The organism is Rhodovibrio sodomensis (assembly GCF_016583645.1).
GTDB lineage: Bacteria > Pseudomonadota > Alphaproteobacteria > Kiloniellales > Rhodovibrionaceae > Rhodovibrio > Rhodovibrio sodomensis.
Genome location: NZ_NRRL01000007.1, coordinates 54132 through 96556 on the forward strand (window position 1 = coordinate 54132; position 42425 = coordinate 96556).

The 42425-nt window shown below is 71.2% G+C and carries 36 protein-coding genes (1 of these 36 only partly in view); 22 read left to right on the forward strand and 14 right to left on the reverse strand.

The annotated features are described in order from the left end of the window. On the forward strand, nt 1-249 hold the 3' portion of the coding sequence (locus CKO28_RS05515) for an Lpp/OprI family alanine-zipper lipoprotein (protein ID WP_200339595.1). It extends 30 nt beyond the left edge of the window; only the last 249 of its 279 coding nucleotides appear in the window; its start codon lies beyond the left edge, outside the window; its stop codon occupies nt 247-249. Between the two features lie 254 nt (nt 250-503). Here the strand turns inward: CKO28_RS05515 and CKO28_RS05520 are convergent, their stop codons facing one another. The 7 genes from CKO28_RS05520 to murJ all read right to left on the reverse strand — a co-directional run bounded on the left by CKO28_RS05520 (nt 504) and on the right by murJ (nt 9271). Then, complete coding sequence (locus CKO28_RS05520; RefSeq protein ID WP_200339597.1) at nt 504-1991, reverse strand: adenylate/guanylate cyclase domain-containing protein; 1488 nt, start codon at nt 1989-1991, stop codon at nt 504-506. Nucleotides 1992-2067: 76 nt separating this feature from the next. After that, the gene (locus CKO28_RS05525; RefSeq protein WP_200339599.1) at nt 2068-3213 is read right to left on the reverse strand and encodes a glucosaminidase domain-containing protein; all 1146 of its coding nucleotides are present in this window, start codon (nt 3211-3213) and stop codon (nt 2068-2070) included. 421 nt (nt 3214-3634) lie between these two features. Further along, nucleotides 3635-4156: a universal stress protein gene (locus tag CKO28_RS05530; RefSeq protein ID WP_200339601.1), complete on the reverse strand. Its 522-nt coding sequence runs from the start codon at nt 4154-4156 to the stop codon at nt 3635-3637. A 99-nt stretch (nt 4157-4255) separates the two neighbouring features. Continuing rightward, nucleotides 4256-5062 carry a TIGR02186 family protein gene (locus CKO28_RS05535; RefSeq protein WP_200339603.1) on the reverse strand — a complete coding sequence of 269 codons (807 nt, stop codon included), beginning with the start codon at nt 5060-5062 and terminating at the stop codon, nt 4256-4258. Continuing rightward, nucleotides 5059-5970, reverse strand: a complete 912-nt coding sequence (locus CKO28_RS05540) for a sulfite exporter TauE/SafE family protein (RefSeq protein WP_200339604.1) — start codon at nt 5968-5970, stop codon at nt 5059-5061. Before CKO28_RS05540 ends, CKO28_RS05535 begins: the two co-directional genes overlap by 4 nt. Before the next feature lie 397 nt (nt 5971-6367). Continuing rightward, nucleotides 6368-7408 carry a tryptophan--tRNA ligase gene (gene trpS, locus CKO28_RS05545; RefSeq protein ID WP_200339605.1) on the reverse strand — a complete coding sequence of 347 codons (1041 nt, stop codon included), beginning with the start codon at nt 7406-7408 and terminating at the stop codon, nt 6368-6370. A 306-nt stretch (nt 7409-7714) separates the two neighbouring features. Further along, complete coding sequence (gene murJ, locus CKO28_RS05550; protein WP_200339607.1) at nt 7715-9271, reverse strand: murein biosynthesis integral membrane protein MurJ; 1557 nt, start codon at nt 9269-9271, stop codon at nt 7715-7717. Nucleotides 9272-9571: 300 nt separating this feature from the next. Here murJ and CKO28_RS05555 point away from each other — a divergent pair, with 300 nt between their 5' ends. Further along, complete coding sequence (locus tag CKO28_RS05555) at nt 9572-10540, forward strand: SEL1-like repeat protein (protein WP_200339609.1); 969 nt, start codon at nt 9572-9574, stop codon at nt 10538-10540. A gap of 84 nt (nt 10541-10624) precedes the next feature. On the opposite strand, the gene CKO28_RS05560 is transcribed toward CKO28_RS05555, so the two are convergent. The 3 genes from CKO28_RS05560 to CKO28_RS05570 form a co-directional block, all read right to left on the reverse strand. Beyond that, the gene (locus CKO28_RS05560) at nt 10625-11002 is read right to left on the reverse strand and encodes a hypothetical protein (RefSeq protein ID WP_200339610.1); all 378 of its coding nucleotides are present in this window, start codon (nt 11000-11002) and stop codon (nt 10625-10627) included. Nucleotides 11003-11076: 74 nt separating this feature from the next. Further along, nucleotides 11077-11514 (reverse strand): hypothetical protein, encoded by a 438-nt coding sequence (locus CKO28_RS05565; protein ID WP_200339611.1) that lies wholly within the window; start codon nt 11512-11514, stop codon nt 11077-11079. Nucleotides 11515-11690: 176 nt separating this feature from the next. After that, nucleotides 11691-14714 carry a [protein-PII] uridylyltransferase gene (locus CKO28_RS05570; RefSeq protein ID WP_242480352.1) on the reverse strand — a complete coding sequence of 1008 codons (3024 nt, stop codon included), beginning with the start codon at nt 14712-14714 and terminating at the stop codon, nt 11691-11693. 167 nt (nt 14715-14881) lie between these two features. Between CKO28_RS05570 and CKO28_RS28260 the strand changes: the two genes are divergently transcribed. Together CKO28_RS28260 and CKO28_RS05580 are read left to right on the forward strand one after the other, a co-directional pair. Beyond that, nucleotides 14882-15505: a TetR/AcrR family transcriptional regulator gene (locus tag CKO28_RS28260; RefSeq protein WP_242480353.1), complete on the forward strand. Its 624-nt coding sequence runs from the start codon at nt 14882-14884 to the stop codon at nt 15503-15505. After that, the gene (locus CKO28_RS05580) at nt 15502-16692 is read left to right on the forward strand and encodes an MFS transporter (protein WP_200339613.1); all 1191 of its coding nucleotides are present in this window, start codon (nt 15502-15504) and stop codon (nt 16690-16692) included. Before CKO28_RS28260 ends, CKO28_RS05580 begins: the two co-directional genes overlap by 4 nt. Nucleotides 16693-17108: 416 nt before the next feature. Here the strand turns inward: CKO28_RS05580 and mutS are convergent, their stop codons facing one another. Further along, the gene (gene mutS, locus CKO28_RS05585) at nt 17109-19763 is read right to left on the reverse strand and encodes a DNA mismatch repair protein MutS (RefSeq protein ID WP_200339648.1); all 2655 of its coding nucleotides are present in this window, start codon (nt 19761-19763) and stop codon (nt 17109-17111) included. Between the two features lie 399 nt (nt 19764-20162). Here mutS and CKO28_RS05590 point away from each other — a divergent pair, with 399 nt between their 5' ends. From CKO28_RS05590 to CKO28_RS05600, 3 genes are all read left to right on the forward strand, one after another. Then, nucleotides 20163-20711 carry a hypothetical protein gene (locus CKO28_RS05590; protein WP_200339614.1) on the forward strand — a complete coding sequence of 183 codons (549 nt, stop codon included), beginning with the start codon at nt 20163-20165 and terminating at the stop codon, nt 20709-20711. 315 nt (nt 20712-21026) lie between these two features. Then, a complete protein-coding gene (locus tag CKO28_RS05595) occupies nt 21027-23306 on the forward strand; it encodes an NADP-dependent malic enzyme (RefSeq protein WP_200339615.1) in 2280 nt (759 codons plus the stop codon). Between the two features lie 488 nt (nt 23307-23794). Continuing rightward, a complete protein-coding gene (locus CKO28_RS05600) occupies nt 23795-25264 on the forward strand; it encodes an ATP-binding protein (RefSeq protein WP_242480355.1) in 1470 nt (489 codons plus the stop codon). A 113-nt stretch (nt 25265-25377) separates the two neighbouring features. On the opposite strand, the gene CKO28_RS05605 is transcribed toward CKO28_RS05600, so the two are convergent. After that, nucleotides 25378-25719: a hypothetical protein gene (locus CKO28_RS05605; protein ID WP_200339617.1), complete on the reverse strand. Its 342-nt coding sequence runs from the start codon at nt 25717-25719 to the stop codon at nt 25378-25380. Then, a complete protein-coding gene (locus tag CKO28_RS05610) occupies nt 25716-26849 on the reverse strand; it encodes an IS5 family transposase (RefSeq protein WP_200339619.1) in 1134 nt (377 codons plus the stop codon). Before CKO28_RS05610 ends, CKO28_RS05605 begins: the two co-directional genes overlap by 4 nt. A gap of 601 nt (nt 26850-27450) precedes the next feature. Between CKO28_RS05610 and CKO28_RS05615 the strand changes: the two genes are divergently transcribed. Further along, complete coding sequence (locus CKO28_RS05615; RefSeq protein WP_200339620.1) at nt 27451-27954, forward strand: hypothetical protein; 504 nt, start codon at nt 27451-27453, stop codon at nt 27952-27954. Nucleotides 27955-28083: 129 nt separating this feature from the next. Here CKO28_RS05615 and CKO28_RS05620 read toward each other — a convergent pair whose 3' ends face one another. Next, the gene (locus CKO28_RS05620; RefSeq protein WP_200339621.1) at nt 28084-29385 is read right to left on the reverse strand and encodes an MFS transporter; all 1302 of its coding nucleotides are present in this window, start codon (nt 29383-29385) and stop codon (nt 28084-28086) included. A gap of 554 nt (nt 29386-29939) precedes the next feature. Between CKO28_RS05620 and ccmA the strand changes: the two genes are divergently transcribed. The 14 genes from ccmA to CKO28_RS05690 all read left to right on the forward strand — a co-directional run bounded on the left by ccmA (nt 29940) and on the right by CKO28_RS05690 (nt 42234). Continuing rightward, nucleotides 29940-30683 (forward strand): heme ABC exporter ATP-binding protein CcmA, encoded by a 744-nt coding sequence (ccmA, locus tag CKO28_RS05625; RefSeq protein WP_338050054.1) that lies wholly within the window; start codon nt 29940-29942, stop codon nt 30681-30683. A gap of 71 nt (nt 30684-30754) precedes the next feature. Next, nucleotides 30755-31420, forward strand: a complete 666-nt coding sequence (gene ccmB / locus CKO28_RS05630; protein ID WP_367575737.1) for a heme exporter protein CcmB — start codon at nt 30755-30757, stop codon at nt 31418-31420. A 158-nt stretch (nt 31421-31578) separates the two neighbouring features. Next, a complete protein-coding gene (locus tag CKO28_RS05635; RefSeq protein ID WP_338050055.1) occupies nt 31579-32385 on the forward strand; it encodes a heme ABC transporter permease in 807 nt (268 codons plus the stop codon). A 4-nt stretch (nt 32386-32389) separates the two neighbouring features. After that, nucleotides 32390-32587, forward strand: a complete 198-nt coding sequence (gene ccmD / locus CKO28_RS05640) for a heme exporter protein CcmD (protein WP_200339625.1) — start codon at nt 32390-32392, stop codon at nt 32585-32587. A 6-nt stretch (nt 32588-32593) separates the two neighbouring features. Then, entirely contained in the window at nt 32594-33121 is a 528-nt protein-coding gene (gene ccmE, locus CKO28_RS05645) for a cytochrome c maturation protein CcmE (protein ID WP_200339627.1), read from the forward strand. Nucleotides 33122-33147: 26 nt separating this feature from the next. Next, a complete protein-coding gene (locus CKO28_RS05650; RefSeq protein WP_200339628.1) occupies nt 33148-33753 on the forward strand; it encodes a DsbE family thiol:disulfide interchange protein in 606 nt (201 codons plus the stop codon). Between the two features lie 205 nt (nt 33754-33958). Next, a complete protein-coding gene (locus CKO28_RS05655; protein ID WP_274610918.1) occupies nt 33959-34768 on the forward strand; it encodes an ABC transporter ATP-binding protein in 810 nt (269 codons plus the stop codon). 115 nt (nt 34769-34883) lie between these two features. Further along, the gene (locus CKO28_RS05660; protein ID WP_200339630.1) at nt 34884-35675 is read left to right on the forward strand and encodes a lysine/arginine/ornithine ABC transporter substrate-binding protein; all 792 of its coding nucleotides are present in this window, start codon (nt 34884-34886) and stop codon (nt 35673-35675) included. A 362-nt stretch (nt 35676-36037) separates the two neighbouring features. Continuing rightward, a complete protein-coding gene (locus CKO28_RS05665) occupies nt 36038-36727 on the forward strand; it encodes an ABC transporter permease (protein ID WP_200339632.1) in 690 nt (229 codons plus the stop codon). 15 nt (nt 36728-36742) lie between these two features. Beyond that, complete coding sequence (locus tag CKO28_RS05670) at nt 36743-37474, forward strand: ABC transporter permease (RefSeq protein ID WP_200339634.1); 732 nt, start codon at nt 36743-36745, stop codon at nt 37472-37474. A 57-nt stretch (nt 37475-37531) separates the two neighbouring features. Next, nucleotides 37532-38323: a hypothetical protein gene (locus CKO28_RS05675; protein WP_200339635.1), complete on the forward strand. Its 792-nt coding sequence runs from the start codon at nt 37532-37534 to the stop codon at nt 38321-38323. Between the two features lie 153 nt (nt 38324-38476). Further along, complete coding sequence (locus CKO28_RS05680) at nt 38477-38860, forward strand: response regulator (protein ID WP_242480360.1); 384 nt, start codon at nt 38477-38479, stop codon at nt 38858-38860. Nucleotides 38861-38914: 54 nt separating this feature from the next. Continuing rightward, nucleotides 38915-40441: an RsmB/NOP family class I SAM-dependent RNA methyltransferase gene (locus CKO28_RS05685; protein ID WP_200339638.1), complete on the forward strand. Its 1527-nt coding sequence runs from the start codon at nt 38915-38917 to the stop codon at nt 40439-40441. Nucleotides 40442-40515: 74 nt separating this feature from the next. Further along, on the forward strand, nt 40516-42234 hold the full coding sequence (locus tag CKO28_RS05690) for an ABC-ATPase domain-containing protein (RefSeq protein ID WP_200339640.1): 1719 nt from the start codon (nt 40516-40518) through the stop codon (nt 42232-42234). Nucleotides 42235-42425: the final 191 nt, after the last annotated feature.

Here is a 42425-nt window from a genome sequence, read left to right on the forward strand (position 1 = left end):
ATCGTGGCCGTCCCGGCGCTGCTCGCGGCCGGCTGCGCCCAGACCAACGAGGACCTGATGTCCCAGGTCGAGAGCAACACCCAGACCGCGCAGAGCGCGCAGCAAACCGCGCAGCAGGCGCTGGAAGAGGCCCGCGCCGCCCGCGAGGCCGCGGAGCAGGCCCAGCAGAACGCCGAGCAGGCCCAGCGCGCCGCCGAGGCCGCGAACGAGAAGACCCAGCGGATGATGCAGAAGTCGATGCAGAAATAAGCATCGACCCGCACAGCGGACAACGCCCGTCTTTGTTGGCGGACGTGAGATGAACAGGCCGTACCGGTTCAATTCGGTACGGCCTGTTCTTTTTATGGGCGTGTCGAACGCGGCGTGTCGAACGCGGCGCGTCGATCGCGGCGTCGAAGTTCGCCGGGCCTGGGCGGCGCGACAGCGGCACACCCTGAGCGGCTGTTCATGCCCGTGCGACCGAACGGCTGCGACCGAACGCCTGCGGCCGGGCGGTTAGGCCCCTACCCGACCGCGACCGGATGCACCGGCTCATGGCGGCCGTGCAGCTGGACCGGGTCGAGGGCACGTAGCTGGGCGCCGTCGGGGACCGCCCCGCCGGCGGCCTCGATCGTGGCGCGGCTGGCCAGCACGGTGGTGCCGGCCTGGACGTTGAGCCGCTCCAGCCGGGCGGCAACGTTCACCGCGTCGCCGTAGACGGTGTAGCTCAACCGGTCCTGACAGCCGACCGAGCCGGCGACGACCGAGCCCGTGTGCACCCCGATCCGGGTGGTCAGGTGCACGCCGTCGGCGACTTCCCGGGCGGCCAGCCGGGCCTGGATCTCCAGCGCCGCGCGCAGCGCCCGGGCGGCGTGGTCGTGCTGTTCGACCGGCACGTTGAACGCCGCGTGCACGCCGTCGCCGATGAAGTTGACGATGGTGCCGCCGTGCTGGGTGATCGGCTCGGCGACCAGTTCGAAGTACGCGTTCAGCAGCTTGATCGTTGCGTCCGGCGTCATCCGCTCGGCGAGCGCGGAGAAGCCGGCGATGTCGGTGAACAGGATCGTCGCGGTGCGGGTTTCGCCAGCGATCCGGCCGTCGGTGCCCTGGGCGATCAGCGTTTCGGCGACTGGCTGGGTGACGTACTTGCCGAACATGTCCTCGATCCGGCGGCGTTCGCGCAGGCCGGCGACCATGGCGTTGAACGGCCGGCTCAGGCTGCCCAGCTCGTCGTCCGATACCGCGGGCAGCCGGACTTCCAGGTCGCCCGCCTGAACCGCGCGGAAGCCGGCCACCAGCTGGTCGACCGGGCGCAGCAGGGTGCGCAGCACGAACACCCCGGCGATCGTCGCCGCCACCAAACTGCCGATCATGTCGAGCGCGACCGCACCCTCGGTGTCCAGCCCCTGCGCCGCGCGCACGTGCGCGAGCAGCGAGACGTCGAGCAGCACCAGCGCGGTCGGCACCACCGCGAGCGCGAGCGCGACCAGCCCGAGCTTGGCCGGCAGGGTACCGGTCGGCCCCGGCACGGCGCGTGCGTCGAGGCCCAGCGCCCGGCGCCCCTCCGCCGCCGCGTCGCTGGCCGCGAAGAAGGCGTAGAAGCCGAAGTAGAACAGGTAGACGAAGCTGAACCAGCAGGTCGCCAGCAGGCGCACGTCCGGGTCGACCGCGCGGAACGCCGCGGGATCGCGCACGAACACGCCGGACAAGAATACGGCCGTGCAGTAGGCGAGGGTGACCAGGGCGACCCAGCCGACCGACAGCGCCGGCAGCCGGTCCAGCCGGGCCTGCGCGCGGCCGCGATCCGCCGGATCACCGGTTCGAAGCGCCCGGGCGATCGGCCGGGCGATCGCCATCGCGCCCAGCAGGTTGAGCGCGATCAGGAAGCCGACGTTCCAGGCGATCGCCAGGCCCCAGGCCTCAAGGTTGCCGGAGACCAGAATGAAGGCGCCCGTGAAGCCGAGGTCGACGAGCGCCGTGCCCGCCATCAGCAGGAGGTAACGCGGCCACATGGGAGATCGGGCCCTTCGGCCACAGAAGACATCAACGGGGTCTGCCGCGTCGATACGCAGACGCGGTAAGATCCGTTCAGTCGGGACCCGGCCGCGCCAGGGCCACGTTGACGGCCTCGACGTCGGCGTCGGGGATCACCCGCTGGGCGATCGTCTGCCGGCGCAGGCTGGCGTCGTCGAACGCGCGCAGGCCGTTGTGCTGCATCAGCCCGCGCAGCTTGCGCACGTAGGTCTGGCCTTCCTCGGAATACTTGGTCAGCGTGCCGGCCAGCTGGTAGCCGTCGATCCGGCGGTCCTGCGCGCGCATCCGCGCGCGCTGCTGACGAAGGCTGGCGTAGGCGCCGGTGGTGTTCAGGTTGCGCACGTACGCCTCGACCGACTGCAGCAGGCTGTCGAACGCGCGGACTTTGAAGCCCTCGGCCCGCTGCGGGTCCATGCCCGGCGTGTCCGCGCTCCAGGTGCGCTGGCCGAACAGGGCGTTGCCCTTGCGGGCGAAGCGGGAGGTGCCCCAGCCGCTTTCCAGGATCGACTGCGTGATCGCCAGCGACGGCGGCACCACGTCGGCGCGGATCAGCAGCTGGTCGAAATCGATCGCCGCCGGCTTGTCCGCCTCGACCCGGTACTTGGCCGCCGTCGCCATCAGCCAGCTCCGCTCCCGCGGGTTCAGCCGGTCAAGGCGGTTGCGCAGGCTGCGGATCCGCTCGCGCTCGGCCAGTACGCGTTCGTTCGCCTTCAGCACCAGCGGCAGCATCAGGCGGACGAACAGCTGCTTTTTCGCCTCGACGGGCGCGAAGTCCCGCAGGCCCTCCGGCAGGTCCTCGACGTAGACGCGCGGCACTTCCGGGCCGCCCTCGCGGACGCCGTCGACGTGGTAGTTCATGCTGGCGAAGTACCTGGCGAGCGGCTGCGGGCCGTCCGGCAGGCGGACCACCGCCCAGGTCTGGCCTTCCGCGTTCGCCGTCCGGCGGGCCAGCCCCTCGGCGTCGAGCAGGTCGGCGATCTGCGGGCTGTATTCCACGCTGGCATTGCGCGTCACCGGCCCGCCCAGGATCACCGTCACCGCCATGGCGCACGCCGCCAGCACCGCCAGCGCCAGCACCGCGCGCTCGCGCTTCGGCCCGACGATCGCCCGCACCAGGCTCTTCGCCCCGGTTGGGCCGGGGGACTTCGACGCGTCCGCGCCGCGGGTTCGAGGACCGGTTGGGCCTGCGGGATCGCTCATCTGACGTTTGCCTCCTGCTAGGCGGACCGCGGGATCGGCGGATCCGTGGGCACGCGGAACGAGGCTGGCCAACCTGGCCGGCTTCGTCCGGATTTAAGGATCGGCGGGCCGCGCAACGGGCGCGGCGCCGAGAGCGACATGCCTGAACGCCGGTTCGGCCTTTTGGCTGACTTTCGCTCTCACGTCTCCATATGCGGACGCGGTTGAGCCGAGAGGGGGATCACCTGTCGGCACCTTGTCTTGGGACGCCCGTTCAGCATGTCGGGCGGGCGTACAGGTTGCAACCTTTTGGATTCGCCGCACTTTCCCCGCAAACGCCAGCGCGTGCAGCGAAAAAACCTGCCGAAACCGGTCGTTAGCCCGGACCGCTCAGACGGTTTCGGCCAAGCCGTTACGAGTGCGGAACGAATTCGCGGGCGGTTCAGACGATACTGGCGATGTCCGAATCGCTCAGGTTGCCCGGCACCACGGTCATCGGGATTCGCAGCTTGCCGACCAGCTTGCCGGTCAAGGCGGAGATCAGCGGACCCGGCCCGCCCTGGCCGGTGGAGGCGCCCAGCACCAGGATCGAAATCGCCGGTTCTTCCTGAATCAGGCGGATCAGTTCGTCGTGCCGCTGGCCTTCGCGCAGGAACAGGATCGGGGTGCTTCCGGACCAGTCCTGCGCCTTGGCGGCGTAGCGCTGCAGCAGCTTCTCCGCTTCGGCGCGGGATTCCTGCCGCATCAGATCCCCGACCGCCATCCAGTTCTGGAAGTCGTTCGGCTCCAGCACGTGCAGCAGCGCGACGCGCCCGCCGGTGTGCGCGGCCCGGCCGCAGGCGAAGCGCAGCGCGACCTCCATCTCCTCGGTGTCGTCGACCACGACCAGGAAGACCCGGCGTTCACTGCCGGTCGTGGCGCTCGGATAGTCGGCGAACGATTTTTCGGAGGGGTCGGCGCTCATCGGGCGGAACTCACGGTTTGGCCCAAAGCGGGCGGGGCCAGCGGGATCGGACCCGTCGGTGTCGGGTGCGGGCGGACCGGGCCGGTGCGGCGACCCCGCTCAGGCTTTCCGGAACAGGGCATAGCCGCCCCATCCTGCCAGCAGCGCGACGATGATCGCAACGAGCCCGTAAAGCGCCGCATACTCATAGGCGAATCGGGTGAGCGTTGCCTCGACGCCCACCTTGGAGACGATCAGGGGCGTGGTCTGCGCGCTCACCACCTGACCGTCGCGCAGCAGATACGTCTCCACCTGATAGCTGCCGGTGGGCACGTTGGCGGGGAAATAGACCTCCGTGCGGAACAGCCGCGCGCCCAGGAAGACGACCGGCCGGACGCTGGCCGAATACAGGCCCTTGCGCTGCTTGGCACGGATCAGCGCGTCGCGCCACTCCTGAGCGACGTTGGGGCTGGCCTTGGCCGGCGGCAGGGAGATGTTGAGCGCGTCCAGGCCGATGCCGTTGCGCTGGCGCAACTGCGGGGGGGCGAGCTGGCTGAGCGGTGCGCTCGCCGCCACGGCGTAGAAGCTGGGCACCCGCTCGAAAGTCATCGACGCGGTGTTCATCCAGATCCCGACCACCCGCGACTTGCGGCGCATCGTGACCGGGGTCGACGGGCCGCGCACGACCACCGCGACCTCGCCCGGCGAACTGCCGTCGGCCGGCTGCCCGACCGCGCCGAACAGCAGCACCTCGGTCCCGGTGAAGCCCGTGGTGATCGCCACCAGGTGCTTCGACAGGTCGGCGACCAGATCCTGGCTGTGGCCGCGCTCCGCCGGCACGCCCGAGAGCACGACGGCGCCCAGCAGAACGGTGGCGAGCGGCTGCAGGCGCCGGCGCAACCATGTGATTGCCCGGTGCGCGCTCATGCCCCGACCCCGATCGAATAGACGTCGGCGGGGACGCTGACCAGCTCGTAGAGCAGCCGCAGCGCCACGCCGATCACCAGCACGCCGAGCAGGATGCGCAGCGTTTCGCCCGGCAGGCGGCTGCCCACGCGGCTGCCGTACTGCGCGCCGACCACCCCGCCCAGCAGCAGCATCAGCGCCAGCACGACGTCGACCGTCTGGTTCTGCACGGCCTGCAGGAAGGTGACGTTGGCGGCGACGAAGATGATCTGGAACAGCGACGTGCCGATCACCACGCTGGTCGGCATGCCCAAGAGGTAAATCATCGCCGGCACCAGCACGAAGCCGCCGCCCACGCCCATGATCGCGGACAGCACGCCCACGCCGAAGCCGATCCCGAGCGGCAGCAGCGCCGACATGTACAGCCGCGAGCGGTGGAAGCGCATCTTGAACGGCAGGCCGTGCGCCCAGTTGTGCTGGTGCAGCTTGCGCGCCGGCAGCTTGCGGCTGGTGCGCAGGAACGCCGCCACGCCCTCCCAGGTCATCAGCACGCCCACCGTGCCGAGGACGAGCACGTAGGACAGGTTAATCACCAGATCGATCTGGCCGATCTCGCTCAGCAGCTTGAACAGGCTGACGCCGGAGGTCGAGCCGGCCAGACCGCCGACCAGCAGCACCGTCCCCATCTTGACGTCGACGTTGCCGCGGCGGAAATGCGCCAGCACGCCGGAGATCGAGGAGGCGACGACGTTGTTCGCCTGGGTCGCCACCGCGACCGGCGGCGGCACGCCGATGAAGATCAAAAGCGGGGTCATCAGGAACCCGCCGCCCACGCCGAACAGGCCCGACAGAAAACCGATCACCCCGCCCAGGCCGAGCAGCAGGAACACGTCCAGCGACAACTCGGCGATCGGCAGGTAGATTTGCATCGCGTAATCGGGTGCAACCGCGGATGTGATGGACGTCGGGCAGGGCGGCGCGCCGCCCGGCTCGCGTCGGGCGGGCATCCGCGATGGACGGCATGGCGACCACCCTACTGCCGCACCGCCCCAGGCGCAAACGCTGGGCGGACGCCGCTTGTTGCGGGCGCGAATGTGACGGGACCGCGATCCGGACCGCGGTCACGCGGCCTGTCCCCTCGCGTCCCGTTGCTCTAACTTCTTGAAGAAAGCGCACGAGGCTGAAAGGCGGGTCTACCCTTCGGCCTCGTGCCCAAGAGCAAGATGCTGCAAGGTGAAGCCACCTTCCAGCTGAATCTTGCTCTCTCTTCAAGCCGTTAGAGCAAAATTCACGATGAAGGTCGACTCGACCTTCATCGATTTTGCTCTAGTCCAGCAGGAAGCCCACGGCCTGCTTGGCTTCCTTCAGCACCGGCTGGGCGATCTCGGCGGCGCGGTCGGCGCCGTCGGCGAGGATCCGGTCGATCTCCGCCGGGTCGTTGCGCAGGCGGGTCATCTCCTGACCCATCGGTCCGAGCTTCTCGACCGCGAGCTCGGCCAGCTGCGGCTTGAAGCCGCCGAAGCCCTGCCCCTCGAAGCGCTGCAGCACCTCGCGCCAGCTCTCGTTGGCGAGCGCGGCGTAGATGCCGAGCAGGTTGAAGCACTCCGGCCGGCTCTTGCGGGTGTGCTCCGGCAGGTCGCCGGACTCGTCGAGCACGTCCGGGCCGGGCAGCATGTCCGGATCGGTGCGGGCGCGCTTGATCTTGTCGGCGATCGTGTCGCGGTCGTCCGACAGATTGATCCGGGTCATGTCCGAGGTGTCGGACTTGGACATCTTCTTCGACCCGTCGCGCAGGCTCATCACCCGCGCGGCCGCTCCCATGATGATCGGCTCCGGCAGCGGGAAGACGCCGTTCTCGTCGCCGCCGCGATAGTCGTAGTTGAACTTCTGCGCGGTGTTGCGGGCGAACTCCAGGTGCTGCTTCTGGTCGTCGCCCACGGGCACGTGGGTCGCCTTGTAGGCCAGGATGTCGGCGGCCATCAGGGCGGGGTAGATATACAGCCCGGCGCTCGCCTGCTCGCGGTGCTTGCCGGCCTTTTCCTTGAACTGGGTCATCCGGTTCAGCCAGCCGATCCGCGCCACGCAGTTGAAGATCCAGGCAAGCTCGGCGTGGGCGGACACGCGCGACTGGTTGAAGATGATGCTCTTCTTGGGATCGATCCCGGCGGCGAGGTAAGCGGCGGCGACCTCGCGGGTGTTCGGGCCGAGCGCGCTCGGCTCCTGCCAGACGGTGATCGCGTGCAGGTCGACGATGCAGTAGATCGCCTCGGCCTCGTGCTGCAGATCGACGAAGTTCCGGATCGCGCCCAGGTAGTTGCCGAGGTGCAGGGCGCCCGTCGGCTGCACGCCGGAGAAGATGCGCTTCATCGCTGGAAATGCCCGCTTGTCCTAGGGGTTGAGCCGCGCTGCGGTTATGGCCGCGCGCACCCACCCGGTCAAGCCAACGGACGTGCGTGATCGAGGCTCACCACCAAGACACCAAGGAAGGCTTTTTACCACAGAGGGCACGGAGGACACTGAGGGGACGGTGGCGCGTCCATCAGCCCGCCCCCAGCGTTTGACAGCGGTGACGCAAGTTCTCTTGCGCGCGCCGCGCGCGATCCTTTCTCCTCCGTGCCCTCTGTGTCCTCTGTGGTGAAATCTGCTCTCTTGGTGTCTTGGTGGTGAACCCCGTTACTCTGCCACCCGGCGCTGGCGGAAGACGCTGGCGATTTCGCGCACGTCGGCCGCGCGGGTCACCACGGCGAAGCCGAAGTAGACCGCCATGCCGCCGAGCACGAGCGCGGCCAGCGCGCCGGCCCGCGCGGCCAGTCCGCCGGTCAGCCAGGGCATCGCGAAGGACTGGCCGGCGACCAGCACCCCGCCCATCAGCAGGCTGGCGAGCGCGATCCGCGGCAGCCGGCTCTTCAGGCGCATGTCGGCGACCAGGAAGCGCGCGCGCCGGAGCCAGAGCGCGAGCAGGCCGGCGTTCACCCAGGCGGCGACGGCGGTGGCGAGCGCGATCCCGACGAAGCCGATCCAATAGAACAGGCCGACCGTGAGCAGGATGTTGACCCCGACCATCCAGGCCGCGGCGACGAACGGGCTCCAGGTGTCCTCCCGGGCGAAGAAGCCGGGCTGCAGGATCTTGATCAGCACGTAGGCCGGCAGACCGAGCGCGAAGGCGCCCAGCGCCCAGGCGGTCGCCACGGCGGCCTCGGCGTCGAACGCGCCGCGTTCGAACAGCACGCTCACGATCGGCCAGGGGATCGCGACCAGGGCAACGGTGGCCGGCAGGGTCAGCAGCAGGGCAAGCTCGACCCCGCGGTTCAGGCTGTCGCGCGCGGCCTGGTCCTGGCCGGCGCGCAGCTTGCGCGACAGATCGGGCAGCAGGACCACGCCGAAGGCGATCCCGATCAGCCCCAGCGGCAACTGGTACACCCGGTCGGCATAGTACAGGTAGCTGACCGCGCCCGGCTGCAGCGAGGCGACGATCGTGCCGACCAACAGGTTCAGCTGCAAGGCGCCGGCGGAGGCGACCCCGGGGCCCATCAGCCGGAGCGTGCGGCGCACGCCCGGCGTCAGGCGCGGCCATGGGAAGTCCAGCGTGATGCCCGCCCGCCGGGCCGCCCAGATCATCGCCAGGAACTGCGCAACCCCGGCCGCCGTCACCGTCCAGGCGAGCGCCGGGCCCGCCGGCGCGTCGGCCAGCGGGATCACCGCCAGCAGGGTGGCGATGAACAGGACGTTGAGCAGGATCGGCGCGGCCGCCATCGCGGCGAACCTGTAGAGCGCGTTGAGCACCCCGCCGTAAAGCGCGACCAGCGAGACGAACAGCAGGTAGGGAAACGTCAGGCGGGTCAGCAGCACCGCCTGGTCGAACTTCGCCGGGTCCTGCGCGAACCCGGGCGCCAGGAGGTGCATCAGCTGCGGCATCGCCAGCAGCGCGGCCAGGGTGAACGCCAGCAGCGCGGCCGTCAGCACGCTCAGCGTCTCCTCCGCCAGCCGCACCGCGGCGGCGCGGCCGTCCTCCTCCAGCCGGCGCGCGAACAGCGGCACGAACGCGGCCGAGAACGCGCCCTCCGCGAACAGCCGGCGGAACAAGTTGGGGAATCGGAAGGCGACGAAGAACGCGTCCGCGACCGGCCCGGTGCCGATCACCGCGGCCATCAGGATGTCGCGCACGAACCCCAGGATCCGGCTGATCCCGGTATATCCGCCGACCGTGGCGAGCGAGCGCAGGAGGGACATGGGTGGCTGGCGTCTCGTGCGGGCGTGGGCCGCCCTGATAGCCGACGCGCGCGGGGCGGCGAAAGCGCTTTGCGCCAACTTGCCTGAACAACGGGCAAGCGTGGTCACCGGCGACCTACCGGGTTTTCACGGCGCGCGCGGGCGTGCGATGTTACCGCCCGGCGAGGGGATCGCCGTCAGCCGCCCGGTCGGTCTGCGAACCGCCCGGACCACGGGGCATCGGCGTTATTTCGGGGGACTTCCGCGCAACCGTACGGGCGCCCGGGGTGGGCGTCCGCGACCGACGGGAGATCTCGGCTGATGCGTGTCTTTTCCGCGCCCGCCCTGCGCATGCCGGCGGTGCTGCTCGGCGCCGTGCTGCTCGTGTCCTGCCAGCAGATGGGCGCGGACCTGAGCCGTCTCGGCCAGGCGATCTCGGGCGGCGGCGATCCGCAGGAGCTCTACCAACAGGCCCGCGAGCTGGACGCCCAGGACCGCGACGGCGAGGCGGTACCGCTGTACCGGTCGGCCGCGCGGGCCGGCAGCGCGGAGGCGGCCTACGAACTGGGCGAAGCCTACCGCGACGGCGAAGGCGTCGCGCCCGACCTCGAAGAAGCCGCCGACTGGTTCAACCGGGCTGCCCAGCAGGGGTCGCCGCGCGGGCAGTACCTGCTGGGCCGGGCGGTCGCCGAGGGCCGCGGGGTCGAGCAGGATTCCGAGCGGGCCGCGCGCTGGTTCGCCCGCGCCGCCGCGCAGGGGTACCCGCCCGCGCAATACGCGCTCGCCCGGGCGTTCATGAACGGCGAGGGCGTGCCGGCCGATCCGCTGTGGGCCGGGCGCTGGTACGGCAAGGCCGCCCGCCGCGGCGAACCGCAGGCGCAGTTCAGCTACGGCGCGATCCTGGCCGATGGGCAGCGCGTGCCGCGTGACCGCGCGCTCGGCTACGCGTTTCTGGTCCGCGCCGCCGAAAACGGCGTCGCCGCGGCCGCGCCGCTGGCCGAGCGTGTGCGCGCCGACCTCAGCCCGAGCCAGCGCCGGGCGGCCAAGCGCCACCTGGCGCAGATCCAGGCCGCGCCGAGCGACGCGTTCGCCGATCCGCCGACCGTGCGCTACCTGCAGGCGGCACTGCGGGCGCTGGGCCACGACGCCGGCCCGATCGACGGGCTGATGGGGCCGGCGACGCGCGCGGGAATCCGGTCGTTCCAGCGCGACCAGGGCATGGCGGTCGACGGCGCGTTGACCCCGGACCTGCTGCGCGCCGTTCTGCGGGCCACCCGGGTCGCGGCGTAGCGGCCGGCGGGTTCGCCGCGCGCGATCGCACGGCGTTGGGGCGGAAATCAGCCTGCGGGCGGGTTCGCCGGTCGGGTCTTCGCGCTACGTCTCGCTCGCGGCGTCGGCGTCGGTGTCCTCGCCGTCGTCGTCCGCCGCGTCGTCGCCGTCATCGTCGTCGCCGCCGTCGTCATCGTCATCGCCGCCGTTGTCACCGTCATCGCCGCCGTCGTCACCGGCGTCTTCCTGGGCGCCCAGCGTTTCCGCCGCCTCGGCGACGGCCTCGGGGGTGGCGTCGGCGGTCGGGTCGTCCGCGCTCGGCGCCGCGTCGGGCGTGAAGCCGAGCAGGCCGTTGACCGCCTCGACCGTCGCCGCGTCGATCGTGGTGGTGGCACTGCGCGCGGCGTCCGACAGCGCGGCCGCGGCCGCTTCCGCATCGCCGTCCTCGGCCGCCTCGGCGTAGCTGCCGATCTGCCCGACCACCGACCGGTCGGAGGCGTTCGCCAGTGCCGGCTGGGCCGCGCGCGCCGCGTTCAGGCTGCCCAGGCTGGCCGCGGTTACGCCGTCATCGCGATCGCCGTCGCGGTGCCCCGCGACCTCGGCGTCCAGGCCGGTGACGGCCCCGCTGCCGCGTACGCCGCGCCGCTGCGCCCCGGTGCGTCGCCGCCGAACCCGCCGCGCTCGGCGCTCCGCCCGGGTGCTTGGCCGCCGCGACCGGGGGCGTCCCCACTTCGGCCGGGCGCGCCGGCACTGGCGGACGCGCCGTTGCCTGGCCCCCCGCCGTTGCCGTTTCCGGGTCCGCCGCCGCTTGCCCCGGCGCCATTGCCGTTGCCGCGCGCGTCGGCGGTGTTGGCGGCGGTCGGGTCGTCCAGCGTGGGCGCGACCGGGGCGGCGACCAGAGCGAACGCCATCGCCGCGGCGCGCGCCCCGGCCAGCAGACGGCGCGCGGGACGGGGCTCGGTCGTGACGGTCGGGATGCCTGTCGTGCGGGGCATGTTGCCTCCTTGGCTGAATGCGGCCTTCTAACGATGGACAGATAGCAAGGCGCGCATCACTGCGGGATGAACGCGGTGTGTCATCCGCGTGCCGAAAACCCTGGATCTAGCCTGCATGCACCGGCCCGGAGCCCGAGAGCAAAATCGATGACGGTCGGGTCGGCCTTGATCTTGCTCTAGCTAGCGCCGCGTCCGGCCGACGCCTTCTGACCGGCCTTGCCGCCGCCGGGCTGGCTTTCCAGCACCTCGCCCAGCTTCTGGCGCAGCCGGCGGAGCTTCTGCTCGCTGTCGACCTTATCGCGCAGGGCGGTCTGGACGTAGAACACGTCGACCACCCGCTCGCCGTAGGTCGAGATCTTGGCGGCGTGGATCATCAGGTCGGCCTTGGTCAGCACCTGGGTCAGCTCGTACAGCAGGCCCGGCCGGTCGCGGCCGTTGACCTCGATCACCGTGTGCTTGGCGGAGATCGTGTTGTCGATCAGCACCCGCGGCGCGACGCGGAACGAATCGTAGCGGCTGGGCAAGCCGGAGCGCTGCTTCTCCAGCTCCTGCATCGGGCGGATCCGGCCGGCCAGGGTGCGTTCGATCACGCTCGCCACCCGCGCCAGCTTGTCCGACCGGTCGAACCGGCCGCCCTGGGCGTCGCGCACCCAGAAGGTGTCGAGCGCCATGCCGTTCTTCAGCGTGAAGATGCGCGCGGCCGTGATGCTGGCGCCCGCGACCGCGAGCGCGCCCGAAATGCGCGAGAACAGGCCCGGGTGGTCGGCGGTGTAGACGGTGATCTCGGTGACCCCGCGGTAGTCGTCGATCCGGGTGTCGACGGTGAGCGCGCGCGCCTCCCGCTCGGCGGTGCGGATCATCCGGGCGTGGCGCTCGTGCGTGGCCGCGTCGCAGGACAGCCAGTAGGACGGGTAGCCGCGGTCCAGGTGCGTCTCGACCTCGGCCTCGGTCCAATCGGTCAGGCGCTGGGCCAGCTCGTCCTTCGCCTTGGCGACCCGGCGGTCGCGCGCCTCGGCGTTGAAGCCGCCGGTCAGCTCGTCCTTGGTGTTCCAGTACAGATCGCGCAGCAGCGCCGCCTTCCAGCTGTTCCAGACCCCCGGCCCGACCGAGCGGATATCGGCCACCGTCAGGCACAACAGCAGGCGCAGCCGCTCCACCGACTGCACCGTGGCGGCGAAGTCGCGGATCGTGCGCGGCTCCTCCAGGTCGCGGCGGAAGGCGACCTTGGTCATGTCCAGGTGGTGCAGGATCAGCCACTGCACCGTCTCGCTCTCCTCGTCGCTCAGGCCCAGGCGCGGGCACAGCTTGCGGGCGATCTCGGCGCCCTTCTCGCTGTGGTCCTCGGGCCGGCCCTTGGCGATGTCGTGCAGCAGCACCGCGACGTAGAGCGCCCGGCGCGACAGCAGCTTGTGCACCACCTCGCTCGCGATCGGCGCGGTCTCGACCAACGCGCCGCGCTCGATCTTGGCGAGCTCGCCGATCGCGAAGATGGTGTGTTCGTCCACCGTGTAGTGGTGGTACATGTTGTATTGCATCTGCGCGACGATGCGCCCGAAGTCGGGCAGGAAGCGGCCCAGCACGCCCGCCTCGTTGAGCCGGCGCAGCGTCGTCTCCGGGTCGTGCTGGCTGGTCAGCATCTGCAGGAACAGGCGGTTGGCCTCCGCGTCCTCGCGCAGCTTGCGGTCGATGAACTTCAGGTTCTGGGTGATCCAGCGCAGCGCGCGCGGATGGATGTCCAGGCCGCGGCGCTGCGCGACCTCGAAGATCTTCAGGATCCGCACCGGCTTGCGCTGGAACGAACCGGGCTCGGCGACCGACAGCCGCTCGCCCTCGACCTTGAAGCCCTCCAGCGTCTTGTTGCGGCCCAGCCCGGGGAGGCGCAGCAGACGGGTGCGCTTGTGCTCCGCCTCCAGCTGGGCGCAGACGATCCGGGTCAGGTCGCCGACGTCCTTGGCGACCAGGTAATAGTGCTTCATGAACCGCTCGACCGCCGCCTGGCCGGCGTGGTCGTGATAGCCCATCAAGGGCGCGATGTCCTTCTGCAGGTCGAAGGTCAGGCGCTCCTCGGGCCGGCCGGTCTGGAAGTGCAGATGGCAGCGTAGGGTCCAGAGGAACGCCTGCGCCTTGTCGAAGCGCTTGGCCTCCTCCCGGGTGAACACGTTGCGGTCGACCAGCTGGGCGGCGTTGGCGACCTGGTAGACGTACTTGGTGATCCAGAACACGGTGGACAGGTCGCGCAGGCCGCCCTTGCCCTCCTTGATGTTCGGCTCCAGGTGGTAGCGGCTGTCGCCCAGGCGCTTGTGCCGCTCGTCGCGCTCGGCGAGCTTGGCCTCGATGAATTCGGCGGCGGTCTTGGCCTGCAGCTCCTCGGCGTAGCGCTGGGTCAGCTCGTCGAACAGCGCGCGGTCGCCCCACAGCAGCCGGCTTTCCAGCAGGTTGGTGCGCACCGTCACGTCGCCCTTGGCCATGCGCAGGCAGTCGTCGACGCTGCGCGTGGCGTGGCCGACCTTGAAGCCGAGATCCCAGAGGAAATACAGCACCTCCTCGACGACCTGCTCGGTGTGCGGCGTCATCTTCCAGGGCAGCAGGAACAACAGGTCGATGTCGCTTTGCGGCGCCAGTTCGCCGCGGCCGTAGCCGCCCACCGCGGCCAGGCAGATCTTCTCCCCGGCCGACGGGTTGGCGAGCGGGTGCAGGCGCTGGGTGACGTGGCCCAGGATCGCCCCGATCAGCTCGTCCGCCAGGTAGCAGGTCGCCTGCATCACCGCCCGGCCGGTCGCGTTGTCTTCGTAGAACCGGCGGTGGATCTCGGTGCGCCCGGTCCTAAGGTGCGTCTTCAGGGTCCGCAGCACCTGCGTGCGCGTCTTCGGGTCGGCCGTGCCCTGCGGCGTGTTGCGGGCCTCCTCCGGCGGGATCGGCGGCCCGGCGATCTGCGTTAGCTCCGCTTCCAGCCGCGTGCGGTCGAGCACGGCCGTGCGGTCCGGAATGGCGTGCGCGGTCGGCGGCTCCAGCAGGTGCCGGCCGGCGGTCCCCGGCGCGCCCGGACTGCTGTCCGCGGCCGGCTCGGCGGGGCCGGCGGGTCCGGCGGGGTCGGCGCCGCGCAGGTCGCTCTCGGCGACCTCGGTCTCGGATCGGCCGGTCTGGGATCGGCCGGTCTGGGCCACCCGTTCGGGAGCGGGACTTTCGGGGCTGTTCGCCAAGGCAAATCCTCGTCGGCTGTCTCGGGCGCGCAGTATCGCACGCCGGACCGGCGCGGTCGAACCGCCGGCCCGCAGGGCGGGCCCGACTCCGGCACGCGGCACCGGTCTTGACGCACCGCAGCATGATATGAATAGACAGACCGGTCAGTCTAATTTAGGAGCGCGCGATGGCGACGGCGAAACGCGACCTGCTGCTGGAAACCGCGGAGCGCCTGTTCTACGCGGAGGGCTTTCACGCCACCGGGATCGACCGGATCGTGCAGGCCGCCGGCGTGGTGCGGATGACGCTCTACAACCATTTCCGCTCGAAGAACGCGCTGGTCGCCGCGGTGCTGGCGCGCCGGCAGGCGCGCTTCCTGGCCGAGGTTGACGCGGCCATTGAGAACGCCCCGCCTGGCCGGGCGACCTGGGCGCTGGTGCAGGCGCACGGGGCGTGGCTCGCCACCGTCAGCCCGCACGGCTGCTTCCTGATGAAGGCGGCCGGCGAGTTCGCCGAGCACGCGCCGGAGATCCGCGACCAGGCGCTCGCCGCCAAGCGGGAACTCGGCGGTCGGCTGGCCGACGCGCTCGCCCGCGACGGCTACCCGGACGACGGCGATCTGGCGGCACGGCTGATGCTGGTGCTGGAAGGGGCCAACAGCAGCGTGCCGCTGTTCGGCGCCGAGGCCACCCTGCGCCACGTCCGCGCAAGCATCGCGGCCCTGCTGGCCACCCCCGACGACGACGCGCCCGACCACGGCGCCCCCGAGACAGAAGCCCCCGACCACACACCGCATAAGGAGGCGCCATGACCCGCCGCCCCGCGCTCGCCATGGCCCTGCTCGGCAGCGGCCTGATCGCCGTTACCTACGGCCTGGCGCGCTTCGCCTTCGGCCTGTTCCTGCCGTCGATCCGGCAGGATATGGCGATCAGCCCCGAACTGGCCGGCGTCATCGGGTCGATCCCGTTCGCGAGCTTCGTCGGCGCGATCCTGCTGGGTCCGCCGCTGGTCCGGCGGGTCGGCGCCAAGCTGGGCGGCGTCACGGCGATCGCGCTCGCGCTCGCGGGGCTGGCGACGATCGCCACCGCGCCCGGCCCCTGGATGCTGGCGCTGGGGGTGGCGGTGTGCGGCGTGGCGACCGGCCTGTCGACGCCGTCGATGGCGGCGGCGGTGCACCGGGTGGTGCCGAAGGTCCAGCGCGGCCGGGTCAACGCCGCCGTCAACGCCGGGACCAGCATCGGCGTCGCGCTCGCCGGGCCGGCGGTGCTGCTGTTCGCCGACGCCTGGCGGCCGGCCTACCTCGGCTTCGCCGGGCTGGCCGCGGTCGGCGTGCTGGCCGCGGCGGTGTTCCTGCCGGCGCATGCCCGCCCGGCGCAGGACGCGCGCCCGGCGCAGGACCCGCGCGAGGTCCCCGGCCCGACCCGCCGGCAATGGGCCGATATGACCTGCCTGTCCGCGCTCGCCGCGGCGACCGGCTTCGTCAGCGCGCTCTACTGGGTGTTCGCGCCCGACTTCGCGGTCCAGGCGGGCGGCCTGGGGGCGCGCGAAAGCGCGCTGATGTGGCTCGCCGTCGGGCTGGGCGGCGTGGCCGGAGGGGCGGCCGGCGACCTGATCGCCAAGCACGGGCCGGCCAGCAGCCACGCCTTCGCCACCGCCGCGATGGCCGCGTCGCTCACCCTGCTGGCGGCCGACCCGGGGCAGCTCGCGCTGGTGCTGGTCTCCGCGGCGGCGTTCGGCGCCGCCTACATGACCCTGACCGGCCTCTACCTGATCGGCGGGACCGAGATCATGGCCGACCACCCGGCGCTGGGCTCGGTGATGCCGTTCCTCGCGGTCGCGGCCGGCCAGGTCGCCGGCTCCTCGGCGAGCGGCTGGATGATCGCCCAGGCCGGCCACGGCACCGCATTCGGCAGCTTCGCCGCGCTCGGGCTGGGCGTGGCGCTGGTCTCGCTCTGGCTGACCCGCGCGGGTCAGGCAGCCCCCGCGGAGGAAGGCTGAGCGCCCGCCGCCCCACGGATCCTCCCCGGCCGTTCGCGCGTTTTCGAGTGGCCTGCTTCGCGCGGCCCCCGCGCCATCGGCAGGGTTTGCCGCGCCAGCGGCAAACCGCCGAACCGGCCGCGCCGGGCCAAGACGGCGTCGTGGCGGCGTGCCGCTCGAACGGCTGCGGGCAACCTCCTCACCCTGGCCCTGTCCTCCCAGTGGCGGAGAGGGGACCCGCTGCGATGCGCGTTCCACGGCCGTAACGTTGGGGGCACGGCGCGAAGTCCCCTCTCCGCCCCTGGGGGAGAGGGAGGGGCCCGCGCGGCGTTAGCCGCGTGGGAGGGAGAGGTGGTTGGCACGGCGTTCGCGGAAACGGCCGCCGTGCCGCCGGTGACACGGCGGGTTGCTGCGCGAACCCACCCTACGAACGGTGCCTAGCTCCCGCCGGCCAACCCCCGCAGCTCGTACACCAACTCCAGCGCCTGCTTCGGCGTCAGCTCGTCCGGGTTCACTTCCGCCAGGCGCTGCTCGACCGCGCTCGGCCCGTGTCCCTCGGCCTGCTTCGCCGCCGGCTGCGTCTTCTCCGCCATCGCGGCGAACAGCGGCAGGTCGTCGGCGAGGCGTTGCAGGGTGCCGGCCTGTTCGCCCTTCTCCAGCGTCTCCAGCACCTCTTCCGCGCGCCGGATCGCGGCGTCGGGCATCCCGGCGAGCCTCGCCACGTGGATGCCGTAGGAGCGGTCGGCCGCGCCCGGGGCGACCTCGTGCAGGAACACGACCTCGTCCTGCCATTCCTTGACCCGCATGGTGTGGCAGGCGAGCGCGGAGAGCCGGCCCTGCAGGCTGGTCAGCTCGTGGTAGTGGGTGGCGAACAGCCCGCGGCAGCGGTTCATGTCGTGCAGGTGCTCGACGCACGCCCAGGCGAGCGAGAGCCCGTCGAAGGTGGCGGTGCCGCGGCCGATCTCGTCCAGGATCACGAGCGCGCGCGGGCCCGCCTGGTTCAGGATCGCCGCCGCCTCGACCATCTCGACCATGAAGGTGGAGCGCCCGCGCGCCAGATCGTCCGCCGCGCCGACGCGCGAGAACAGCCGGTCGACCACGCCCAGCTCCGCCCGGTCGGCCGGAACGAAGCTGCCCATCTGCGCCAGCACCGCGATCAGCGCGTTCTGGCGCAGGAAGGTCGACTTGCCGGCCATGTTCGGGCCGGTGACCAGCCACAGCCGGCTGTCGTCCGACAGGTCGCAGTCGTTGGCGACGAACGGGCCTTCGTCCTGCTTTCGTAAGGCGGCCTCGACCACCGGATGGCGGCCCTGGTCGACCGCGAAGCGGGTGTCGTCGGTGACCTTGGGGCGGGTCCAGCGCTGCTCGTCGGCGAGTTCGGCGAGCGCGCTCGCGACGTCGATCTCCGCCAGCGCCCGGGCGGCCCGGTCGATCTCGCGCGCCTCGGCCGTCGCCGCCGCGACCAGCTCCTGGAACAGCTGCTGCTCGATCGCGAGCGCGCGGTCGCCCGCCTGGGCGATCCGCTGCTCCAGGTCGGCCAGCTCGGTCGTGGTGTAGCGCACCGCGTTGGCGAGCGTCTGGCGGTGGATGAACGGCCCGTCGGCGGGCAGCTGCTCGGCCTGCCTGGGCGTGACCTCGACGTAGTAGCCGAGCACCTGGTTGTGCCGGATCTTGAGCGCGGAGAGGCCGGTCTGCTGCTGGTAGGTCGCCTGCAGGTTGGCGATCAGCCGCCGGCTCTCGTCGCGCAGCTTGCGCTGCTCGTCCAATTCCGGCGCGAAGCCCTGGGCGATCACCCCGCCGTCGCGCGCCAGGGTCGGCAGGTCGGGGGCGAGCGCCTGGGCGAGCCGGTCGGTGAGCGCCGCGTGGTCGCCCAGCTCGCCGGCCGCCCGGGTCAGCAGCTCCGGCGCGCCGGCGACGCCCGACGCGCCGGTCTCGAACGCCTGGCTCAGGACGCCGCGGATGCCGGCCGCCTGGGTCAAGCCGTCGCGCAAGGCCGCCAGGTCGCGCGGCCCGCCGCGGCCGACCGTGAGCCTGGACAGCGCGCGCTCCACGTCCGGGGTGTGCTTGAGCCGCTGGCGCAGCTCGCCGCGCGTCGCCGGCGCGTCCGCCAGCGCCTGCACGCCGTCCAGCCGGCGGGCGATCTCGGCCGTGTCGGTCAGCGGCGCGGACAGGCGCTGGCTCAACAGGCGCGCGCCGGGGCCGGTCACGGTGCGGTCGATGGTGGCGAGCAGCGTACCCTGCCGGCCGCCGGAGAGCGCGTGGGTCAGCTCCAGGTTGCGCCGGGTCGCCTGGTCGATCTCCATGACCGCGCCCTCGGCCAGCCGCCGCGGCGGGCGCAGGTAGGGCAAGGCGCCCTTCTGGGTCAGCGCGACGTAGTCGACCAGCGCGCCGGCGGCCGCCGTCTCACCCCGCGTGAACGCGCCGAACGCCTCCAGCGCCTGCACCTCGAAGGCGTCCTCCAGGCGCTTGCGGGCGTTCTGGCTGTCGAACCGGCTGCCCGGCAGCGGGGTCAGCAGCGCCTGCCAGGGTTGCAGCGCCTGCTTGATCTCCGGGCGCGCCAACAGGCGTTCGGAGACCAGCAGCTCGCCCGGGTTCAGGCGGGCGAGCGCGGCCGGCAGGCCTTCCGCCGCCGCCGGCTGGGCCTGCAGGTCGCCTGTGGAGACGTCGACCCAGGCGAGACCGAGCGCGCCGCCGACTTCCGCCACCGCCGTCAGGTAGTTGTGCCGGCGGGCGTCCAGCAGCTCGTCCTCGGTGAGCGTGCCGGGGGTGACCAGGCGCACCACCTCGCGCTTGACCAGGGCCTTGTGGCCGCCGCGCTTCTTGGCGCTCGCCGGGTCCTCCATCTGCTCGCAGATCGCGACCTTGAAGCCCTCCCGGATCAGCCGGGACAGGTAGGCCTCGGCGGCGTGCACCGGCACGCCCGCCATCGGGATCTCCTCGCCCTTGTGCTGGCCGCGCCGGGTCAGGGTGATGTCCAGCGCTTCAGCGGCCTGCCGGGCGTCGTCGAAGAACAGCTCGTAGAAATCGCCCATCCGGTAGAACAGCAGGCATTCCGGATGCTGGCGCTTGACCGCCAGGTACTGCGCCATCATCGGGGTGGCGGCGGCGCTGTCCTTGGCGGGGGCGGCCTGGGTCGCCTCGGCGGACTCCTGCGCGGGGGCGGCGGTGCTGTCGGTCAAGAAGGGTTGGGCCTGCGCTAGATCGGGATGTGAAAACCGGCCCGCAATCTAGCACGCGCGGGCACGTCGGCGCCACGCAACGCACCTCTTGGTCCGCGGGCGGGTCACGGGCTAAACAGAGAGGCGCGACCCGAACCGGAGCAAGTCTGCACAACGCTTCGGCGGGTTCCCTCTCCTCCAGCGGGAGGAGGGTCAGGGTAAGGAGGCGCCACGGGTCGGCAATGCCCCGAGCTACCTCCTCTCCCTAGCCCTCTCCTCCCATGTGGAGGAGAGGGGATTCTGGCCCCAGCGACCAAGAGCACGAGGACCCCCGTGGCCGAGAACGAGACCCCCAGCGCCTACGGCAAGCACCCGGACACGACCGGCCACACCATCGAGGTCGTCGGCTGGTTCGAGACCCGCGAGAGCTTCAAGGCGGCGGTCAAGGACCTGCGCGCCGCCGGCTTCCAGCACGCCGACCTGTCGGTTCTGGACACCCACGAATCGATCTCCGCCGCCGACAGCCCGGGCGAGGTGTTCCGCGAGACGATGAGCGGCCTGGTCGACGAGGCGAACTACATCGGCCCGATCGCCGCGGCGGGCTTCATCGCGGTCGCCGCCGGGCCGGTCGGCGCGCTGGTCTCGGGGGCGATCGGCGCCGGGCTCACCGGCTATGCGATCGGCGACCTGCTGCGCGACATCCGCGCCACCCCGCACACCGAGGAGTTCGCCCGCGCCGCGGAGAACGGCGCGATCCTGCTCTGGGTCCGCGCGGAGGACCCGGCGACGCAGGCCAAGGCGGTGGAACTCCTGGAACAGCACGGCGCGTACTCCGTGCACACCCACGAGCGGCCGAAGCGCGAGGCGGAAGGCGACCAGTAAGCGCGCGCTACGAGCATCCCGGCGGGTCCCCTCTCCCCAGCGCGGGAGCGGGACAGGGTGAGGGCGACTCGCGGGGGCGCCAACCTCACCCTCCCACGCGCCATCCGGCGCGCCGGCCCCTGCCGCTCCCGTCAAGGGAGAGGGGACGCGCGGCGCCATCGCGCGCCCTTGCCGGAGCATCCCGGCGGTGTCTACGATCCCCCGTCCAACCTGATCTCCGCGACAAGGCCCGCGCGCGGCGGCTGACCAGCCGGCACCCAAAACCGCGCACAATAGAGGCCAACGCGATCCCTGGGGAGCCCACGAAGACTTTTCATGACCAACAACAAGGCGCGCATCACCGAGGAGGAGGCGCTGGCGCTGCACGCGCGCGAGCGTCGCGGCAAGCTGGAGATCCGCGCGACCAAGCCGCTGACCACCCAGCGCGACCTGTCGCTCGCCTATTCGCCCGGCGTCGCCTATCCCTGCCTGAAGATCCAACAGGACCCGCAGGCGGCCTACGACTACACCGCCAAGGGCAACGAGGTCGCGATCGTCTCCAACGGCACGGCGGTGCTCGGCCTGGGCAACCTGGGCGCCGCGGCGTCCAAGCCGGTGATGGAGGGCAAGGCGGTCCTGTTCAAGCGGTTCGCCGACATCGACGGCATCGACCTGCAGGTCGACACCGAGGACGTCGACGAGTTCGTCAATTGCGTGCGCTTCCTGGGCGCCACCTTCGGCGGCATCAACCTGGAGGACATCAAGGCGCCCGAGTGCTTCATGATCGAGCAGCGGCTGAAGGAGCTGCTCGACGTGCCGGTGTTCCACGACGACCAGCACGGCACCGCGATCATCGCGGGCGCCGGCATCATCAACGGCTGCCACCTGACCGGCCGGCGGATCGAGGACCTGACGATCGTCATCAACGGCGCCGGATCGGCCGGGATCGCCTGCGCCGATCTGATGAAGGCGATGGGCGTGCGCCACGACAACGTGCTGCTGTGCGACACCCGCGGGGTGGTCTACCAGGGCCGCACGGAAGGCATGAACCAGTGGAAGTCGGCGCACGCCGTGCCGACCGAGCGGCGCACCCTGGCCGACGCGCTGGCGGGCGCGGACGTGTTCCTGGGCCTGTCGGTCAAGGGCGCGGTCGACCAGGCGATGGTGGGGGCGATGGCCGACCGGCCGCTGATCTTCGCCATGGCCAACCCGGACCCCGAGATCACGCCGGAGGCGGTCCGCGAGGTGCTGCCCGAGGCGATCATCGCCACCGGGCGCAGCGACTACCCCAACCAGGTCAACAACGTCCTGGGCTTCCCCTACATCTTCCGCGGCGCGCTCGACGTGCGGGCGACCACCATCAACATGGAGATGAAGATCGCCGCCGCGCGGGCGCTGGCCGAGCTGGCGCGCGAGGACGTGCCCGACGAGGTCGACGCCGCCTACGCCGGCAAGCGGCTGCGCTACGGCCCGGACTACATCATCCCGGCGCCGTTCGATCCGCGCCTGATCGAGGCGATCCCCAAGGCGGTCGCGAAGGCGGCGGTGGAGACCGGGGTGGCGCGGGTGCCGATCGGCGACATGGCGGCCTACGAGAAGCAGCTGTCGGCCCGCCTGGACCCGACCACCGCCAGCCTGCAGCAGATCTTCGATACGGTGCGCGCCGACCCGCAGCGGATCGTGTTCGCCGAGGGCGAGGAGGAGAAGGTGATCCGCGCGGCGATCGCGTTCCACAACGGCGGCTACGGCCAGCCGGTGCTGGTCGGCCGGGAGGACCGGATCAACGCCACCATGCGCCAGATCGGCGTGGAGGCGGACTTCCTGGAGATCCACAACGCCCGGGTCAGCGACTTCAACACCCCCTACACCGACTTCCTGTACGCCCGCCACCAGCGCCAGGGGCTGCTGTACCGGGACTGCCAGCGGCTGGTGAACCAGGACCGCAACGTGTTCGCCGCCTGCATGGTCGAGCACGCCAACGCCGACGGCATGGTGACCGGCCTGACCCGGTCGTTCGTGGTCGCGTTCAAGGACATCATGAAGGTCCTGGACCCCACCCCGGGCCACCGCGTGTTCGGCCTCAACATGGTGCTGCAGGGCGGCCGGACGGTGTTCATCGCCGACACCAGCGTGCACGAACTGCCCACCGCCGAAGAACTGGCCGACATCGCCGGGCAGTCGGCCGCGCAGGCGCGCGCGATGGGGCACGAGCCGCGGGTGGCACTCTTGTCGTTCTCCAACTTCGGCAACCCGAAGCGCGAGAAGGCCGAGCGCATCCGCCAGGCGATCGGCGTGCTCGACCAGCGCACGGTCGACTTCGAATACGACGGCGAGATGCAGGCCAACGTCGCCCTCGACTACGCGCTGATGCAGGAACTCTACCCGTTCTGCCGCCTGTCGGGGCCGGCCAACGTGCTGATCATGCCGGCCCTGCATTCCGCCAACATCTCGGCCAAGCTGCTGCAGCAGATCGGCGGCGGATCGGTGATCGGGCCGCTGCTGATCGGCCTCGACAAGCCGGCGCAGATCGTCTCCATGGGCTCGACCGTCAACGACACCGTGACCGCGGCGGCGCTGACCGCCTATGATGCGATCCGCAGCAAGGGATTGATTTGAAGGCCGCGGAGATAGCGGCAGAACTTGTCCCCTCTCCTCCGATGGGAGAGACTTTTGCACGGCTCGCCAAACGCGCGTATGAGGTCCTTCGACACGGACGCCTTCGGCGTCCTACTCAGGATGAAGTTGCCGTTTTATCAGAAACTTAAATCTCGATTCATGCTTCGACACGCCAGCCGCAGGCTGGCGTGTCGAAGCACGCTACACGGCTGCCCCTGCCCACGTGTAAAAGTCTCACGGGGAGGAGACGGCCAGGGAGAGGAGGCTGCCCGCGGCATCGATCCGGGATCCCCCCTCCGCTAACGCCTCCTCCCGCGTGGAGGAGGGCGACGGGTTCGGCGCCAGCGGTACCGCCTTTCGCGTCTGGCGCGCGTGCCTTGCACAAAAACGTAACGGCCGTGTGCTAACGTCGCAGCCTAACCGACTGATGGGACGCGTTTTACCGCTTCCGCGCGGCCGGCCAATCACCAGGAAGGCGGCCCCGGCCCATGGCCACCCGGATCGACCGCATGAGCGACACCCCGCGTCCCGCCCGGATCCTGCGCGCCATCCTGTGGCTCAGCGCGCCCGCGCTCGGCGTGCTGCTGGTGCTGGTCGGCGCCGGCGCGCTCGGCCTGCTGCCGGCGCTGCTGGGCGCGCTGGCCGTGCTGGCCGGGGTCGGGCTGCTGCTCGCCCCGCACTTCCGGGCGGTCGCGGCGCTGCGCGCCTACGTCGACCAGCTGCGCGGCCTGTGGAACGAGGAAGGCGAGCTGCCCAACCCGCCGGCGGTCGACAGCCCCGGCCTGGACCCGGCCCTGGGGCAGGCGATCGCCGACACCGCGCGCGAGCGCCAGTCGCGCCGGCGGGAGCTGCGCGCCGTGGTCGCCGGCAACGAGGCGGTGCTGTCCGGCCTGCCCGACCCGCTGCTGCTGATCGACAGCGCCGGGCGGGTGGTGGGCGCCAACCCGGCGGCCAAGCAGCTGTTCTCCGAACGCGTGGTCGGGCGCGACCTCGCCAGCGTGCTGCGCCACCCGGACCTGCTGCAGACGGTCGACCGCGTGCTCGCCGGCGGCGCCGACCAGGAGATCGACTTCGCCGCCAACAGCGGGGAGATCGAGCAGCATTTCTCCGCCCGGGTCGCCCGGCTGCCGTCGCGCGGGCCGGACGGCGCGGTCGCGGTCTGCTCGCTGCACGACGTCACCGGGATCAAGCGCGCCGAGCAGATGCGCGCGGACTTCGTCGCCAACGCCAGCCACGAGCTGCGCACCCCGCTGTCCAGCCTGCTCGGCTTCATCGAGACGCTGCAGGGCGCGGCCAAGGAAGACACCGACGCGCGCGAGCGCTTCCTGGAGATCATGCAGCGCGAGGCGCAGCGGATGTCGCATCTGGTGGAGGACCTGCTGTCGCTGTCGCGGATCGAGCTCGACGAGCACACCCCCCCGACCGAGCGTGCCGACCTGCGCGCCGTGCTGGAGCGGGTCCAGAACGCCGCCGAGATCCGGGCGCAGAAGAAGGGCATGACGGTCGAGCTGGCCGTGACGGGCGCGCCCGCGGTGATCGGCGACGCCGACCAGCTGACCCAGGTGTTCCAGAACCTGATCGACAACGCCGTCAAGTACGGCCGCCAGGGCACCGCGATCCGCCTGGAGGCGGGCCCGGCCGACCGCGCCACCGGCCGGCCCTCGCGCCGGGCGCGGCGCGGCGTGGCGGTGGCGGTGATCGACCAGGGCGAGGGCATCCCGCGCAAGCATATCCCGCGCCTGACCGAGCGGTTCTACCGGGTCGACACCGCCCGCTCGCGCGAACTGGGCGGCACCGGCCTGGGGCTGGCGATCGTCAAGCACATCGTCAACCGCCACCGCGGCCAGCTGGAGATCGACAGCACGCCCGGCGAGGGCTCGCGCTTCACCGTCTACCTGCCGGCCGCCGAGGGCGGCAGCGAGGCCGCGGACGACCAGGGCCAGCAGGCGGCGCAGTAGGGCGGCGACAGCGCCCCCGGCGCGCGATCGGTCTTGGGGCTGGCGGCGCATGCCGTTGATGGCCCATCGCACTGCCCCGCCGGTCGGCAATGCGTTTTTCCAGCGCAACGATGTCAGGCTGCTGAAGAAGTCTCGCGTTGCGCGGTGAGGGTGGGCTCGTCGCCGTCGACGAAGTGGAGCTCGATCTCCAGGGTGCCGTCGTCCGCGATTTCGGCGGATCCGTCGCCCCGCACTTCATCGCCCTCGTCGAAGCCGGCGAACCGGAAGAACACGATCTGCCGACCGTACTCGACGTCCAGATCGAGCTGCACCGCACCGAAGTCGATCTCGCCGCGGCCGGCATCGTCGAGGGTGAAGCGCGCCGGGTTGGCGAGGTCCAGGAAGTCCCGGTCCCACATGTCGGAGCCGGTGATCCGCCAGCGGCCCACCACCTGGCAGAGCGCCGGATCGCTCATGCCGTGCCTCCGATCAGCTTGGGCAGGCGCACCAGGTTGTAGGCCGTCGCGGCGAGCGTGACCTGCGCCCCGACGCGATTCAGCCCGCGATGGCGAACCTGGTGCAGACCGCCGGCGCTCTTGGCCCAGCCGAACACCTCCTCGATGCGTTTGCGCACGCGCTGGCTGACCGCATAGCCGGGATGGCGAGTGGTTCGTCGATCGATCGCGGAGCGTCGTCGCGCCTTGTCGGTGACGTAGCTGTTCTGTGCGACATGCGGGGTCACGCCCATCTCTCGTAACTCTATCACGAAGTCGCCCGTGTCGAAACCCTTGTCGGCGCCCAGCGTCTGACCAGGACGGGTCGGCAGGTCGGCGACCATCTCCAGGGCCGCCATACGCTCGGCCGATCCATGAGCCCGGGTCGTCCGCGTGCCGACGACCAAGCCATTGCGATTCTCCATGAGCACATGCCCCATGTAGGCGAGCCGCGCCTCCTTTCCCGGCCCCTTGCGGAACAGCCGGGCATCCATATCCGTCGTTGAGGCATGGGTCTGGTTGGACCGTCGTTCGCCACGGAAGTTGCGCGACGGGTTGCGGCTCTGATCCAGGTCGGGACCACCGGACGCCTGGCCATTGTCATCGCCACCGCCATCATGCGCCTCGCGCGGCTGGAAGCTTTTCATGGACGCCCAGGCATCGATCAGGCTGCCGTCCAACGAGAAGTGCTCGCCACTCAACAACGGCTTGACCTTGGGATGGTCGAGCACCGCGTTGAGAAGGCGCTCGGCGACATCGCTCTCGAACAACCGGTCACGGTTCTTGGCGTACACTGTCGAATGCCAGACGGGATCGTCGATCCCCAGTCCCACGAACCAGCGGAAAAGGAGGTCAAACTCCAGCCGTTCCATCATCTGCCGCTCGGAGCGCAGGCCATGCAGGATCTGCAGCAGCAGCGCGCGCAACAGCCGCTCCGGTGGAATGCTCGGGCGGCCGCGCTTGCTGTAGATCTCGGAGAAGGTCGGCGACAGCTCCTGCAGTGCGTCGTCGACGACCGTCCGGATCACTCGCAGCGGATGATCCGACGGAACACGCTGCTCAAGATCGACGTAGCTGAACAGGCTTCCGGAACGGCGATCACACCCACGCAACTCGGCACCTCCGTGACGATGATGGAGATCACGGAATCATGCCCGCATGGCCCGCGTCAGCCAGGATTTTTCAGCAGCCTGACGATGTGGCCGGTCGGCTCGTCCTTGGAGTGCTGCTCCAGTTCCTCCCGGCGGGTCATACCATTCCGGAATCACCCCCCCGGAGTCCCGGGGTCAACCGGCGGCTCTGGAGCGCGCAGCCCAGCTCACATCGCCCGAACCACAGGGGGGTGGGGTTGAGCAGGTACGAAGGCAAGCGCTTCCGTGCGTTCCGCGTGCAAGTGCGGCGGAACCGCGTCGGCGGTCGGGCCAGACCCGGCCGCGATGAACGGCGGGCCCGGTAGTCACATTTTCCGATCCCCCGGTGGGGGTGTGAGGCCCGGTTTCACCGCGGCGGTCGCACGACCGTCGGGGCGCTGGGTGCGCGGCACGCGCATATGACGCAACACGTCGGGTTCGTGTCGCGGGTGCGCAGGCGGGCCGCGGGGGAGGCGTGAAACGATCCGTCAAGGATCGGCGGTTGTCCCGCGGCGCAGGGGGGCCGCCGATCGCCAGGCGACCGACGGTGAGTTTCACGGTTTCGACGAGCGGACGGCGTGCGATGACCTCCCAAGCCACGACCCCAGCGACCACGCCCCTGAGCGACCACGACAAGCGCCGCGTGTCCGACCGGCTGCGGGCGGTGCGGGCGTACGGCGACCTGGACCTGGTCGCCGAGTTCCTGGGCCTGGTGCCGCTGCGGGCGCGCACCTATCTGCTGACCCACGTGCTCAAGACCGACGAGATTCGGGTCTACCGCCGCGAGGTGACGGCGGCGGAGGTGCGCGCCGAGCAGCTCGCCCGCGATACCCGCACCCCGGCCGCCTGGCGGCAGTGGCTGACCCGCTCGCGCCAGCTGTTCTCGGCCGATCCCTGGCGGGTCGCGGAGCAGTACTTCTTCCTCTCCGAGCCCGGGCGCAACGTCGTCTACTGGGCGCTCAGCCGCGACGAGCGCCACGCCCTGCGCCAGCTGACCGAGAAGCGCTGGCGCGACCTCAACGTCGCCTTCTCCGAACAGCGCGCCGCCAACCGGATCCGCCGCGAGCCGGTCGAACAGACCGCCTGAGTTCGAACGGCAGGGCGCTTTCTGTCCCCTCTCGTCCTCATCCTTATCCCCTCTCCTCCGCTGGGAGAAGGGGAATCAGTTTGGCAGGGCGTCGGGAGGCGGATGCCCCCTTACGTCCCCCGCGCCCGGCTAAGCCGCCTCGCCCTTGGGCGCCGGGACGCGCCACAGCAGCGCCAGGCCGACCACGAAGAAGACCAGGATGGTCGCCATCCCGGCGCGCTGGCTGCCGGCCCAGAGCGTGACCCAGCCGACCAGCGCCGGGCCGACGAACGCGGTCGCCTTGCCGGACAGCGCGTACAGGCCGAACATCTCGGTCTGCAGGTGAGCGGGCGCCATCCGCGCCATCATCGACCGGCTGGCCGACTGCGCCGGGCCGATGAACAGCCCCAGCCCGCAGCCCGTGACGTAGAGCGCGCTCACGCTGTCGACCGCGAGCGCGGCGACGCCGAAGCCGATCAGGCCGACCAGCGAGATCAGGATGGTGCGCTTCGGGCCCATCCAGTCGTCGATCCAGGCGAAGGTCATCGCCCCCAGCCCGGCGGCGACGTTGAGCACGATCCCGAAAATCAGAATGTCGCGGAAGCCCATGCCGAAGGTGCCCGCGGCGTAGACCCCGCCGAAGGTGAACAGCGTGTTCAGCCCGTCGGTGTAGATCATCCGGGCGATCAGGTAGTGGGCGATCGCCCGGTGGTCCGGCCACAGCCGCTTCAGGCTGGCGATCAGCTGCGCCAGGCCGGCGCGCGCGGCCGCCGTCGTCGACAGGCCGCTGGCCGGGCGGTCCGGGACAATCAAGAAGAACGGCAGGCTGAACAGCGCGAACCAGGCGGCGACCACCAGCGCGCTCGCGCGCACCGGCTCGGCGGCCGCGGCGTCCAGGCCGAACAGCGGCGGCTCGGGAAACACCAGCAACAGTAGGCAGGTGGTCAGACACGATAACCCGCCGGCGTAGCCGAGCGCCCAGGCCCAGCCGGACACCCGGCCGAGCTTCCCCGCCGGCGCGATCTCGCGCAGCATGGCGTTGTAGAACACCTGGCTCAGCTCGAACATCGCCGTGCCCAGCGCGATCAGCACGCTGCCGCGCAGCAGCAGGTCGGCCTCCGGCGCCACCGTCCACAAGCACGCCGCGACCGCCACCGTCAGCGCCGTGAACGCGCCCACCCAGGGCTTGCGCCGGCCGGACCGGTCGGCGATCGCGCCCAAAAGCGGGCTCGCCAGCGCGACCACGATCCCGGCGAGCGCGGTCGCGGTGCCCCACCAGGCGGTGCCGACCTCGGGGTTGGGCGCGACCTCGCGGGTCATGTAGGCGGCGAACACGAAGCTGGAGATTACCGTCGGCCAGGCGTTGGACGCCCAGTCGTACAGGCACCAGGCCGCGATCGCGCGGCGGCGGGCGGGCGGGGCGCTGGCGGAGACGGCGGCGGGATCGGGCATGCCGGCAGCCTAGAGGCTGCGGGTTGGCAAACCAAACCGGTTTGATCCGGGGGTGGCGTTGCCGGGTGACGAATGGAAGCCGGCCGGCTGCCTCCCCACGGTCGCGCCGGCCCCGCCGGTTGGTCGTTTCCACATTTCCGCCGCATTGCAGGCCAACTTCGGTCACAGCCCGGGGCGAGGCTTAACATCACGGAGATCCCCTCTCTGTGACGGAGGTTCCAGCCGGCCTCCAAGGTGCCCCCACACCTCCTCACGGCTGGCGAACGGGCGGCGGATTCCTTCCCCCCGGACCCGCCGCCCGGCAAGGCGTACACCGCGTGTGTACCAGCGTGTGTGTCTCGGCCGCGGCGCCTGCCCCCCATCGGGTGCCGCGGCCGTTTTCGCGTGCGGCCCGCGGGGCGAAGCGCCCGAACCGACCCCCTGTGCCAAGATGCGCCCGCGGGCGGCCGCGACCGGGCGCGTTGACGGCGGACCGGGCCGCGTGCTTTTTCGGCGACACGCCCCGGCCGGCGCGCCGTGTCCCACAACCGTCCAAGCCGTTATCCCGCAGTCCCGTGGCCGCCGACAATTCCAGCCAAGCCGCGTCCGCGCCCAGCGCGGCCCCCGCCGCCCCGTCGGGCCGGCCGCGCGCCGGCGTGCGTTTTGCCGGGCGCGATCTGGGTTGCGTGCGCGGCGACCGGGCGATCTTCGCCGGGCTGGATTTCGATCTGCCCGCCGGCGGCGCGCTTGTGCTGAGCGGACCCAACGGCAGCGGCAAGTCGTCGCTGCTGCGCGTGCTGGCGTCCCTGCTGCCGCCGGCCGCGGGGCAGCTGCTCTGGGACGGCGCGGACGTCGCCCGGGACCCGGAGGCGCACCGCGCGCGCCTGCACTACCAGGGCCACCACGAGGCGCTGAAGCCGGAACTGACGGCCGCCGAGAACCTCGGCTTCTGGGCCGGGCTGCAGGACAAGTCGGCGGGTGCCGTGGCGCGCGCGCTCGCGCGCTTCGGGCTCGCCGACCTGGCCGACCAGCCGGTCCGCCTGCTCTCCGCCGGGCAGCGCCGGCGCCTGTCGCTCAGCCGGATCCTGGCCGCGCCGGCGCCGCTGTGGCTGCTGGACGAGCCGAGCGTCGGGCTGGACGCCCGGTCCGTGCGCACGCTGGAGGCCGAGATCGAGGCGCATCGCGCGGCCGGCGGGCTGGTCGTGCTGGCGACCCACCAGCCGCTCGACCTGGCCGACCCGCGGGCGCTGTCGGTCGACGACTTCCCGCCGGCGCCGGTCACCGCGGACGACGATCCCTGGGCCGGGGCGCTGTGGTGAGCGGCAAGGCGGGCATGCCCAAAACCGCGCCGGAGACGGCCGCCGCTGGCGGCGATCCCGGGCCGGGCCTGATCCTGGGCTTCGCCCGCGTGGTGGCGCGCGACCTGCGCCTGGCGCTGCGCCAGCGCGGCGACGCGCTGCTGGCGGTGCTGTTCTTCGTCCTGACCGCGATGCTGTTCCCGTTCGGTATCGGGCAGGAGCCCAACCTGTTGCAGCGGATCGCGCCCGGGGTGGTCTGGGTGACCGCGCTGCTGGCCGTGCTGCTGTCGCTGGAGCGGCTGTTTCTGCGCGACTACGAGGACGGCTCGCTGGAGCTGATGGCGCTGTCGCCGGTACCGCTGCCGGTGATCGTGCTCGCCAAGGTGACCGCGCACTGGCTGACCACCGGCCTGCCGCTGCTGGCGGCGGCGCCGATCATCGCGCTGATGTACGGCCTGCCGGCGGCGGGCTACGGCATCCTGCTGGCGGCGATGGCGCTCGGCACCCCGACGCTCAGCCTGATCGGCGCGGTCGGGGCGGCGCTGACCCTGGGGGCGCGCCGCGGCGGGGTGTTGATCCCGCTGCTGGTGCTGCCGCTCTATATCCCGGTGCTGATCTTCGGCGTCTCGGCGGTCGACGCGCAGATGGCGGGGCTGAGCGCCCGGCCGCAGCTGCTGCTGATGGGCGCGGGCCTGCTGGCGGCGGTCGCGCTCGCCCCCTGGGCGGCGGCCGGGGCTCTCCGGCAGGCGGTCGAATAGCCATCCCGAACGCCGCCGGCCGCGCCCGACGGGCGCGGCCCGGACAATCGGCGCCGACCGGGGCGTGCGCCCTTTTGTCCTAGGCGCGTTTCGGCTATTGAGGAGACAGATCCGACCGGCCATCTGATGACACGGGACGTTGTAAGGGTGGATTGACGGTGAGTACCCAGGCGGCCGCACCGCGAAAGACGCGCAGTCTTCACCGCTTCGCCAACCCGGGGCGTTTCCTGCGCCTGGCCGACGCCACCCTGCCGTGGCTGTGGATGGCCTGCGCGCTCGCGCTTGCGGTCGGCCTGGTGGGCGCCTTCACCGCCCCGGTCGACTACCAGCAGGGCGCCAGCGTGCGGATCATGTACGTCCACGTGCCGGCCGCGTGGCTCGCCATGTTCACCTACACCACGATCGCGGTCGCAAGCGCGGTGGCGTTGGTCTGGCGGCATCCGCTGGCGGATCTGGCGGCGCGCGCGGCCTCCCCGGTGGGCGCGTCGTTCACCCTGCTGTGCCTGGTCACCGGCTCGCTCTGGGGCAAGCCGATGTGGGGCACCTGGTGGGTCTGGGACGCCCGGCTGACGAGCGTGCTGGTGCTGTTCTTCCTGTACCTCGGCCACATGGCGATCGCCAACGCGTTCGACGATGCCGGCCGCGGCCGCCGGGCGGCGGCGATCCTGGCGCTGGTCGGCTTCGTCAACGTCCCGATCATCAAGTTCTCGGTCGACTGGTGGAACACCCTGCACCAGACCGCCAGCGTCAGCCGAATCGGCGCGCCGGCGATCCATTCCTCGATGCTGTGGCCCCTGCTCACCATGGCGCTCGGCTTCACGCTGTTCTTCGCCGCGATCCTGCTGGTGCGGATGAAGAACGAACTGCTGGGCCAGCGGCTGCGCAATCTGCGCGCCGCCAGCCTGCAGCGGCGCGGGGAACCCGGCGCGGCGGCCACCGGCCAGCCGGCGCACGCGGAGAGTTAGGGCGATGGGCAACGAGCTGTTCGGCGAGTACGCGGCTTACGTCTGGCCGTCGTACGGCCTGACCCTGTTGGTCATGGTCGGCCTGCTGGCGGTCAGCCTGACCCGGCTGAAGCGTCTTAAGCGCGACCTGAGGGCGCTGGAGCAGGCCCAGGGCGGCCGGCGCCGCCGCCGTAGCGCCGCCGACGCGGATGAGGAGGCGTAGGACATCATGAGGTCGCGCAAGAAGAAACGGCTGTCCCTGCTCGCCTGCGGCATGCTGGCGCTGGCCGGTGCCGCGGCGCTGACGCTGTCGGCGTTCGAGGACAACATCGTGTTCTTCCACGGCCCGACCGAGGTCGTGCAGAAGGACATCCCGCTGGACCGCCGGTTCCGCCTGGGCGGCCTGGTCCAGGAAGGCTCGGTCGAGAAGGTCGGCGACGGCGCGACCGTCACCTTCAAGGTGACCGACGGCGCCAACGCCGTGCCGGTGCGCTACCGCGGCATCCTGCCCGACCTGTTCCGCGAGGGGCAGGGCGTCGTGACCCACGGCTCGCTGAACCGGCAGGGCGTGTTCGTCGCCGACGAGGTGCTGGCCAAGCACGACGAGAACTACATGCCCCCGGAGGTCGCGCAGGCGCTCAAAAAGTCCGGCCGGTGGGAGGGCGACGGGCCGATACCCGGCGCCGCCGAGGCCGACGCCGCCGACACTGACGCCATCAACGGCAAGTCCGGCCTGGACACCAGCTACACCAACTGACGCGCGGTTTGCGCGGAACACGGATCATGACCAGCGAGCAGGACACCCAGGCCGTCGGCGGCGGCGAGGACAGCGGCAGCCACTGGGGCAAGCGCGTGCTGTTCCTGCTGCCGGTCGTGATCTTCCTGATCGTCGCCGGTTACTTCGCCTGGGGCCTGCTGTCCGACCGCGACCCCAGCAGGGTGCCCTCCGCGCTGATCGACCAGAAGGTGCCGCAGTTCGACCTGCCGCCGGTCGCGGGGCTGGACAGCCCGGGCCTGTCCACCGCCGACCTGATGCAGGCCGACCAGCCGGTGCTGCTCAACGTGTGGGCCAGCTGGTGCGTGCCCTGCCGGGCCGAACACCCGATCCTGATGCGGCTCGCCGAGCGCGACGGCGTCACCGTCCACGGCATCAACTACAAGGACACCCCGGCGGACGCGAGGCGGTTCATCCAAAACCTCGGCAACCCTTATACCCGGATCGGCGCCGACCGCTCGGGGCGCGCCGGCATCCAGCTGGGCGTCTATGGCGTACCCGAAACCTACGTGATCGGCCCCAGCGGCAAGATCCGCTACAAGCACACCGGCCCGATCGACAGCAAGGCGCTGAACCAGAAGATCCTGCCGCTGCTGGAGAAACTGGGCGGGTAGCTTTTCCTCTCTTCCGACGCGTCTGTCGCGGCGTCGGCAACCGGTCGCGGCGGGTCCCTCTCCCCTCAAGGGAGCGGCGACGATCCCCGCGCCCCGCGCTTCACGCATGCCTCCCGTTTTCGCTTTGCATGGCTGCGGCTTGGGGACTAGCCTCCCACGCGGCTGAGGGGTTCGGTCCAACAGACGAGCGGAGGCGGTGCGCACCTTGGCGCAGCAGCAGGCGGAAGCAGTGTCCCCGACGTCCGGGGCCGAGGCGCAGGCGCTGGACATCCAGGATGTCCATAAGCGCTTCGGCTCGCTGGAGGTGCTCAAGGGCGTCTCCCTGACCGCGCGCAAGGGCGACGTGACCGCCCTGATCGGCTCGTCGGGCTCGGGCAAGAGCACTTTCCTGCGCTGCATCAACCTGCTGGAAGTCCCGGACCAGGGCCGGATCGTGGTCGGCGGCGAACAGGTCGCGCTGACCACCGACAAGAAGGGCCGGAGCGCGCCGGCCGACTGGGCGCAGGTCAACCGGATCCGCACCCGCCTCGGCATGGTGTTCCAGAACTTCAACCTCTGGACCCACATGACCGTGCTGGAGAACCTGATCGAGGCGCCGGTGCATGTGCAGAAACGCGACCGGGCGGAGGCGACACAGCGGGCGCACGAGCTGCTCGCCAAGGTGGGCATCCCGGAAAAGGCGGACCACTTCCCCGCCCACCTGTCCGGCGGCCAGCAGCAGCGCGCCGCGATCGCCCGGGCGCTGGCGATGGAGCCGTCGGTCATGCTGTTCGACGAGCCGACCAGCGCGCTCGACCCCGAACTGGTCGGCGAGGTGCTGCGGGTGATCCGTCAGCTGGCCGACGAGGGGCGGACGATGGTGATCGTCACCCACGAGATGAGCTTCGCCCGGGAGGTCGCCTCCGAAGTGATCTTCCTGCACGAAGGGCGGGTCGAGGAGCGCGGCCCGCCGAGCCAGGTGTTCGACGCGCCGGAGTCCGAGCGTTGTCGGCAGTTCCTGCAACCGACCGGCTGAGCGGCGCCCGCGCCGCGCCCCGCATGCGACGCGGGGATCCGACCGGAGGGCATGGGCCGAATCGGACCCAGCGCCCCAGAGTAAAGAACCGCAAGAAGACAGGGAGAGCGAAACCATGCGCACCAAGCTGACGGCAGTCGCCGCCGCCTGCGCGATGGCCTTCACCGCCGGCACCGCGAGTGCCGCGATCGAGGGCTGCCCGGACCAGATCACGGTCGGCACCGAGGGCGCCTACCCCCCGTTCAACTACATCGACGAGAACGGGAACCTGCAGGGCTTCGACATCGATATCGCCAATGCGCTGTGCGAGGAGATCGGCGCCGACTGCAGCTTCAAGACCCAGGACTGGGCCGGCATCATCCCGGGTCTGCTGGCGAAGAAGTACGACGCCATCATCGCCTCCATGTCGATTACCGAGGAGCGCGCCCAGAAGGTCGACTTCACCAACAAGTACTACCAGTCGCCCGCGCGCTTCGTCGGCCCGGACAGCATGGACGTCGAGATCTCCAAGCAGGGCCTGGAGGGCATGACGGTCGGCGTGCAGCGCGCCACCGTTTCCGAGAACTTCCTGCGCGGCGAGTTCGGCGACGTCGTGGAGATCAGCACCTACGACACCCAGGAGGAGGCGACCCTCGACCTGACCAGCGGGCGTGTCGATCTGGTGGTCGCCGACGCGATCAAGCTGTCCGAGGGCTTCCTCGACTCCGAGGCGGGCGAGGCCTACGAGTTCAAGGGTCCGGCGTTCGCCCAGGAGAAGTACTTCGGCAAGGGCATCGGCATCGCCGTCCGCCCGGGCGCGGACAACCTGAAGCAGTGCTTCAACACGGCGATCGACAACATCCGCGCGGATGGCACCTACGATAAGATCAGCCAGAAGCACTTCGGCATGAACATCTACGGCGGCTAACCGCCGTGGCGTGACGATCTCCAACTGATCCCCCTCCGCCACTGGGAGGCGAGGGCGAGGGGAGGAGGGGCCACGGGCATCGATGCCGCGGGCAACCTCCTCTCCCTGGCCCTCGCCTCATCAGAAGGAGGAGAGGGGATGAGTTGGTGCCCGTTCCTCGCCTCATCGAGCGGACCCGCCGCTAATCCCCTCTCCCTTGAGGGGAGAGGGAGGGGCCCGCGAGCCGTAGGCTCGTGGGAGGGTGAGGGTGGGACTCCCCGGTGGTATCCGGGGAGTCCCACCCTCACCTGTCCTCTCCCCTCAAGGGAGAGGGACCCGCCGGTACGCCCGTATTGCCCTGAACCACCCGCCAAGGCCCCGCGTTGCTCGATCTGCAAGGCTACGGACCGCTGCTGCTGGAGGGCTTCAAGCTGACCGTGCTGGTCGGCGTGAGCTCGATGGCGCTTGCGATCCTGCTCGGGATGGTGGGGGCCTGGGCCAAGGTGACCCAGCTGCGCGCGGTCAACTGGGCGGCCGGCGTCTACACCACGGTGGTGCGGGGGGTGCCTGAGCTGGTGCTGATCCTGCTGGTCTATTACGGCGTCCCCACCCTGATCCAGGACGCCGCGACGGGGCTTGGCTACGACCTCCGGGTCAACCTGAACCCGTTCGCTTCCGGCGTGCTCACCATCGGGTTCATCTACGGTGCGTTCTCGACCGAAGTGTTCCGCGGCGCCTACCTGGCCGTGCCGGCCGGGCAGATGGAGGCCGCGCGCGCCTGCGGCATGCCCCGGCTGATGGCCGCCCGGCGGATCCTGCTGCCGCAGATGTGGCGCTACGCGATTCCCGGGCTGGGCAACGTCTGGATGGTGCTGATCAAGGCGACCGCGCTGATCTCGGTGATCGAACTGCAGGAGCTGATGCGCGCGTCCCAGGTGGCCGCCCAGGCGACCCGCCAGCCGTTCACCTTCTACGCTGCCGCGGCCGGGCTGTACCTGGTGCTGACGATCGTCTCGATGGCGCTGCAGCAGCGCCTGGAGAGCTGGGCCAACCGCGGCGTGCAGCGCGCGTAACGGCAGGGGGCGCCGATGGACTGGCAGATCATCGTCGACAGCCTGCCCGAGTTGATCGGCGGGATGTGGCTGACCATCCAGATCACCGCCCTGTCGGTCGCGATCGGCCTGGTCATCGCGGTGCCGCTGGCGATCCTGCGCCTGCACCCGAACCCGGCGATCTGGATGCCGGTCTACGGCTTCATCTTCTTCTTCCGGGGCACGCCGCTGCTGGTCCAGCTGTTCCTGATCTACTACGGCAGCGGGCAGTTTTCCGACGCGTTGCAGCAGGTCGGCCTGTGGATCTTGTTCCGGGAGGCGTACTTCTGCGGCGTCCTGACCCTGACGCTGAACACCGCCGCCTACACCGCCGAAATCCTGCGCGGCGCGATCCAGGGGGTGCCCAAGGGCGAGGTCGAGGCCGCGCGCGCCTGCGGCATGGGCGGCCGGCTGCTGTACCGCCGGATCATCATGCCCAAGGCGTTCCGCCTGGCCTGGCCGGCCTACACCAACGAGGTGATCTTTCTCTTACAGGCGACCTCGCTGGTCTCGGTGATCACCTTGATGGACATCACCGGCGTGGCCAGCAAGATCGCCGCCAGCACGTTCGCGTTCTACGAGCTGTATCTGACCGCCGCGGTGATGTACCTGATCCTGGTCTACGGCCTGCTCGCGGTGTTCAAGCGGATCGAGTACCGCCTGTCCGGCCACCTGCGCGCCGCCAAGGACACTACCACCGACTCCCAGCAGGGCCCGGCGCTTCGGTAACCCTGGCGGCCGTTAACCCCCGCCGCTCTTAACCTTGGCCCTGGGGGGACCCCGCCGATGCCCGACACCCTGGTGATCCAGAGCCACGCGCCCGACCCGCCGGCCTGGCTGCGCGCGTGCCTGGACAGCGTCGCGGCCTGGGCGGCCGGCGCCGGGTTCGCCCACCGGATCGCCGGCGACGCGTTCCTGGACCGCGTGCCAGCCGACCTGCGCCAGCGGGCGCACGGCCGCACGCAGGTGGTGGCCGACCTGGCCCGGCTGGACTGGATCGCCGAGGTGCTGGCGCAGGGCTGGCCGCGCGTGATCTGGCTGGACGCGGATGTGCTGGTGTTCGCGCCCGAGCGCCTGACGGCCGCGCTCGCCCTGCCGGAGGCGGGCTACCTGTTCGGGCGGGAGGTCTGGGTGCAGCCGGACGCCCGGGGCCGGCCGCGGGCCCGGCGCAACCTGCACAACGCCCTGCTCGCGTTCGCGCCCGGCAACCCGGTGCTCGCGTTCTACCGCCACGCCGGCCAGCGTATCCTGGCCCGGCACGACGGCCCGCCGGTGGCCCAGCTGATCGGGCCGAAGCTGCTGACCGCGCTGGACAACATGATCGCGCTCGACGGCACCTGGGCGGTCGGCATGGCAAGCCCGCTGGTGGTGCGCGACCTCGCCGCCGGTGGCGGTCCGGCGCTCGACCTGCTGCGGGCCCGCACCCCGGTGCCGCCGGCCGCGCTCAACCTGTGCGCTTCCTATGCCGGGCGGGCGGCCGACGGCGTGGCGCTGGACGCCGGCACGCTGGCCGCGGCCGCGCGGGCGTTACGCACGACCGATGACCTGTCGTCGGGGGGTTACAGCAAAATCGATTAAGGTCGAGGCGACCCTCATCGTGAATTTTGCTCTAACTGCTTGAAGAGAGAGCATCTTGCTCTGGTTTGCTCGGCCGCACGCGGCCGGTGTTGCCACAAGCTGTTCACGGGCGTGCCTCTATCGCGCCGGATTCCCGGAGCTATATTGGTGTTTATGAGCACGCACGTCCTTGTGGTGGAAGACGACAGCGACTTCGCGGAGTCGGTGAGCGCCAACCTGGAGTACGCCGGTTACGGCGTGTCCGGGATCGCGCGCAGCGGCCTCGAGGCGTTTCAGCTGTGCGAACAGCGCCGGCCCGACGTCGCCCTGATCGACATCGGGCTTGAAGGCGCGTTTGACGGGATCTTCCTGGGCGAGCAGCTGGCCGAGCGCGGCATCAAGGTGATCTACCTGACCGGCCGGTTCGACCGCGCGCTCCGGGAGGGGCGCGAGCACGCCGCCGGGCTGCTCGCCAAGCCCTGTTCGCTGGCCGACCTGACGGCCGCGATCGACGCCGCGGTCGCGCCCGCGTCGCAGCACCAGCGCGCATCGACCTGACGACACGGGCACGCCCCCTCGCCAGGGCCGGGCGGCTTCGCTATAACCCGCGCCATGTCCGGCGCCGAAACCAAGCATCCAAAACATCCGGAAGCCATCAAGGCACGCGCGGAAGCCGTGCTCGCGCGCTACAAGCCGTTGATCGCCGACTGGGACGCGTTCCTGGACGTCCTGGTCCGGCCCAAGCCGACCTGTATCGTCGCCAACGCCGCGCGCCTGGACCGCGACCGTCTGGCCGGATTGCTGGCCGGCGGGCCCGCGGACCTGACCCCGGTGCCCTGGGATCGGGCGGCCCTGCGGGTCCCGGCGGACGCCCGGCCGGGCACCTGGTGGGCCTTCCTGGCCGGTCTGTACCAAGTGCAGGAGGAAGCCTCGCTGCTGCCCACCGCGATGCTCGATCCCCAGCCCGGGGAGCGGGTGCTCGACCTGTGCGCCGCCCCGGGCGGCAAAGCGGCCAGGATCGCCATGGCGGTCGGGCCGGAGGGCACGGTGATCGCCAACGAGAAGGAACCCCGGCGGCTCTCGGCCGTGCGCGACAAGATGAAGCGCCTGGGGCTGACCAACCTGACCTCGACCGTGCACGACGGCGGCGACTACCCGCTGGAAGCCGGCGCCTTCGACCGCGTGCTGGTCGACGCGCCCTGCACCAGCGAGGGCACCAAGTTCCGCCAGGGCGCGGGCTACCAGGGCTCCGAACCGGAATTCCTGTCCTGGATCGCCGGCCAGCAGGCGGCCCTGCTGCGCCGCGCGGCACAGCTGGTCAAGCCGGGCGGCCGGGTGGTCTACGCCACCTGCTCGTTCGCGCCGGAGGAGAACGAAGCGGTGGTCGACCGCGTGCTGGCTGAACTCGACGGCGGACTTCAGCCGGTCGCGGTGCGCCCGCCGGGCCTGCAGCCCGCCGCGCCGGTGGCCAGCTGGGGCGGGCGCGCGTTCGATCCCGGCGTGCAGGCCGGCCTGCGGCTGTGGCCGCACACCCACCGCACCGGCGGCTTTTTCGCCATCGCGTTCGACAAGCCGGCCGACGCGCCGCCGCCGGCCGCGCCGCCGAGCCGCCATGTGGACGCGTGGTCGGGCGATCCGCGGCAGTGGATCGGCCCGGTGCTGGAAAAGTTCGACATCGCGGGCGATCCGCTGGCCGGCCTCAGGGTGATCGAGCGCGGCGACGACCTGCAGCTGGTCGCCGCCGGGCACAGCGCGCCCGCCAAGCCCGCGCCCGTGTCGACCGGGGTGCCGGCGCGCCGGGCCCGCAACCGCACGCCCAAGCCCTCGACCGCGCTCGCGCTGATGGTGGGCGGCGGGGCGCGGGCCCGTGTGGTCGAGGTGACGGCCGCGCAGCGCGACGCCTACCAGCGGCGGCAGCCGATCCAGCCCGCGCCGGATCAACTTGCAGCCTGTCAAGCCCGCGCCCACCTGTCGGATGCGCTGCGCGGCGCCCAGGACGGCGGCGGGGATGGCATGGCCGGGCCGGCGCAGGGCTACGTCATCCTGCGCTACCGCGGCGTGCCGCTCGGCGTCGGCTTCCTGCGCCCGGGCCCGCCGGCGGAGATCGAAAGCCAGTTCCCCCGCGCCTGGAAACTTTAAGCCGCCTGGAAGCCCCGAACCCAGCAAGCCCGAACCCAACACCTAGGCCGAACCCGAAAGGACCCGAGATCGCGATGCGCGACCAGCGGACCTTCAAGCGCGGCGAGCTCGAGGCCGCGCTCAAGCGGATCGATGGCAAGGGCTACAAAGCCTACAAGGACATCGTCGGCCGCTACGGCTTCGACCAATTCACCCTGTCGATCGACCACGTGCAGGGCGATCCGTTCGGCAGCCCGTCTCGGCTGCGCGTCTTCGTCCCGGCCGGGACCGCCGGCTTTCCGGATGCCTGCTTCGACAGCGAAAGCCGGGTCACCGCGCTGCGCGACTACCTCGCCCGGGCGTTCGCCGCCCGCGCCAAGCAGCTGGCCAAGCCGCGCGGCACCGGCTCGTCCGGGCTGCTGGCGATGGATGCGCCGGGGCAGGAAATCCTGGAGCGCACGGCCGTGCTGGCGAGCCGGGACGGCGGCATCGAGGCGCGCTTCGTCGCCGGCCTGCCGGCGCGCGGGCGCAGCGTGCTGGGCCGGGAGGCGCAGCAGATGCTGCTGCAGGACGTGCCGCAGCTGGTCAAGGACGCCCTGCTCGCGGCCGCGCACGACGACGCGCGGCTGCGCGACCACGTGACCAGCGCGGAGGACGCGGACGCGCTGCGCGGCCAACTGCGCGCGCGCGGCCTGGCCGCCTTCGTCGCCGACGGCGCGGTGCTGCCCCGGCGCTCCGGCATCGACGACCGGCCGCTGGCGCGCGGCGCGGTCGCGTTCGAGGCGCCGGACAGCCTGGCGGTGACGCTCGACCGGCCGAACCGCGGCGCGATCCGCGGCCTGGGCGTGCCGCAGGGGATCACCTTGATCGTGGGCGGCGGCTACCACGGCAAGTCGACCCTGCTGCAGGCGATCGAGCGCGGCGTCTACAACCACCTGCCGGGCGACGGGCGCGAATGGGTGGTCGCCGACCCGGCGGCGGTGAAGGTGCGCGCCGAGGACGGCCGCGCGGTCACGCACGTCGACATCTCGCCGTTCATCCAGGGCCTGCCGGGCGGGCGCGACACCCGCCGGTTCGCGAGCGAGAACGCCTCCGGCTCGACCTCGCAGGCGGCCAACATCGTCGAGGCGCTGGAGGCGGGCGCGCGGGTCCTGATGATGGACGAGGACACCTCGGCCACCAACTTCATGATCCGCGACCGGCGGATGCAGGCGCTGATCGCCAAGGACCGCGAGCCGATCACGCCCTACATCGACAAGGTCCGCCAGCTGTACGACGACCTCGGCGTCTCCACCACGCTGGTGATCGGCGGCTCCGGCGACTACCTGGACAAGGCCGACACCGTGATCGCGATGCAGGACTTCCGCGCCCACGACGTGACCGACCGGGCGCGCGAGGTGGTCGACGCCCACCGCACCGAGCGCGCGGAGGAAGGCGGCGACAGCTTCGGCCGTCCGGGCGCGCGCACGCTCGAGGGCACCGGCATCGCCGGCAAGGGCGACAAGCCGCCCAAGATCAAGGTGCCCCACCGCAAGGCGATCGGGATCGGCCAGGACGATCTCGACCTGGGCGCGGTCGAACAGTTGGTCGACGAAAGCCAGACCCGTGCGGTCGCGGAGGCGCTGATGCGCCTGACCGACGACCAGGGCCTGCACGGCCAGACGGTGCCGCAGCTGCTGGACGCGCTGGAACAGGAGGTCGCGGCGCGCGGGCTGGACGCCCTGACCCGCACCCCGCGCGGCGACCTAGCCCGCTTCCGCCGCTTCGAACTCGCCGCCGCGCTCAACCGCCTGCGCGCCCTGAAGACGGGGTGAGGCCGGCGTAGCGCCTGCTTAATTCCGTGCGCCCTGACGGCGCGGTCTACCAGTGGAGGAAGGATCCACCCAGACAGTAGTCGGTTTGGTCTGGTAGCTGACGAGCGGCTTCGTCGGGCAACCGGCGGGGCCGAAGCCTCGTGACAAAGGCCGCTTCAGGCGGTTGAGCGATCCAGCGGGCCGTAACATGC

Excerpts from the sequence above, each read along its gene's own strand:
- CKO28_RS05615 (WP_200339620.1), top strand. The coding sequence starts at position 27,451 with ATGACCTCCCAAGCCACGACCCCAGCGACCACGCCCCTGAGCGACCAC.
- CKO28_RS05540 (WP_200339604.1), bottom strand. The coding sequence starts at position 5,970 with ATGCAAATCTACCTGCCGATCGCCGAGTTGTCGCTGGACGTGTTCCTG.
- CKO28_RS05600 (WP_242480355.1), top strand. The coding sequence starts at position 23,795 with ATGGCCACCCGGATCGACCGCATGAGCGACACCCCGCGTCCCGCCCGG.
- CKO28_RS05660 (WP_200339630.1), top strand. The coding sequence starts at position 34,884 with ATGCGCACCAAGCTGACGGCAGTCGCCGCCGCCTGCGCGATGGCCTTC.
- CKO28_RS28260 (WP_242480353.1), top strand. The coding sequence starts at position 14,882 with ATGGCGACGGCGAAACGCGACCTGCTGCTGGAAACCGCGGAGCGCCTG.
- CKO28_RS05680 (WP_242480360.1), top strand. The coding sequence starts at position 38,477 with ATGAGCACGCACGTCCTTGTGGTGGAAGACGACAGCGACTTCGCGGAG.
- CKO28_RS05685 (WP_200339638.1), top strand. The coding sequence starts at position 38,915 with ATGTCCGGCGCCGAAACCAAGCATCCAAAACATCCGGAAGCCATCAAG.
- CKO28_RS05605 (WP_200339617.1), bottom strand. The coding sequence starts at position 25,719 with ATGAGCGATCCGGCGCTCTGCCAGGTGGTGGGCCGCTGGCGGATCACC.
- CKO28_RS05650 (WP_200339628.1), top strand. The coding sequence starts at position 33,148 with ATGACCAGCGAGCAGGACACCCAGGCCGTCGGCGGCGGCGAGGACAGC.
- CKO28_RS05555 (WP_200339609.1), top strand. The coding sequence starts at position 9,572 with ATGCGTGTCTTTTCCGCGCCCGCCCTGCGCATGCCGGCGGTGCTGCTC.
- CKO28_RS05565 (WP_200339611.1), bottom strand. The coding sequence starts at position 11,514 with ATGCCCCGCACGACAGGCATCCCGACCGTCACGACCGAGCCCCGTCCC.
- CKO28_RS05595 (WP_200339615.1), top strand. The coding sequence starts at position 21,027 with ATGACCAACAACAAGGCGCGCATCACCGAGGAGGAGGCGCTGGCGCTG.
- CKO28_RS05670 (WP_200339634.1), top strand. The coding sequence starts at position 36,743 with ATGGACTGGCAGATCATCGTCGACAGCCTGCCCGAGTTGATCGGCGGG.
- trpS (WP_200339605.1), bottom strand. The coding sequence starts at position 7,408 with ATGAAGCGCATCTTCTCCGGCGTGCAGCCGACGGGCGCCCTGCACCTC.
- murJ (WP_200339607.1), bottom strand. The coding sequence starts at position 9,271 with ATGTCCCTCCTGCGCTCGCTCGCCACGGTCGGCGGATATACCGGGATC.
- CKO28_RS05525 (WP_200339599.1), bottom strand. The coding sequence starts at position 3,213 with ATGAGCGATCCCGCAGGCCCAACCGGTCCTCGAACCCGCGGCGCGGAC.
- CKO28_RS05580 (WP_200339613.1), top strand. The coding sequence starts at position 15,502 with ATGACCCGCCGCCCCGCGCTCGCCATGGCCCTGCTCGGCAGCGGCCTG.
- CKO28_RS05690 (WP_200339640.1), top strand. The coding sequence starts at position 40,516 with ATGCGCGACCAGCGGACCTTCAAGCGCGGCGAGCTCGAGGCCGCGCTC.
- CKO28_RS05535 (WP_200339603.1), bottom strand. The coding sequence starts at position 5,062 with ATGAGCGCGCACCGGGCAATCACATGGTTGCGCCGGCGCCTGCAGCCG.
- ccmE (WP_200339627.1), top strand. The coding sequence starts at position 32,594 with ATGAGGTCGCGCAAGAAGAAACGGCTGTCCCTGCTCGCCTGCGGCATG.
- CKO28_RS05520 (WP_200339597.1), bottom strand. The coding sequence starts at position 1,991 with ATGTGGCCGCGTTACCTCCTGCTGATGGCGGGCACGGCGCTCGTCGAC.
- CKO28_RS05675 (WP_200339635.1), top strand. The coding sequence starts at position 37,532 with ATGCCCGACACCCTGGTGATCCAGAGCCACGCGCCCGACCCGCCGGCC.
- CKO28_RS05620 (WP_200339621.1), bottom strand. The coding sequence starts at position 29,385 with ATGCCCGATCCCGCCGCCGTCTCCGCCAGCGCCCCGCCCGCCCGCCGC.
- ccmD (WP_200339625.1), top strand. The coding sequence starts at position 32,390 with ATGGGCAACGAGCTGTTCGGCGAGTACGCGGCTTACGTCTGGCCGTCG.
- CKO28_RS05530 (WP_200339601.1), bottom strand. The coding sequence starts at position 4,156 with ATGAGCGCCGACCCCTCCGAAAAATCGTTCGCCGACTATCCGAGCGCC.
- mutS (WP_200339648.1), bottom strand. The coding sequence starts at position 19,763 with ATGATGGCGCAGTACCTGGCGGTCAAGCGCCAGCATCCGGAATGCCTG.